The organism is Pseudoduganella sp. GCM10020061 (genome assembly GCF_042683405.1).
In the GTDB taxonomy this organism is placed as follows: Bacteria; Pseudomonadota; Gammaproteobacteria; order Burkholderiales; family Burkholderiaceae_D; genus Telluria.
Map to the genome: position 1 here is coordinate 350,360 of NZ_JBHUJS010000003.1, position 57,671 is coordinate 408,030.

Genomic DNA, 57,671 nt, shown 5'->3' on the forward strand with positions numbered 1-57,671 from the left:
CGGCCGGCGCCATGCCGGCTCAGATCACCCCAAAGATCAGCAGCAGGATCAGCGTCAGCACCAGCGACACCGCAATCGACCCCAGGCACCCCAGCTTGTTCGAAAAGAAGAGAAACACGGCATTCCTTGTGTTGTGTTCGGCCGCCCGATTCTATCCCAGTCCACGATGCCACCCGTTTCGTTGCGAGCGGATGGATTTGCCACAACCGTGAGAGAATTCGCGCCATGAATCTTTCCGACTATCAAGCCCTGTTCCGCGCCTCGCCCTACCCTTACCTGGTCATGGACACGGAGCTCAATATCATCGCCGCCAGCGGCGCCTACCTGCGCACGGTGAAACGCACGGAAGAGGAGATCATCGGCCGCTACGTGTTCGAAGCCTTCCCCGAAAATCCCGACGATCCCGGATCGACCAACATCGTCGAAGTGAAGGCATCGATCGCGCGCGCCCTGGCCAAAGGCGAGCCGGACACACCGCCGTTCCTTCGCTACGCGGTGCAGGCGCAGACGCCGCAGGGCCCGGTCTTCGAGGATCGCTACTGGAGCACCATGCACACGCCGGTCTTTGGCGAAGACGGCAAGCCCAGGTTTGTGCTCCAGAACGCGATCGACGTGACGGACCTGTACCGCTTCGACAGGGATTCGGAAGTGGCGCGACTGCAGCAGTCGCCGCCCAGCGGCGACCGGGCGGAAGACTTCAACCGCGCGCAAATGCACGAGGCGCTCTCGCGTATCCTGAACAACGAGCGCGAACACCTGCGCAGCCTGTTCAACCAGGCGCCCGGCTTTGTCGCAGTCCTGATGGGGCCCCGGCACGTGTTCGAGCTGGCCAACGAAGCGTACTACCAGCTTGTCGGCCACCGCGAGATCATCGGAAAGGCGGTGTGGGAAGCCCTGCCCGAGGTGGCGGGCCAGGGCTTCGAAGCCTTCCTCGACAGCGTGTACACGACCGGCGTGCCATGGGCGACGCGCGGCATGCCGGTGGCGGTACAGCCGGTGCGCGATGGACCGATCGTCCAGCGCTATGTGGACCTGGTCTACCAGCCCTATCGCGACGCGCACGGCACCACGATCGGCGTTTTCGCGCAAGGCTATGACGTCACGGACGCCGTGGAAGCGCAGGCCGCCAGGCGCGAAAGCGACAGCCGGCTCAAGGACGGCCTGCAGGCTGCCAAGATGGTCGTGTGGGACTGGGACCTGGCGACCGGAAAGCTCGCCTACTCCGAGAACATCGCGCAGGTGCTGGGGTGCGAATTCGAGAACATGGCCAAGGTGGGCGAGTACATCCATCCGGAAGACCGCGAGAAAGTCCGGCTCGCCCTCGCGCGCGCGATGGCGGACACCGGCTCCTACCAGAAGATTGTCCGCTTCAACCGCCCCGACAACGGCCGCCAGGTGTGGCTCGATAACCGCGGCAAGGTACGCTACGACAAGGATGGCGCTGTCCTGGGCATGCGCGGCGTGACCGTGGATGTGACCGAACGCTACCAGGCCGAACTCGAGCTGCGCGAGGGGAACCGGCGCAAGGACGAATTCCTCGCGATGCTGGCGCATGAGCTGCGCAATCCGCTGGCCCCGATCAGCACCGCCGCCGACATGCTGCGCTTCGTCGCCAATAACGATGCGCGCGTCAACAAGGCCAGCGAAGTGATCAGCCGGCAGGTGCGCCACATGACCGCGCTGGTGGACGACCTGCTGGATGTCTCGCGCGTGACCAGGGGACTGGTCCAGCTGGACATCGAGAACGTCGATATTAAATCGGTCGTGTCGAGCGCGGTCGAGCAGGCGCGGCCACTGATCGAATCGCGCAGCCATTCGCTGGTGGTGAAAACCGATTCCTCGCAAGCGGTTGTCCAGGGCGACCGCACGCGCCTGGTGCAGGTGATTGCCAACCTGCTGAACAACGCGGCCAAGTACACGCCGCAGGGCGGCGAAATCACGCTGGGCGTGGCCAGCCGCGACGGCGAAGTGCACATCGATATCATCGACAACGGCATCGGCATCGACGGCAAGCTGCTTCCGCATGTCTTCGAACTGTTCACGCAGGCCGAACGGACGCCGGACCGGTCCCAGGGCGGGCTCGGCATCGGCCTGGCGCTGGTGAAGAACATGGTCACGCTGCACGGCGGCGGGGTCGCGGTGGCGAGCGACGGGCCGGGCAAGGGCAGCCGGTTCTCGATCACGCTGCCAATCGCCAAGCAGCCGGCATTGAATCCGTCGCCGGACCTGCCGGAAGGGGCAGCTGACATGCAGGCGGACCCGGTCCGCATCATGATCGTCGACGACAATGTCGACGCTGCGGAATCGCTGGCGGTATTCCTCGAAGTCCAGGGCTATCCGGTCAGCGTGCAGGCGCATCCGCACGATGCGCTCGCCGTCGCGCGCCAGGAACCGCCGGATGTGTTCATCCTCGATATCGGACTGCCGGAGATGGACGGATATGAACTCGCGCGCAGGCTGCGCGCCGACCCGCTGACATCGCATGCGCAGTTCATCGCACTGACGGGCTACGGACAGCCGCACGACAAGGTGCTGTCGCGCTCCGTCGGTTTCGAGCACCACTTCGTCAAGCCGATGGATACGGTACAGCTGCGCAACATCCTCGTCACCGCGCACGCGCGGCGCCGCAGCCGCTAGGCCGCGCGTTACCGGTTCGCGGAGGGGAAGAAGAGCTGCTGGCCCTGCGGCCTGAAGGCCGCGATCTTCCCCTGCCCTTCCGCCGACGTGATCCAGTCGATCAGCTTGCGCGCTCCGTCGGCATTCACGCCCTTGTGATTGCGGGGATTGACCGCGATGATCCCGTAAGGGTTATGCATGCGCGGATCGCCCTGCACCAGGATCGACAACCCGGTGCGGGCCTTGTAGCTGGCATAGGTGGCGCGGTCCGCCAGCGTATAGGCCTGCATCTCGGCGGCCATATTCAGCACTTCGCCCATCCCGAGTCCCGCCGAGACGTAGCGGGCGCCAGCCGGCATCACGCCGGCCGCTTTCCAGTAGCCCTTTTCCATGATGTCGGTGCCGGAGTTGTCGCCGCGCGAGACGAAGCGCGCGCCCGACGCGGCGATCTTGCGGAACGCCGCCAGCACGTCCTTGCTGCCGGAGATGCGCGCGGGATCGCCGGACGGTCCCGCCACCACGAAGTCGTTGTACATCACATCGCGCCGGTTCACGCCATGGCCGTCGGCCACGAACTTGTCCTCGGCTGCGCGCGCGTGGACCAGCGTGACGTCGACATCGCCGTTCTTCGCCAGTTCCAGCGCCTTGCCGCTGCCCACGGCGATCACGTGCACCCGGATGCCGTACCTGGCCTCGAAAGCCGGCAGGACCGCCGCGAGCAAACCCGAGTTCTCGGTGCTGGTGGTGGTCGACAGGCGCAGGATAGTCCCCTGCGCGTGAGCGTGCAGGGAGACAGCCAGCAGGCCGGCGGACAATATGCGCAGGATCATGCTTCCTCCTGTTGCCTGAGCTCGAGCCGGCCTTCGCGCAGCTTCATGCGGCGCACGCCGGGCGTACCGATCAGGTCACGGTCGTGGCAGGCCATGACCACCGTCCTTCCCTCGGCGACCAGCGTCGGGATCAGCGCGATCACCTGCTCGCGGGCGGCGCCATCGAGGTTGGCGGTCGGCTCGTCGAGCAGCAGCAGGCCGGGCGACAGCACCCTGGCGCGGGCCAGCGCCACCCTCTGCTTCTCGCCGCCGGACAGCCGGGCAGGATCGGTGCCCTGCAGATGCGTAATGCCGGCCCACTCCATGGCCGCCGCCACCAGCGCATCGACCTGCGCGCGCGGCAGGCCGCGCGCGTGCAGGCCGTACGCGACATTGTGCGCCACGCTGGTCGAGAACATCACCGGGTCCTGATGCACGTAGACCACCTGCTCGCGCAGCGCGCGCGGATAGGGATGCAGCGGCATCGCCTTTCCGCGCAGTGTGACGGTCGCACGCACATCGGGGTCGGCACGCTCAAGCCCGGCGATGATCCGCATCAGGGTGCTCTTGCCCGCGCCGTTGACGCCGGTCAGCACATACGCAGCCGCTTCGTCGAGCGAAAAGCCGTGCAGGTCGAACAGCGTGCGCGCACCGTGCGTCTTGCGCAGGTGGTCGATGGTGAGCAGCGCGCTCATATGCGGCCCCGCGCGGCGTGGGCATCGCCTTGCAGCAGCATCAGCGCGCCATTCATCAACAGCGCGAACACGATCAGCACCATGCCCAGTGCGATCCCCTGCGCGAACTCGCCCTTGCTCGTTTCCAGCGCGATGGCGGTGGTCATGGTGCGGGTCTCTCCGGCGATATTCCCGCCCACCATGAGCGCGCAACCCACTTCCGAAATGACGCGACCGAAGCCGGTGATGACCGCCGCCATGACGCCGAAGCGAACCTCGTACAGCAGCGTGGCCATCACGCGCCAGCGCGATGCGCCATGTGCGATCGCGGTTTCGGCATAGCGCGGGTCGGCCGACTGCACGGCGGCCAGCGTGAACGCCACCAGCACCGGCAGCGCGATCAGGAACTGGCCGGCGATGATGCCGCGCTGCGTGAACAGCCAGCCCAGGCCGCCCAGCGGGCCGTGGCGTGTCAGCATCAGGTAAAGGAGCAGGCCGATCAGGACGGTCGGGATGGCAAGCGTGGCTTGCGCCAGCCAGATGACGAGACGGCGGCCGCGGAAGCGGTACACCGCGATTGCATACCCCGCGAGGACCGAGATCGGGGCGGCCAGCGCCAGCGCCGCCAGTGTCGTGCCCAGCGACACCCACACGATGCGCCAGAGCGCGGCGTCTCCGGAGAGCAGCAGCGAGAACGCCGATGCGATCGCGTCGGTCAGTCCCATTCTTGCGGTGCGTCGAACACCAGTCGCTCGCGGCCTGCGAGCAGCAGGAAGTGCTTGCCGGAGCAGCGCGCGAGCAGCGACATGCCTACCCGCTCGGCGACCATGTGTCCCATCTGCGTGGTGCCGGAACGCGAGAGCAGGAACGGAATGCCCATCTGCGCGCCCTTGATCACCATCTCGGAAGTCAGGCGCCCGGTGGTGTAGAAGACCTTGTCGGCGCCTTCCAGCCCGTCCAGCCACATGCGGCCGGCGATCGCGTCCACGGCGTTGTGGCGGCCGACGTCTTCGATAAAGTAAATCAGCTCGCCGCTGCCGGAGAACAGCGCGCAGCCGTGCACGGAGCCCGCCTGCTTGTAGATGGACTGCTGGGTGCGGATGGTATCGACGATGCGGTACACCACGGTCTGCTGCAGGCGCGCGTCCGGCGGCAGCGCGATGCTGTCCACCTCGTCCATCAGGCCGCCAAATACCGAACCCTGGCCGCAGCCGGTCGTCACAACCTTTTTCGAGGTGCGCTCCTCGACATCGGCGATGCCGTTCCGGGTGGTGACCGCCACCGCGTCCACCTCCCAGTCCACCTGCACCGACACGATCTCGTCCAGCGTGGCGACCAGCCGCTGGTTGCGCAGGTAGCCGAGCGTGAGCGCCTCCGGCGCGGCTCCAAGGGTCATCAGCGTGACCAGTTCGCGCTTGTCGACATACATCGTGAGGGGGCGCTCGGCGGGAATGTGCAGCGCCTTGACGCGGCCGCGCTCGTCCACCGCCTGCACCTCATGGGTCAGGCTGGCCTGCGCATTCGATAACTGCGGGCGGTACTTGAGCGGGTCGCGTGCGGTCATGTGGACAATTCTGCCATGCCTGCAAGAATCTGGCCGCCACCGAACGAGCCCTGCTGGCCGACCTCTCCGCCCAGCGACGCGCGGATCGCGCAGTACTTGAATTCGGGGATCTTGGCGAACGGGTCCAGCGCCGGATTGGTCAGCTTGTTGGCGGCCGCCTCGTAGTAGCAGAAGGCGACGAAGATCGCGCCGCGCGGGGAACTGTCGTCCGCGCGAGCGTACAGCGACACGCGGCCGCGGCGCGATTCGATCGTCACCACGTCGCCCGGCTTGCCGCCCATCGCCGCCAGGTCCAGCGGGTGCACCAGCGCGACCGGATCGGGCTCGATCGCATCGAGCACCGCCGTGCGGCGCGTCATGCTGCCGGTGTGCCAGTGTTCGAGTTGGCGGCCCGTGATCAGCACCATTGGATACTCCGCGTCCGGGCGCTCGTTGGCCGGAATGATATCGGCGGGGACGAATTGCGCCCTGCCCGTCTCGCGCGGGAAGTCCTCGGTAAACACCACGCGCTGGCCCGGATCGCCCTCGTGCGTGCAAGGATAGGTGACGGCGTGCTCACGCTCGAGGCGCTCCCAGGTCATGCCGCCGATGCTCGGCATGGTGTGGCGCATTTCGTCGAAGACCTCGGAGACATCGGCGTAGCGCCAGTCGAGGCCGAGCCGCGATGCCATCTGCTGGATGATCCACAGGTCCTGGCGCGCGTCGCCCGGCGGATCCAAGGCCTGGCGGCCCATCTGCACCGTGCGGTCGGTATTGGTGAAGGTCCCCGTCTTTTCGGGGAAAGCGCTGGCGGGCAGGATCACGTCGGCCAGGTAGGCGGTCTCGGTGAGGAAGATGTCCTGCACCACCAGCATGTCCAGCGCGGCCAGCGCGTCGCGCGCGTGGTTCGCGTCCGGATCGGACATCGCCGGGTTCTCGCCCATGATGTACATGCCGCGCACCTTGCGCGCGATCGCCGCGTCCATCACCTCCACCACGGTCAGGCCGGGCTGCTCGTCGAGCGACTCCGGCGGCACGTTCCAGGCCCGCGCAAAGCGTGCGCGCGCCTCCGGGTTCGTCACACGCTGGTAGTCCGGGTACATCATCGGGATCAGGCCCGCATCCGATGCCCCCTGCACGTTGTTCTGGCCGCGCAGCGGATGCAGGCCGGTGCCGGGCCGGCCGACCTGGCCGGTCATCAGCGCCAGCGCGATCAGGCAGCGGGCGTTGTCGGTGCCATGCACGTGCTGCGATATGCCCATGCCCCAGAAGATCATCGACGCCTTCGAGGTCGCGTACAGGCGGGCGACGTAGCGGATCGTCTCCGCATCGATACCGCAGATCGGGGCCATCAGCTCCGGCGCATAACCCGCCACGTTGCGCTCGAGTTCCTCGTAGCCGATCGTGCGGGTATCGATGAACGCCTGGTCGACCAGCCGCTCGGAGACGATCACGTGCATCATCGCGTTGAGCAGCGCGACGTCGGTGTCGGGCTTGAACTGCAGGTAGCGGTGCGCGTGGCGGGCCAGGTCGGGGCGGCGCGGATCGCACACGATCAGCTTCGTGCCCGCCCTGGCGGCGTTCTTCATCCACGTCGCCGCGACAGGATGGTTGACCGCCGGGTTGGCGCCGATGATGAGGACCACCTCGGCATCGACCGCATCCATCACCGGGTTCGACACGGCGGCCGAGCCCAGGCCTTCCAGCAGCGCCGCGACGGACGATGCGTGGCACAGGCGCGTGCAATGGTCCACGTTATTGCTGCCAAAGCCGGTTCGCACCAGCTTCTGGAACAGGTAGGCCTCCTCGTTGCTGCCTTTGGCCGAGCCGAAGCCGGCCAGCGACTTCGGCCCGTGGGTGTCGCGCAGGCGCGCCAGCGTCCCGCCGGCCAACTCGAGGGCCTCGTCCCAGCTGGCCTCGCGGAATACATCCATTACACGTTCCGGGTCCATCGTGAAGTCGCCACGCTTGGGCGGCGCGTCGGCGCGGCGGATCAGCGGGCGCGTGAGGCGATGCGGATGATGGGCATAGTCGAAGCCGTAGCGCCCCTTCACGCACAGCCGGCCCTGGTTGGCAGGACCGTCGCGGCCCTCGACCGACACGATGCGGTTGTCGCGCACGTTGTAGGTGAGCTGGCAGCCGACGCCGCAATACGGGCACACCGAATCGACCTTCCGGTCCGGCGCCTGCAGCGCTGCGCCGCGCGCATCGGAGAGCGCACCGGTCGGGCAGGCCTGCACGCACTCGCCGCAGGCGACGCAGGTGGACGCGCCCATCGGGTCGTCCATGTCGAACACGATCTTCGCCCCGTCGCCGCGGTAGGCGAATCCGATCACATCGTTCACCTGCACATCGCGGCAGGCGCGCACGCAGCGGGTGCACTGGATGCAGGCGTCGAGGTTCACGGCGATGGCCGCGTGGCTCAGGTCCCGCACGGGCTGCGCGCGGGCGCCGAAGCGCGGCTTGCCCATGCCCAGTTTGGCCGACCACTGCGCCAGCTCGTTATCGCGCGTGTACTGCGCGTCCGGCATATCGGACTGCAGCAGCTCGAGCACCATCGACTGCGCCGCGAGCGCGCGCGGGCTGTCCGAGCGCACCTTCATCCCCTCCTGCGGGAAGCGGCAGCAGGATGGCGCCAGCACGCGTTCGCCGTCCACCTCCACCATGCACGCGCGGCAGTTCCCTACCGGCTCCATGCCCGGTGTGTAGCACAGATGCGGTATCTCCACGCCCGCCCGGTGCGCCGCCTCGATCAGCGTTTCGCCAGGCAGGCCAACGACATCGCGGCCGTTCAGATTGAAAGTGATCGTGCTCATGCCAGTTCGTGAGGGAAGTAACGGATCACGCAGTCGACCGGATTCGGCGCAGCCTGGCCCAGGCCGCAGATGGACGCATCGCGCATCACCTGCGACAGGTCGGCGAGCAGCGGCCTGTCCCATACAGGCTGGTCGAGCAGGCCGACCGCCTTTGCCGTGCCCACGCGGCAGGGCGTGCACTGGCCGCAGGACTCGTGGCGGAAGAACCGCATCATATTGCGAGCCGCGTCCGTCGCCGTGTCGTGGTCGGACAGCACGATGACGGCCGCGGAACCGATGAAGCAGCCGTAGGGCTGCAGCGTATCGAAATCGAGCGGGATATCGCCCATCGACGCGGGCAGGATACCGCCCGAAGCGCCGCCGGGCAGATAGGCGTAGAAGGCATGGCCGTCCTGCATGCCGCCGCAGTAGTCGTCGATCAGCTGCCTTGCCGTGATGCCGGCAGGCGCCAGCTTGACGCCGGGCTCCTTCACGCGGCCGGACACCGAGAACGACCGCAGGCCGTGGCGGCCGTTCATTCCGTGCGCGCTGAAGCTGTCCGGGCCCTGCCCGACGATGTCGCGCACCCAGTGCAGCGTCTCGAAGTTATGCACCAGCGTCGGCCGGCCGAACAGGCCCACCTGCGCCACGTAGGGCGGACGCAGGCGCGGCATCCCGCGGCGGCCCTCGATCGACTCGATCATCGCCGACTCCTCGCCGCAGATATACGCTCCTGCTCCGCGGCGCAGGTGGATAGCAGGCATCCCGGGCGCCGGAGGATGCGCAGCGAGTGCGCGCAGCTCGCGTTCGAGGATTGCGCGACAGCCGTGGTACTCGTCGCGCAGGTAGATATAGATGGCGTCGATGCCGACCGCCCATGCGGCGATCAGCGCGCCTTCCAGGAACCGGTGCGGATCGCGCTCGAGATAGAAGCGGTCCTTGAACGTGCCCGGCTCGCCCTCATCGATATTCACCGCCATCAGGCGCGGGCCAGGCTCCGCGCGCACGATGCGCCACTTGCGCCCGGCCGGGAAGCCTGCCCCGCCGAGGCCGCGCAGGCCGCTGTGCTCCATCGCCGCGATCACATCGTCGGCGCCGCGGGCGCCCTGCACGCATTCGCGCAGCAGCGCATAACCGCCCCGCCGCGCGTACTCGTCCAGGCCGATATAGGGTTCCGGCTCGTGCACGACCTCGCCTGCAGTCGCCCTGGCGAGCACCTGCTCAGCATCCGCATGCGGGACGGGACGCTGGCCGACCACCGCGACGGGCGCCTGCTCGCAGCGGCCCACGCACGGGACCGGCTGCACGCGCACCTGCGCGCCCAGCAGTGCCGGCAGGCGCTCGGCCAGGTCGCGCGCCCCGGCCATCTCGCAGGACAGGCTCTCGCACACCCGCACCGTGAGCGGCGCCGGCGCCTGTTCGCCTTCGCGGACCACATCGAAATGGTGATAGAAGCTGGCCACCTCGAACACCTCGGCCTGCGGCAGCCGCATCTCCTGGGCCAGCGCCGCCAGGTGATCCGTGCGCAGGCACCCGTACGCATCCTGCAGCCTGTGCAGATGCTCGATCAGCAGTTCGCGCGAGCGCGGCGCATCGCCCAGCAGCATCCTCACCTGCTCGAGCGCCTCCGGCAGCACCTGCCGGCCGCGTGGCGCCTCGCGTTTGCGCTGGCGGGAGGGTCCCTGTACGGCGATCGGAATCACAAAGCTCATTTGCATCCTCATTCGAAGCTCACAGTATATGCCGTCTGCGGCGCGCCACACCCCCTTTGATCCAACTCAAACGCGGGGTCAGGCCTCGTTTCCCCCGGGTGCCTGACCCCGGCCCCTGATGAGCTGTGCCTGACCCCGGGTGCACCGTGCGCTACCGCGGGCGAACGCGGGCTGTCCGGTAGCGCGGTGCAGTACCTTCGCGGGGCGATTTCGAGCATGCAAGCTGCGCTGCATCAAACGCGGGGTCAGGCACCGCTCCCACAGTGGGTGCCTGACCCCGAGGGGGGTGGCGTGAGGCCTGACCCCGTGTGTGGCGCTTGACTTACTCGGCGAATTGGAGGCGGTAGAGGCGAGCGTAGGTGCCGCCGCGCGCCAGCAGTTCGTCGTGCGTGCCGGTCTCGATGACGCGGCCCTGGTCGACGACGACGATGCAGTCGGCCCGCTCGACAGTGGAGAGGCGGTGGGCGATGACGAGCGTGGTGCGGCCGGCCATGAGGCCGTCCAGCGCGGCCTGGACCGCGCGCTCGGATTCGTTGTCGAGCGCGGAGGTGGCCTCGTCCAGGATCAGGATCGGGGCGTCCTTGTAGATGGCGCGCGCGATCGCTACGCGCTGGCGCTGGCCGCCCGACAGGCGCATGCCGTTCTCGCCAATGTGGGTGGCGACGCCATCGGGCAGGTTGGCGACGACGTCCGACAGGTGGGCGGCCTCGATCGCGCCGCGCAGGCGCGCTTCGTCGATCCGCTCGGCGCCGTAGGCGATGTTGGCGGCCAGCGTGTCGTCGAACAGGACGACGTTCTGGCTGACCATCGCCAGCTGCCCGCGCAGGCTGCCCAGCTTGATGTCGTCGTACGGCACGCCATCGAGCAGCAGGCGGCCCGAGGTCGGGGAATAGAATCGCGTGACGAGGTTGACGAAGGTGGATTTGCCGCCGCCCGATGCGCCAACCAGGGCGACGGTCTTCCCGGCCGGGATGTCCAGCGTGACGTCCTGCAGCGCGAGCGGGTTGTCGTCGTTGTAGCGGAACGAGACGTTCTCCAGCCGCACGTTGCCCGCCGCGCGGCCAAGGTCGACGGTGCCGGTATCCGCTTCGGCGGGTGCGTCGACCATGTCGAACACGGTTTCGGCGGCGGCAAGGCCGCGCTGGATCGGGCCGTTCACTTCGACCAGCGCTTTCAGGGGCGCGAGCAGCATCAGCATCTGGGTGATGAAGTTGGTGAATTCGCCCACGGTCATGTTCGATTTGATGGCCAGGACGATGATCACCGATACCGCCATCGCCGTGGCGATCTGGGTGATCGGCACGGTGGCCGCGGCGGCGACCGTCATGCGCTGGGAGAACGCGCGCAGCGCGGTGCTGCGCTCCTCGAAGCGGCGCCGCTCGTAGTCGCGCCCGGAGAATACGCGGATGACCTGGTGGCCGCGCGCCGCTTCGTCTACGACCTGGGTCATCTCGGCGGTGACGCGCTGGGTGTCGCGGTTCAGGCGGCGCAGGCGCTTGGTGGTGGTGCGCACGATGACGGCGGTCAGCGGGACCACCACCAGCGCGATCAGGGTCAGCTTCCAGTTGATGAGCATGAGGCCAATCAGCAGGCCGATTACGACCAGCACGTCGCGCACGACGGCGAGGAAGACGGAGTTGATCATGTCGACCACCTGGCGCACGTCGCCGATGACGGTGTTGATGATCTTGCCGGCCGAGTCCTTGTAGAAGCGCGCGACCGGCAGCGACAGGACGCTCTCGAACGCCTTGCGCCGGATGTCGTTGAGCACGCGGCTCATGACCCAGTTGTTGAGGTAGGCGGTGGAGAAGGTACACAGGCCGCGCAGCAGGAAGATGCCGAGCAGGACGCCCGGCACCAGCCACAGGTTGAAGTCGGCCTGCCCCTTGAAGCCGTGGTCGAGCAGCAGCTGGAGCGCCCATCCGAGCATCGGCTGGGTGGCGGCGGTGCCGGCCATCGCGACCAGCGACAGCAGCGCGCGGCCGCGGTACGGGGCGACGAATCCAAGCAGCCGCTTGACGATGACACTAGATTTCATCGTGGTCTTTCGAGTTGAGGCTGAAGCCCATTAGCAGGAATATCATGAGTGAATAGAACAGGCTACCACCGACGGACCAGAAGATCACTTCGGTCAGGCCGAAACTGGCGTAGCTGGTGACGACGACAAGGCCCGCGAGCGCGAGCGCAAAACGCTGGCGGTTGCTGCGATACGAGGCGCGCAGCTGGCGCGCAAAGAAGACCAGCGGTGCGAGCAGGATCGTGAGCCAGACCAGCAGGCCGGTCACGCCGGTGGTGGCCATCACCTGCAGGGCGTCGTTCTGCAGGTGCGGCAGCGGGACGATGGCCGGGTCGACCCGCCCTTCCCCGGCCAGCGTGGCGATGCGCTCGCGCGTGGCGTCGACTTGACGGCCGAACCAGGGGCGTTCGCCGATCATGATGGTGGCGGCCTTCCACAGCTCCAGCCGGGTGCCGACCCGGGTGTTGATTTCGCCGCCGGCGCGGTATTCGCGCACGTCGAACAGGCCCTCTTCGATCCGCGCGCGCACGCCCGTCTCGGGCACCAGGTAGGCTCCGGCCAGCATCAGCACGGCCGCCGAGGTGAGCGCGATGACGAGGCGGTTGCGTACCAAAACGCTGTAGCGCAGGAAGACGCACACGGCCACGGCCAGCGCGACCCAGCCGCCGCGCGTCCCGGTCAGCAGCGAGCCGGCCACGCCGGCAACCGCGCCGATGACCAGCACGGCGGCGTGCCGCCTGCTGCGCAGCTCGGTCGCTGCGGCGATGGCGACCAGCGCCAGCGCCAGCGACAGGTCGCCGAAGGTGATGGGATTGAGCTGGCCGCCCGGACGGTCCATGCCCAGTTCGAGCCGCTGGTAGGCGACATAGGCGGCGCCCGCCACCGCACCGGCGGAGACGCCTGCCAGGAAGATGCGGTGGCTGGGCCGGACGGCCAGCACCACGAGCATCGCACTGAAGCAGGCGAACATGCGCAGCGGATTCTCGACGTCGGACAGCTCACGCCCGTCCAGCACGAACAGCGCAAGGTTGTAGAGGAACCAGGCGCCAAACGCGAGCACGACCCAGCGCACCTGCGGCCACGCCTGCACGAAGGCGTCGCGGGCGGGACGCCACCACGCCAGCGCGGCGAGCAGAAAGGGGAAGCTGGCAATGCTGACGCCACTCTTGAGGATCAGGCTGAGGAAGGGGAACAGGAAGACCAGGAATCCGGCGATAAGCTGTTTCGCGTCCGATTTTTGTATCGCTTTATTGTCCATTCATTCTTATGTGGGATATTCTTGCAGCCCTGAGCAATCGAACGCAATTGGAAGGCCATGCTGCAACCCTCGATCATTTCTCTCGTGGTGACGACTTACAACCGCCCGGACGCGCTGGCGGCCGTGATTGAGGCGTGCTTCGCCCAGGACGACCAGAACTTCGAAATCATTATCGCTGATGACGGCTCCACTGCCAACACGCGGGAAACCATCGACCGCCTGCGCGAACGCTCGCCGGTGCCCCTGCTGCATGTCTGGCAGCCGGACGAAGGCTTCCGCGCGGCGATGGCGCGCAACCGCGGCACGCTGGCCGCAAGCGGCCAGTACATCGTGTTCCTGGACGGCGACTGCATTCCGCAGCGCGACTTCGTCAGCCGCCACCGCGCGCTGGCCCGCCCGGGCTATCTGGTCTCCGGCAGCCGCGTGCTGCTGTCGCAGGAGTTCACGCAGCGCGTACTGGCCGAGCACATCGACATGCAGGGCCTGGGCGCCGCCGAGCTGCTGCGCCTGCGTTCGAAGGGCCATATCAACAAGGTGCTTCAGCTGCTCGCCAAGTGGCCGGACAAGGGCCGCGAGAGCCGCCGCTTTACCTGGCGCCGCATCAAGAGCTGCAACCTGGCGGTATGGCGCTCGGACCTGGACATGGTCAACGGCTTCGACGAGAGCTTCACCGGCTGGGGTCACGAAGACTCCGACCTGGTCGTACGGCTGTTCAACGCCGGCGTGATGCGCAAGGATGGCGCGTTCGCGACCGAGGTGTTCCACCTGTGGCACCGGGAAGCCAAGCGCGACCTGGAATCGAGCAACCGCAAGGTGGTGCTGGAGCGCGCCGAAAACGGCACCATCGTCGCCACCCAGGGGCTGGCGCAGCACTGACCTTCCCGTCGCGGGTTATGCCGGGATGGATGCGACGGCAGGTGCGGCCGCTTCCGCCGGCCGGCGCCGCAACGCGGCCGCCTGCGCCACCACTTCATCGACGCAGAAGCCCTGGATCGTGCGCGGACACTGCGACAGCACGACAGCGCTGGCGCAGCCGCGCGGTCCCCACTGCACCGGCTTGATGCCGTTGTTCTGGTAGATCCCGACCACCGGCGTGCGGAACGACGATGCGATGTGGATCACCGCGGTATCCGGGCTCACCACCACGTCGGCCCGCTCGCACAGCCGGAACAGCTGGTGCAGGTTGCCTTCGCAGTTCATGACCTGCCCGGTCCCGCTCTCTTCCACCACGGCGAATGCGGTCGCAGCGGTGGCGTCGGTGCACATCAGGCACAGCACCGCCTCAGGCGCGGCAGCCTGCAGGCCGCGCAGCAGCGCGACGGCATCGGCGCGCGCGACGTTGCGTTCGGCATCGGCCGCGAACAGGTTGATGACGATGAGCTCCTGGCCCGGCGGGAACTGGGCGTCGACCTGCTCGCTGCGCGCGGCGATGCGCACGTCGTAAGCCAGCTCGCTTTGCTCGACGATCACGCCGGCCTGACCCAGCGCTTCGCCGCAGGCTTCGATCTTGTGCACGACGCCGGCGCGGTTGAATTCGTGCAGGTCGATCACGCGGCCGGGCCGCGCGAGCCACAGCAGCGCGCGGTTCTTTTCGCTGCGCATGCGCTGCCAGGTGACGATCACGTCATAGCGTTCGCGCCGCAGGGCGAGGCCGGTACGGATGGCTTCTCCCCAGCCGCGCCCCAGCTTCCACAAGCGCGCGACGCGGCTGTCGTGCTCCCAGAATGCCGCGGTGATGCCGGCCACGGTGGCGTGGATTTCGCAGCCTGGATTGTGGCGCGCCAGGCCGGCGACGAAGGCGGTGTTGACGATCGCGTCGCCCAGCTTGCCGTCATGGGAAAAGAACAGCACCTTGCGCGGCGCGCACTGGCGCGCGTCAGTACTCAACCGCGACCTCCTTCGCCCCCAGCACCTGCTCGAGCGAGAGCTTGAGCGCATCGGACGGCGCCACGCGCCATTCGTCGCCCAGCTGGATCATGCAGTCCACGCCCTGCGGCTGCCAGCGCAGCGCCAGCGGCATGCCGTCTTCCAGGCGGTGCGGCTGCAGCACTTCGGCCAGCTTTGCCGACGGCACCGCGGCCGGCAGCAGCATGCCCAGGCGGTGGCCGTAGTGGATGCGTGCCGATGCCAGGTCGAACACCTTTTCGGCCGTGATGCGCAGGCCGCCGTTGAAGCGGTCTTCCGACACCTTGCCCACCACCGCGAGGAACTCGTCCTCCTTGAAGATATTCTTCTGCGCTTCCAGGATCTCGCTGTAGATGGTCACCTCGACCACGGCGGTCTTGTCGTCCAGCGTGACGATCAGGATCTTGCCGCGCTGGGTCATCTGGGTGCGCAGGCCGCTGATCACGCCGCCCAGCATGCGCGGCTCGCGCGACGGCTCCAGGTCGCCCAGCTTGGTCTTCATGAAGCGGCGCACTTCGGCCGAATACGTGTCGAACATGTGGCCGGACAGGTAGAAGCCCAGCGCGATCTTTTCTTCCGCCAGCTTCTGCTTGTCGGTCCACGGCGTGACCTTGACGTACTCCGGTGGCGCCACGAGGTCGGAATCGTCGCCGCCGAACAGGCTGACCTGATTGGCTTCCGCCGCCGCCTGGTCCGCGCATTCGATCGCGAAGGCGACCGACGCCAGCAGCACCGCGCGGTCGACCTTGAAGCAGTCCATCGCGCCGGCGCGGATCAGCGATTCGATGGTGCGGCGGTTGATCTGCTTGCGGTCGACCCGCTTGCAGAAGTCGAACAGGTCCTTGAACGGGCCGCCTTCGTTCCGCGCGGCGACGATCGCTTCGATCGCGCCCTGGCCGGAACCCTTGACCGCGCCCAGTCCGTAGCGGATGTTCGATACCTGCTTGCCGGTGACCGATTTCGGCGGGCCTTCAGGGGTGAAGCGGAACTGCGACTCGTTGATGTCCGGCGGGAGCATCGTCAGCCTGCACACGTCGATCGCGTCTTCGACCAGGATCTTGATCTTGTCCGTGTCTTCCATGGCCAGCGACATGTTGGCTGCCATGAACGCGGCGGTGTGGTGCACCTTGAGGTAGGCCGTGTGATACGACAGCAGCGCGTACGCCGCCGCGTGCGACTTGTTGAAGCCGTAGCCCGCGAACTTCTCCATCAGGTCGAAGATCTCGTCCGCCTTTTCGGTCGACAGCCCGCGCTCGCCCGCGCCCTTTCGGAAGATCTCGCGGTGCTCGGCCATCTCTTCGGCCTTCTTCTTGCCCATCGCGCGGCGCAGCATGTCCGCGCCACCCAGCGAGTAGCCGCCGATGATCTGCGCCATCTGCATCACCTGCTCCTGGTAGACCATGATGCCGTAGGTCTCGGACAGGATGCCCTCGGTGCGCGGGTCCGGGTAATCGAACTTCTCGCCGTGCTTTCGTTTGCAGAAGTCCGGAATCAGGTCCATCGGGCCCGGACGGTACAGCGCCACCAGCGCGATGATGTCCTCGAAGCGGTCGGGACGCGCATCCTTCAGCATGCCCTGCATGCCGCGCGATTCAAGCTGGAAGATCGCGACCGTCTTGGCCTTGGTCAGCAGCTCGTACGAGCCTCGGTCGGTCAGCGGCAGCGTCTCGAGGTTAAAGTCCTTGTCGGCCGGGTCGAGCGCGCGGATGTAGTTGACCGCGCGGTCGAGGATGGTCAGCGTAGTCAGGCCCAGGAAGTCGAACTTGACCAGGCCGACTGCCTCCACGTCGTCCTTGTCGTACTGCGACACCACGCCCGCGTCGCCGCCCTGCGTGTACAGCGGGCAGAAATCGGTCAGCTTGCCCGGGGCGATCAGGACGCCGCCGGCGTGCATGCCGATGTTACGGGTGATGCCTTCCACTTGCTGCGCCAGGTCGAGCAGCTGCTTGACCTCTTCTTCGTTTTCCAGGCGCTCCTTGAGCAGCGGTTCTTCTTCGATCGCTTCGGCGATCGAGACCGGCTTGCCCGGCTTGAACGGGATCAGCTTGGAGATGCCGTCGCAGAAGTTGTAGCCGAAGTCCAGCACGCGGCCGACGTCGCGGATCGCGCCTTTCGCGGCCATGGTGCCGAAGGTGGCGATCTGCGAGACCGCGTCGCGGCCGTACAGGTCCTTTACGTGCTGGATCACCAGTTCGCGCTTTTCCTGGCAGAAGTCGATGTCGAAGTCGGGCATCGAAACACGCTCGGGGTTCAGGAATCGTTCGAACAGCAGGTTGTAGCGCAGCGGGTCCAGGTCCGTGATCAGCAGGCAGTACGCGACCAGCGAGCCCGCACCGGAACCGCGGCCAGGGCCGATCGGAACGCCGTTGTCCTTGCCCCACTGGATGAACTCCGCAACGATCAGGAAGTAGCCCGGGAACTTCATCTTGTTGATCGTGTCGGTCTCGAACTTGAGGCGCTCCTCGTAGCGGGGGCGCGCCTCCTCGCGCTTGACCGGATCGGGGTACAGCTGCAGCAGGCGCTTTTCCAGTCCCTTCTGCGATTCGGAGACCAGGAATTCCTCGATCGTCATGCCCGGCGGGGTCGGGAAGTTCGGCAGCTGCGGCTTGCCCAGCGTGAGCACCACGTTGCAGCGCTTCGCGATCTCGACCGAATTTTGCAGCGCGCCGGGCAGGTCGGCGAACAGCTCGGCCATCTCGGCCTGCGACTTGAAGCACATCTCCTGGTTGAAGCGCTTGACGCGCTTGGCGTTGGCGAGCATCTCGCCTTCCGCGATACAGGTGCGCGCCTCGTGCGCAATGAATTCGTCCGGGCTGATGAACTGCACCGGATGCGTCGCCACCACCGGCAAGCCAAGGCGCGCGGCCAGCGCCACCGAATGGCGCACCTGCTGCTCCTGGTTCGGCTGGCCGGCACGCTGGATTTCGATGTAGAAGTGGCCCGGGAAGATGCGCGACCAGCGCGCGGCGGCTTTCTCGGCCTTGTCGATGTCGCCGTTCTCGATGGCCTGGCCGATGTCGCCGAAGTGCGCGCCCGACAGCACGATCAGCGCGTTGGCCTGGTCCTGCTCCGGATGCAGCGTGGAGACGGAGGTGGCCAGCGCTTCCAGCCATTCGACGCGGATCTCGGCGCGGCCCTTGTACTGGTTGGTCAGCCACGCCTTGGACAGCAGCTCGCACAGCTGCAGGTAACCGGTGTGGTTCTTGGCGAGGATCAGCAGGCGGAACGGCTTTTCGCGGTTGTCGTCGTTGGTGATCCACGCGTCCACGCCGACCACGGGCTTGATGCCCTTGCCGCGCGCGGCCTTGTAGAAGCGCACCATGCAGAACAGGTTGGCCAGGTCGGTGACGGCCAGCGCGGCCTGCCTGTCCTTGACGGCGGCGGCGACCAGGTCGTCGATGCGTACCAGGCCGTCGACGATCGAATACTCAGAGTGCACGCGCAGGTGCACGAAGGATGGACCGGCCGGCTTGCCCGATGCGGCTTGCGGTTCACTGACGATATCGACTACTTCCATGACTGCCCTGGTTCGCTAGCTGTGCAAAGGTGTATTTTACAGTGAGCGGCGGCCCCAAAGGCAGGCCTTTGCGCGCCTGCCGCGTGCATTTTTTTCCATCCCGGCGCGGGCAATCCGAACAAGATTTGCAACCTGGGCCGTGGATGCAAATAAGTCACGGCGGCCTGTTGTATTCACGATAATGTTGATCGCCTTTGGGCGCTCTTCTGCCTCCCAGACGGCACCTGGCCTACGACGGATCCTGCAGGCCTCTCCGGCGCTTTGTCAGCGCCGTAGGAGCGGCGCATGCGCAGGAACGGCTCCTCGATCACGTGGTAGCTAAGGGTGGCGACCGCCCAGCATCCGCCATACGCGGCGGCCAGCATGATGCCGGCGTCGGCATAGGCGTTCCCGGTCAGCGTCACATGCGCCAGCTGCTGGAACAGCACGTGCAGCACCGCCATGTGCAGCAGGTAGAACGAGAAGCTGATTTTGCCGCCGTGGACCAGCACCTGATCGATCCAGCGCGGCAGGCGCAGGTCGAGCGAGACCCAGCCCACGATCACCAGCGCCCACCCGGCGCTTTCCAGCGTCGGCCAGATGATCCAGAAGGCCGAACGCGACGCCGGGTCGAATGGCGCGTAACCCGCCTGCATGGCGCTGTTGGCAACCGCCAGCAGCAGCGCCAGCGGCGCCAGCACCGGCGCCACGCGGCGCAGCGCATCGCCCCCGCGCGCCAGCAGCAGCGCCGCGCCCATCCCGACCAGGAACTGGTCGAAGCGTCCCACGAAGGTGGAGAAGAACATCAGCGTGCTCTTCTCGTTCACCGTGTAGGCGGCGACCTTAAAGAACAGCATCAGCAGCATCAGGCCACCCAGGTAAGCCAGGCCGCGCTCGAGCGCGAAGCGGGCGATGAACGGGAAGACCAGGTAGAAGGTGAATTCGAGCGAAATGGTCCACGCCGCGCCCGTGATGACGGTGTCGGACGTGGGCGAGAACCCCAGGTTGGATGCGAGCAGGTACAGGATGTCCTGCGGTTCGAAGCTGTCGCGCGAGATCGAGGTCGCCAGCAGGAACACGGCCAAAAACAGCGGGAAGATGCGCAGGAAGCGGTTGCGCACGAACTCGCGGTAGTCGATCTCCTGCTTGTGCAGCGCGATCTGCATGAACAGGAAGCCGGACAGCGTAAAGAACAGGCCAACCCCGGTATGCCCTTCGGTGACGATGCCCCACCAGGCGCTGTCCAGCCCCATGCCAAGCACGCGCAGCTGCAGGTGGAAGTGGTACAGGAAGACGATGGTCGCTGCGAGCCAGCGCAGCTGGTCGAGACGTGGGTTGTACGGGATGTTCAGCGATTTCATTCGGTTCGCCTTGTTGTAATAGTGCGCATATTGTACAGGCGGGAATGTTTTAAAAGGCGCGCACGCTACCGTACCGGGTGATCGCGCCTGGCCGGGCACGCCCCCCATGACGCCCTGCCTATATTTTCATCAGGGCGCCGCTGGCTTATAATGGAGGGTATTCCACAGTTTTAGCCATACCATGCAAACCGCCACACCCTACGTCAACATCGCGGCGTACAAATTCATCACCATCGAGGACACCGAAGCGCTGCGCCCCTTGTACCAGGAGCAGTGCAATGCACTCGGCCTGCGCGGCACGGTGCTGCTAACGCCCGAAGGCATCAACATGTTCCTGTCCGGGACCCGCGAGAACATCGACAGCTACCTCGCGTGGGTGCGCTCGGACGCGCGCTTCGCCGACCTGCAGTGGAAGGAAAGCCTGTCCGCCGAACAGTCGCACAAGCGCATGCTGGTGAAGATCAAGAAGGAGATCATCACCATGCGCATGCCGCTCATCAAACCGGAGCTGGGCCGCGCGCCGTCGGTGGAGCCGAAGACGCTCAAGCGCTGGCTGGACCAGGGCCATGACGACAACGGCAAGCCGGTCGTGATGGTCGAGACCCGCAACGACTTCGAAGTCGACGTGGGCACCTTCGAGAACACCGTGGACTACCGGATCACCAAGTTCACCGAGTTCCCGGAAGTGATCGAAAAGCACAAGGACGATTTCGCGGGCAAGACGGTGGTCACGTTCTGCACCGGCGGCATACGCTGCGAGAAGGCGGCGATCCACATGCAGAACATCGGCTACGACAATGTGTACCAGCTCGAAGGCGGCATCCTCAAGTATTTCGAGGAAGTGGGCGGCGCGCATTACCAGGGCGACTGCTTCGTGTTCGACTACCGCACCGCGCTCAATCCAAAGCTGGAGCCGACCGAGACGGCGCAATGCTTCGCCTGCCGCGCCGTGGTGACGCCGCGCGAGCAGCTCTCGCCCCAGTACGTGGTCGGCAAATCGTGCCCGCACTGCGCGGACGGCGTACAGCAGAGCGCTGCGTAAGCCATCCAGGCATGAAAAAAGGCGAGCCGCGGCTCGCCATTTTTTTTTGGAGGGAACAGTCCCGTCGGGACAGTCCCCGCCCTCTACTAGCGCGTGAAGTAGGAACCCAGGTCGCGCACGTCGTCGCCAGACAGCGTGCCTGACGCGGCGCGCAGGCGCAGCGTGTTGAGCAGGTAGTTGTAGCGGGCCTGCGCCAGGTCGCGCTCGGCCAGGTAGCGCGACTCCTGCGCATTCAGCAGGTCGAGGTTGATGCGCACCCCGCCCTTGATGCTTTGCTCGGTCGCCTTCATCAGCAGCTGCGCCGATTCGACCGCCTTCTCCAGCGCGGCGATGCGCGCCACGCTGCTCGTCAGCGCGTCATATTCCTTGCGCAGGTCCACCATCACCGCCGCCGCCTTCGCATCGAGTTCGGCTTTCGCACGCTGCTCGGTTGCGCGCGCCTGGCGCGTCGAGGCGCTGATCGCGCCGCCGGAGAAGATCGGCACCGACATCTGGAAGCCGATGCTCTTGGTGTCCGAATCCTGGCCCAGCGTGGAAATCGATTCCGAATCGGCCTTGCTGATGCTGGCCACGAAGTCCACGCGCGGCACGTGGCCGGCGCGCGCACGGTTTACTTCCTCGTGCGCGGCAGTGATGCTGTGCTGGTAAGCCTGCAGCTCCGGGTTGCGCGCCAGCGCCACCGCTACCCAGTCCTTGTACGAGTTGCGGTCAGAAGGACGCACCGCGAAGTCCGGGCGCAGGCGGTCCAGCGACTGCACCTCCTCGCCGATGATCCCGGCCAACGTGACACGCGCCGCGCGCTGCGCATCCTCCAGTTCCAGCAGGCGCGCCTCGGCCAGGTCGAGCTTGGCCTGGGTCTCGAGGCGGTCCGTCACGGTGCCCTCGCCCGCCTTGTACAGGCGGTCGTTGACCTTCTGCTGCTCGGCCAGCAAGTCGCGCTGCGCGCGGCCCAGGGCCAGCTGGTCTTCGGTGTAAATGGCGTCGATATACGCCGCCACCACGCGCAGGATCAGCGTCTGGCGCGCCGCTTCCAGCTGGGCGTCGCTGGCCAGGCCCTGCGCCACGCCCTGGCGGTAGCGCGCCAGCGCTTCCAGGTTGAAGATGGCCTGGCGCAGCGAGACGTTGGCCGACTTGCTCATATATTCGCGGTGCGAGGTCGTCTTGCCGACGGTGATATCGCTCTTCGCCTCGCTGCTGGAATACGACCCCGAAACGCTGGGCAGCAGGTAGGAACGCGCGATATTGCTGTTCTCGCGCGTCGCCTGGTTGCCGTAATAGGCCACGCGGAAGGTCGGGTCGTGCTGGACAGCCTTCTCGTAGGCCTGCTGCAGCGTGATCGCCGATGCCGGCAGGTGCAGGAACAGCGCACCGGCTGCGAGGGCGCCGGCTGCAAGGCGCCAGCGCGATGGTGCGGACGAAGCTTGTTGTTGTTTTTTAGCGGCCATGCTTATTCCTCGGACAGCGACGAATTCGCGCGATCGAACAGTGGCTTGAGCAGGTAGTTCATCATGGTGCGCTCGCCGGTCTTGACGAACAGCTCCACCGGCATGCCGGGACGGACCTGCAGCTTCAGGTCATTCAGCTTCTTGAGGCCTTTCGGCGTCACGCGCACGCTCACCTTGTAGTACGGTGCGCCCGACTTCTCGTCGAGCAGGCGGTCGGCCGATACGAACGCCACCTCGCCGTCGATCTTCGGCGTGGTGCTCTGGTTGAAGGCCGAGAAAATCAGGTCGACCGGCAGGCCAGGATGCACCTTGTCCACCAGGTTGATCGGCAGCTGGCCTTCCACCACCAGCGCGTCGGCGGTCGGCACCACGTCCATCATGCGGAAGCCCGGCCCGACCACGCCGCCGCGGGTGAACACTTCCATGTCCATCACCACGCCGTCCGCGGGCGCCTTCACTTCCACGTTTTCAAGGATGTACTGCTCGGCCCTCATGCGGCCTTCCAGCGCATTCGCTTCGCGCTGCACGTCGGACAGCTGGGTGCGCACTTCCTTCTGGAACTCCTGCACGCGCTGGGCGCGCCGCACGGTCATCTCGGATACCTGGCGCTGGGCGCGGCCGATATTGCCGTTATCTTCCGCCATCGATCCCATCAGCTGCGCCAGCGCGCGCTCCAGGTCAAGCTGGCGCGCGCGCGGCACGTAGCCGTCCCGGGCCAGCTCGCGGATGTTGGTGAGCTGCTCCTTCAGGATCTCGGCCTGCTCCTTCTTGCTTTGCAGGGACAGGCGGGTGCCTTCGATCTGCATCTTGATGCCCTGGATGCTCTCTTCCAGCGCCGACAGCTCGCTGCGCAGCGCGTCGCGGCGCGAGACGAACAGCTGCGACTGCAGCCCCACGTTCTCGATCACGCCGGGATGCGAGCGGTAAGGCTCGAGCGCCTTCGGAAACGGCACGCTGGACAGGCCGTCGCGCTCGGCGATCAGGCGCGCTTCCGCCGCGCGCGCCGCGAAGTACTGCGCATAGCTCACATCGGCCTGCGACTTGGCCTGCACGCTGTTCATGCGAACCAGCACCTGGCCTGCCTTCACGCGATCGCCTTCGCGCACCAGGATCTCATCCACGGTGCCGCCCACCAGGTGCTGCACTACCTTGCGGTTGCTTTCCTTCGCCACATGGCCGCTCATCGGCACGCCCTTGTCGAGCGGCGCCAGCGTGGCCCACAGCATGAAGCCGACAAAGCCGACCAGCACAATGATCCAGCCCAGGCGCGTGTACGAGCTGGCGTTGGTGTTGACGGTCTCCGGCGTCACGTCGTGCGACACCACATCGGTGGCGAGGCCGCTCTTTTCAATCAATTTCATTTACTGGTTCTCCTGCGTGGTGGCGGATGGCGCCGGGGCCGCCGGCTGTTGCGCCGGAGCGCCGCCCGGTTGCGGGGCGCGCTGGCCGCCAGCCTGCGCCTGTTGTTGTTGTGCCTGGATCTGCTTCTGCGCCTTTTCCTGCAGCGCCGCCAGTACCTGCTGGGTCGGGCCGTACATCTCGCCGACGCCGTCGCGCAACAGCAGCAGCTTGGTGGTCACGCCGATCACCGAGGTGCGGTGCGTGATCAGCACGATGGTCTTGCCGCGCTGGCGCAAGTCGTTCACGGCGGCGGTCAGCGCCTGTTCGCCGATGTCGTCCAGGTTCGAGTTCGGTTCGTCCAGCACCAGCAGCGACGGGTCGCCGTACATCGCCCGGGCCAGGCCGATGCGCTGCTTCTGGCCGCCGGACAGGCCGGCGCCGCCGTCGCCCAGCTTGGTGTCGTAGCCCTGCGGGAAGTGCAGGATCATGTCGTGCACGCCGGCGCGCTTGGCCGCAGTGACGACCGCGTCCGAGTCGATCTCGCCGAAGCGCGCGATGTTCTCGCTGACGGTACCGCCGAACAGTTCGATATCCTGCGGCAGGTAGCCGATGTGCGGGCCCAGCTCGGCCTTGTTCCACTGGTAGATGTCGGCGCCGTCCAGGCGCACCTTGCCCATCTGCGCCGGCCACACGCCGACCAGCAGGCGCGCCAGCGTCGATTTCCCGGAACCGCTCGGGCCGATCACGCCGACCACGTCGCCGGGGGCGATGGCGAAACTCAGGTTCTTGATGATCGGGAGATTGACACCCGGCGGCGATGCGGTCACCGCTTCCACCGTGACCGCGCCGGTCGGCTTGGGCAGTTCCATGCCGGAGGAGCGCGCCGGATTGGCGGCCAGGAGCTCATTCAGGCGCGCGTAGGCGCTGCGGGTGCTCGAGAAGCTCTTCCAGATGCCGATCAGCTGCTGCACCGGCGCCAGCGTGCGGCCCACCAGGATCGACGCGGCGATCATCATGCCGGGGGTCATGCGGCCTTCGATCACCAGCAGCGCGCCCAGGCCCAGCACCAGCGACTGCTGCGACACCTGCACGAACTTGGTCGCCGCGCCCACCAGGCCGGCCTTTTCGCTGGCCTCGGCCTGCAGGTGGAGGAATTTGCCGTGCAGCTTGAACCAGCGGCTCATGAGGTTGGGCAGCATGCCCATCGACTCGATCACCTCGGCGTTGCGCAGGTTATTGGTCGCCAGCGCGTTGGCCTGGATCGACATGCCGTTCGCTTCCGACAGCGGCGCGCGCGTAACGCGCTCGTTCACGTAGGCCAGGATCACCAGGATCACGGTGCCGCCCAGCGCCAGCAGGCCCAGGGTCGGCTCGAACATGAAGATCACCGCCAGGTAGATCGGGAACCACGGGGCGTCGAAGAAGGCGAAGATGCCGTTGCCGGTAACGAACTGGCGCACCTGGGTCAGGTCGGCCAGCGCCTGGCCGGCGTTGCCGCCCGCTTTTTTCAGGTTCTGTTCGAAGGCTGCAGTGTAGATGCGCTTGTTGAGCTTCATGTCGAGCTGGGCGCCAACGCGCACCAGGATGAAGCTGCGGATCAGTTCCAGCGCGCCCATCAGCAGGTAGGCGCCCAGCACCAGCACCGTCAGCATCAACAGGGTCAGCTCGTTCTGGCTGGCCAGCACGCGGTCGTACACTTGCAGCATGTACAGGGACGGGGCCAGCATCAGCAGGTTGACCAGCGCGCTGAATACGCCGATCGTGATGAACGTTTTTTTGAATCCGAGGAGGATTTCCTCGATCTCGGATTTGGCTTTTGACAGTTTGTTCATATTCTTGGGGCGGACCCCGTGGAAAAAGCGGTTGTAATTATCTTATGTAGAAAGGACGTCCTGGCCGAGGCGCGAGATTAATCGCGTTTCAGTCAAAAACATGTGACGTACATCACAATTCGCAAGCTTAGCACAGCGCGACTTCACGCGGCTATCAAAACTGTCGCGCGCAAGAAAAAATACGACAGAACGATGCAGGTTTTATAGCGCCGGGGCTTGTGCGGCGAGCGCTTTTACCCACGCCAGCTGGCGCGGCAGGCATACCTGTTTGAGGTCGTAATGGGATATTGCGTAAGCGCGCGCTGCGCGCCCCAGCCGCTCGCGCTGTTCCGGATCGTCCAGCAGCCGGATCGTTTCTGCCGCCAGCTGGTCCGTATCAAGAAAATCAACCAAAAGTCCAGTTTCGCCGTGATGAATTGCTTCACGCAGCGGCGCGGTATTGCTGGCGACGATCGCACAGCCACAGCTCATGGCTTCCAATAAGCTCCAGGACAGCACGAAGGGATAAGTCAGGTAGATATGTACGGTCGATATCTGCAATAAGGAGACGAACTGGCGATACGGAATTTTGCCGATGAAATGCACGCGGCTCCGGTCGATCTGGCCGGCCACTTCAGCCAGGTATTTTTCTTTCCAGCTGCCGCCCTCTTTCGGCGGCGCACCATAGCTGACCTGGTCGCCGCCCACGATCAGCACGCGCGCGTTCGGCCGCGCGCGCAGGATGGCGGGAAGCGCGCGCATGAAGCTGTGGTAGCCCCGGTACGGCTCCAGGTTGCGGTTGACGAAGGTGATGATTTCGTCGTCGCGGCTCAATTTGATCGAGTTATTCAGGCCCAGCGTGACGTTCGGATCCGGCGCCAGCAGATCAGTGTCGATTCCATCGTGGATTACCGAAATACGCGAGCGGAACGGCTCCGGAAATACGGAGCGTTGCCATTCCGTTGGCGCAATCCCCGCATTCGCCACCGGGAAGTGCGACAGGTAATTCATGTTCTTGACGCGCACCCGGCACGCGTCTTCCACCGGTGTAGGGAATTCCGGATCAAATCCGATATCGGCGCCGCTGGCGCTGTAAAAGAATTCGCAATAGATGCCCATGCGGGCCGACGGCCACACGTCTTTCAGGAACAAGCTTTCGCCCCAGCCGGGGTGCGCAATGATCACGTCCGGGATAAACCCCTGTTCGCGCAATTGCAGCGCGGCGTGGAATGCGGCTTCCCCGCGGATTACCTTGGCTTCCAGGTCGACCACCCAGCGGTGGGTGGACTGGCTGGTGCCGCGCGCCGGCTGGTAATGGACCGCGCGAATGCGCGGCCCCCCTTCGTAATTATTCATGGCGAATGCCACGACCTCGTTTGCCGGATCCGCGGCAAGCGCCTGGGCCAGGTGCTTGAACTGGCCGGGAAAATTCTGGTGGACGAGAAGGATGCGCATGGTCGCCTGAATACTAATTCAATTGTCCGGCGAATAACAAGCGCAGCCCGCCGGCCGGGAAAATAAAAAAACCCGCTGTCTTGCGACAGCGGGTTTTTTGTGGTTCCGGGCAGGACCGCCGTTGCCGGCGGCCTTGCCTGTTACCAGGCTCTAGCCTTACACGCCTGGGGTGACGTCCAGGACCAGGCTCGAAGGAGCAGCATCTTCGCCGGTGGTCAGCTGGGTGCCGGACTGGCCAACCAGGATGACGCCCGAGGAGTGCACGCCTGCGGTGGTGTCAGCGTCCCAGATCACGAGGGTCGAGGTGCCGGTGCCGCTCTGCGTGAAGGTGTTGCCACCGTTCGACACGTTGCCGCGCACGATCAGGTACTCGCCGGTTTCCAGGATGCCGTCGCCATCGTCAGCCATCAGGCCGAACGCGGAGAGGTCAACCAGGTCGCCTGCCTTCAGGGTCAGGATGTCCGCTGCAGTCGTGTCGTACACGCCTGGCGAGGTCACCGTGACTTGTGCGCCGTCAGCTGCAGCACCGTTCGAGTAGACGATGGTTGCGCTGGTGGTCATGCCTGCATCCGAGAACACTTGACGTGCCAGGTCGGTATCGACCGTTGCCGTCACGCTGTCGGACAGGTTGATCAGGCCAGCGGACAGGCCGTTGATCGCGGTGATCGTGTCGACGATGTCCAGCGAACCGATGTCCACGTTGCCCAGGCCCTGCAGCAGGACTGCCTGCTGTGCCGAGACATCGCCAACGATGGTGATCGATGGAGCCGAGGTCACGAGCGCCTTGAACGACTGGTCGAGGTACGCGTCCAGGATGTTCGCCGCGGAGTCAGCCACTGCCAGCGATGCGCTCAGCTTGGCCGACAGCTCTGCGTTAGCAGCCACCAGCTTGGTCTGTGCGATCGATGCGGTACCGGTCACGGTGATCACGGCTGCGTCCAGCGCCACGCCCAGGTTGCCCAGGACGTTAGCCAGCGAGTCGGTGATGCGTGCGAAGGTGAACTCCGCGCCCGCGCCAACGTTGCCTTCCAGGAAGATTGCCTGAGCAACCGTCTGGGTGTCGGTGACGTTGATCGAACCTGCGCTGTTGACCACATCGGCCGAACCCAGTTGCAGGTTGGTCGAGGTGTCGCTCAGTGCGGTCACGGTGATGGAACCAGCGCCGTTTGCGGTGTCGATCGAGGTAGCGGTTGCCACGGACACGGTGCCCAGGACGGTGACGTCCTGACCAGCGATACCGGTAGCGTTGCCAGCCAGCAGCAGGTTCGCTGCGGTGTCGACGATGTTGACCGAGATCGGGTCTTCAGCCACACCGAAGGTCAGTGCTGCGATCGCGGTTGCCTCGGCAGCCGTTGCGGTACCGGTCACGGTGACGTCGGTTGCCAGATCCAGCACAGCCTGCGACGCTGCAGCAACTGCGGCTGCGGTGTCGACCACTGCGAAGGAACCGTCGAACTTGTCGCCCAGTGCAGCCAGCGCGGCAGCTTGTGCCATGTTGACCGTCAGGTCGCCGTCCACTGCCACGGCAGCGGAGACCGATGCGTTCAGCACGTTGCCGGTGAACAGCTTGGCAACATCGTTCTCGATGATGCTGTACACAGCGGTTGCCTTGGCAGCGAAGATCGCCTTGGCCTGGTCGCCGTTTGCGGTGCCGGTCACGGTGACAGCGGTTGCGCCGCTGACGGTGCCTGCCGTTGCTGCAACCAGAGCGGCTGCGGTGTCGGTCAGGTTGTAGCTGGTGACGGTGGTCACTGCCTTGATCGCGGCCAGGTTAGCAACCGAGGTAGCGGCGCCGGTGATCGCAACCGAGGTTGCTTCGTCGACGACGGCCAGGTTACCGACCATTGCAGCTGCGCTGTCGGACAGGGTGAACACTGCGTCGCCATGGCGGCCCAGCAGGGTTGCAGCCTGAGCCACGGTTGCGGCGTTGCTTGCGGTCACTGCGACTGCGTTCGACACGGACAGGATGTTGCCCGCAGCGGTCAGGTTAGCAACGGTATCGGTGATCGAGAACGTTGCATTGCCGTTGGCAGCGAAGATCGTGGTTGCTGCAGCAGCGGTCACGTTGCCGGTGACGGTGATGTCAGCAGCGCCCGAGATCAGGCTGGTAGCGGCAGCCAGCAGGTTCGCGCCGGTGTCGGTGATGCTGTACGCAGTCTGGCCCTGAACAGCGAAGCCGAAGTCGGCAACGATGTTGGCAACGCTGTCGTTGACGACGTAGCCGAAGTCCAGGAACGCTTCTGGCAGCGCCTTGAGTGCAGCGATGGTGCCGGTGACGTACCAGGTACCGCCGATTTCTGCAAACTCGATCTCGCCGTTGCCGGTGATGGTGACCGATTCAGCGCCGCCCAGGACTGCGTTCAGGTTGAACATGTCGCCCAGGCCGCCGGTGGTCTGCTCGACCGCAGCGATCAGGTTCTCGACCGAATCAACAACGGTGTACTCGACGTTGCCGGCGATCATCGCGTTCAGGTATGCAGCGGTTGCCACATCCACGGTGCCGGTGACAACCACGTTGGCTGCGTAGGTCAGCGCCGTGACGTTGTCCAGGTCCATCAGGTTCGCGGCGGTGTCGGTCACGGTCACGTTGCCGAAATCGATCGTGGTCAGGATGTCAGCTTCGATCGCTGCCATTTCAACAGCTTGCGCCGCCGAAACCGTACCGGTCACAGTGATCGTGCCGGCAGCGTCGAGGCCGTCGGTGATCGTGATCAGGTTGGCAGCGGTGTCGCTCACGTTGAACGTCACGTGCAGGTTGATCGGAGCGAAGGTCAGCTGGGCCAGCGCAGCAGCCTGAGCTGCCGTTGCAGTGCCGGTCACGGTGATCATGCCTGCCATTGCCAGCGCGTCGTTGTCGGCAGCAGCCAGGTTCGCAGCGGTGTCGGAAACGGAGATCATGTAGTCACCCACGATCGCGTCGGAGGTGGTGATCGCCATGAACTGGGCCACGGTTGCAGCGGCGCCGGTGACGGTGACGTTATGGCCAGCCAGCATGCCTGCAGGAGCAGCAGCCAGGTTGGCAGCGGTGTCAACGAATGCCACGGTGTCGAAGTCTGCGCCTGCGTTCAGTGCAACGATGGCCTTGATCTGGCCAACGGTCACGTCGCCGGTCACGGTGACTTCTTCAGCAGCAGCGACAGCAGCAGCGTTGGCAGCCAGCACCAGGCCTGCAGCGGTGCTCGAGATCGAGTACTCGGCTGCCGGGTTCAGGGTGAAGATTGCCTTCGCATCAGCTGCGCTGACGGTGCCGGTGACGACCACGCTTGCAGCAGCTTCCACTGCGTCAGCGTTGGCCAGCATTGCAGCGCCGGTGCCGGTGATGGCGAAGCCCGAAGCGGACACGCCCAGAGCAGCCAGGGTGGTCAGCAGCGCGCCAGCAGCAGCGACGTCAACTTCTTCGCCGCCAGCCACAACGGTGACCTTGCCAGCGTCAGCCAGCAGGGTGATGTTGGCTGCCAGGTTGTCGAAGGTGTCGACCAGGTCGTAACGCACGTCGTCGGACGATGCGCCGGCAACGGTGGTGGTGACGCCGGTCAGGACACCGCCGATTTGACCGAAGTGGGCAACTTCTTCTGCCGACAGGATCAGGCGGGTGCCATCGGTGACAACCAGGTTGGCTGCAGCGGTGGTGGTCGCGGCGTCAGCAGCCTGGATTGCAGCCACGGTACCGGTGATGGTGCCGAGGGTGATGTTGTCGTTCTGGGCGACGATCGCAGCAGCTTGTGCCACGGTTGCGTTGCCGGTCACGATGATCGCGTCAGCACCTGCGACGGTACCAGCCGAGGTCGACAGCGCCAGGTTGGCGGCGGTGTCTTGCAGGGTGTAGTTCACGTCAGCGTGCAGAGCAGCGATCAGCTTGGCGTTAGCGACGGAAACCGGGCCGTCGATATCGACGGTCGTTGCGTTCTGCACGCCAGCTTTGTTCGCAGCCAGCAGCAGGTTTGCAGCGGTGTCAAACACGTTGTATTCGACGTTGGCGTTCAGCGCGAACAGGGCCTTGGCTTCCTCGGCATTTGCGACGTCGGTAGCAACACCTGCGTCAGCACCAGCCACCACGATTGCGTTGCCAGCCAGGATCAGGTTGTCGACGGTGTCGACCAGCACGTAGCCGTCGGCGTTCGCGTTGATGAATGCGAAGTTGGTGTTGATCTCAGCAACGGTGCCTTCTGCGGTCACGGTGCCTGCGCCGTTACGGACAGCAGCGCTTGCGCCGATCAGGTTGGCGACGCTGTCGACCAGGTTGTAGATGCCGGACCAGTTGGTGAAGGTTGCGGACTTCAGCAGGGTTGCGGTAGCAACGGAGACGTTAGCGTCGGCCAGGACAACCGGAGCGACCGATGCGTTCAGCACAGCGATGCCAGCAGCGCCAGTGTTGATCAGGGCAGCGATTGCGTCTGCATCGTCAACGATCGAGTACTTGTCGTCGAAGCTTGCCAGCGCGTTCAGTGCCTGGAACTCGGCAACGGTAACCGAACCGGTGACCGAGACCTTGCCTGCAGCAGCCAGCACGCCAGCAGCGTCCACGTCCAGCAGTGCTTCTGCGGAGTCAGCCAGGGTGTAGCCGGTGACAGCGCGCACGTCGCGGATGGCAGCCAGTTGCTCGACGGTGCCAGCACCGGTGACGGTGACAGCGGTTGCGCTGGTCAGCACGTCGGCGTTGGCTTCAGCCATTGCAGCCAGGGCTGCTGCGGTGTCGGAAACAGCGAACACGGCGCCAGCGTCCAGGTCCAGCAGGGCGGATGCGACAGCAGCGCTGACAGTAGCGTCGGTCACGTCGAGGTGGCCGCCGTTTGCCAGTGCCTTGGCGATCACGGTTGCGTTTGCGCCCAGGACGTTAGCTGCAGTGTCAACCAGCACGAAGCTGACGACATTGTAGTTAGCGATCGCGGTTGCTTGAGCAACGGTGACGGTGCCTTGCACGTCCACGGAAGCAGCGTTTGCCAGGACAGCAGCGGATGCGCCGGCCAGGTTAGCTGGGGAGTCGACCAGGTCGAACGACACGTTGCCGTTGTTGCCCAGCTTCGACAGCTGAGTTGCAACTGCCACGCCGACGATGCCGGTGACTTCGATGTCGGTTGCGCCTGCTGCAATCGCTGCCTTGGCAACGATGTTTGCAGCGCTGTCGATCAGGTTGTAGCCGCCAACCAGCTTCGCGCCGACTTCGGTCTTCAGTTCGGTTGCGTCAGCAACAGTCAGTTGCTCGCCAGCAGCCAGGCGGATGCTCGAAGCAGCAGCGATGGTGCCAGCTGCCAGGTTCAGCAGTTCGCCAGCGGTGTCAACGACGTTCAGGCCGGTGATGGCCACGTCAGCGTCAACAGCCAATGCGACGATGCTTGCAGCGCCGTCAGCGGTGACCGAGCCGGTCAGTGCCAGGCCGGAGATCTGGCCTGCGTCCAGGCGGAAGGCGTTGTCGGCGATGTGCTGGGCGGTGTCGGTGATGACGAAGCTGGTGTTCAGGCCAGCGTCAGCGAAGATAGCCGCTTCCAGGACCGAAACGGTACCGGTCACAACGATCGTTGCCTGTGCCGAAACCAGGGTTTCGTAGGTGGTCTCGTAGACCAGCGCTTCCATCAGGTCAGCCGCGGTTGCGGAGACGGTGAAGTCAGCAGCTGGAGCAGCAGCGTGCACTGCGACAGCCTGGGCGATCGTCAGCGAATCGGTGCCTTCCTGCGACACTTGCTGCAGGTTTGCGCCAGCGAACACGGATGCCGGAGCGGCTGCCAGGTTGGCGGCGGTGTCCGAGATGCTGTAGTTGGCGTTGGCGTTGATTGCCAGCAGAGCCTGTGCGCCAGCCACGGTCGTGGTCACAACAGCGGTAGCAGCGGTGGTCAGTGCGGTGATGTTTGCCAGTTCAGCGGCGCCCAGGGTCACGGTGACATTGCTGCCAACGACCAGAGCCATTTCGCCGAACAGCTTGCCGGTCAGGTCCAGAGCGGTAGCAGCGCCAGCAGCAGCGATGGTCAGGGTACCGTCGGTGCCCAGTTCGGTGATGGTTTCGATGTCGGCCAGCTGAGCAGCGCTGAAGATTGCGCTCGAGTGCATGGTGACGTGTTCAACGCCGGTCAGGGTGCCGGTGCTGAAGTTGTTGGTGCCGTTCACGTCCAGGGTGTCTTCACCAGCGCCGAAGTCGATCGTCTGGCCAGCAACCATGGTCAGGCTGTTGGTGACAACTTTGTCGTCGCCATCGCCCAGCACGACGCTGGTCGAGGAGTCGCGGCTGAAGTTGATGGTGTTCGCGCCGGAGCCGGTCACGTACACGGTTTCGTTCGAACCCGCGGTGTTGGTGCTGCCCATGTTGACGGTGATGTCAGCATTGCCGTCGATCACGATGCCGTTCTGTGCGTACAGGGAGGTGGTCGAAGCGATGTTGACGGTGGCGGTGCCGGTGTCAGCGGTGGTGATGACGACTGGGCTGCCGGTGTTGTTCGAAGCGACCAGCTTGGCCGAATCGATGAAGAACACGGTTGGGGTCAGCGAGGTGTCGTTCACGCCCACGTTGACAGCTGCCTGGCCGTTGACCAGCGACAGTTGCATGGTGGTTGCGCCATCGGTCATTGCGTTAGCAACGGTCTTGACGACGATCAGCGCCTGGCCGTTTGCGTCCACGGTCACCTGGCCCGAGGTTGGGCCGTTGACGCGCGATGCGTCGATGCCGGTCAGCTGGTAGGACAGGACGGTACCTGCTGCAACACCGGTGGTGTCCAGCTTGAAGGTCACCTGGCCGCCTTCGTCGACGGTGGTCGCCGACGCGGTCAGGGTGTAGGTCACAGCGGTGACCGGGGTGGTCGAGGTGTCGGCCACGATCACGGAGGCGGTCTGGCCAGCCAGTTCCATGGTCAGGTTTTCGATGCCTTCGGTGGTCGCGTCAGCGGACAGGGTGATCGCTACGATTGCCTTGCCGGTGCTGTCGAGCTTGACGGTGCCGGTCAGGGCGCCGCCGACGACGTCGGATGCGTCCACGCCGGAGATCTTGTAGGTGTACTCGGAACCTGCGACGGTGTTGGTCGAGTTCAGGGTGAAGTACACGGTCTTGCCTTCATCAACCGAAGCTGCAGTAGCGGCCAGGGTGAAGGTTGGCAGGGTCGACGGTGGGGTGATGACCACGTTGATAGCATTGTTCAGCGCGACTGGCTCGATGGCAGCTGCCAGCGATGCGTCGTCGGTCACGCCGGACAGGAACACCTTCGCGCGAGCGTTGGCGTCGTAGCCGTCGTAGCCGGTGATTTCACGGACGGTGTCCAGGGCGTTGGTGAACGCGGTTGCAGCGGCAACTTTGTTGTTGTAAGCAACCAGGTCGGAGCCTTGTGCACCTGCGGCGATCGCGGTGACGGCGACGTCAACCGTGAAGCGGCCATCGGCAAGGCGCTCTGCCCACCACATCATGCCTTCCAGGTCGTTCGCGTGGCCGAACAGGTTCTGGTACACGGCAGCGACGGTTGCCAGTGCGCTCTTGCCTGCGTAGACGACTTTGTATTCGTCGGAAGCGGCAAACGCGTTCGAGACCAGCGACAGGTCGCCGTTCGTGCGCTCGAGAACGCCCTGCCAGTGTTGCAGGCCGGCTACGTCCGCTGGACGGTTGAAGTACGCGACATACAGTTTCTGGATGTCAGCGTAGTAAGAAGTAGATGCCATCAAGTGCTCCTAATTAGATCGATCGATCAAGTGTTAATTCAATATTGCGCAGCTACGCGTTTCGCCCTTTTCTGGGCGTACCGAATAGTGACAGAGAGTAAGAGGGAAGGAATGTGATGACCGTCACACATTGCGAACAAATATTGCTTTTGGTGTAGAAATGACACTTTTAGCAAAGCACTACTCGTTTTCAGTCGAATAACGGTCCCGGTTTGGCGGCGCCGATTTTTCACTCTGCAGAGGGAACGGCCTCGTTATCAAAGGAAAAATTCTGGTTCGCGGCCTCACATCGCCGACGCTTGCCGCATGCCCTTGTCGCGCCGAAACGACACTGCCGGTCACCTGTTGGAGAACGTACATGCCATGAAAACAAAAACAGCCCGGGTGGGCTGTTTTTGTAACCAGTCATCAATACAACTCAGGGCGCAGGGCCTTCCTTCTTCCAGTAGGTCGCCCCGTTCACGGTGCGGTTGTTGTCCAGGCGGGCATCGAAAATATAGGCCGCAGCCCCGCCCTCCTCGTTACTGAGGAAACCCTGCAGGTTCATGAAGCCGTGCGCGAACGAGCGGTCGCCGAACAGGCCGCCCTGCGCGCCGATCGCGCCTTCCGAGCGCAGCTTGAACAGTTCCGAACCGCCGCGCAGGTCGAGCGAGGTGGTAAAGCGGCGCGAGTCGAAATTCACGTCCAGCTTGCCGTTCTCGAGCGTACCTTTGCTTACCTGCTGGGCAGATCCGGTGCCGGTAAAGATAAATGCCTCGCTGTCGTTGAGCGCAAACTTGATGCTGCCCCGCTCCGGCACGACATACTCCTTGCCCGGCTCGCGGAACAGCGCGTAGTTGCCGTTGGTCGCGACCAGCTCGGACTTTTCCTTCTGCGCGACCAGGTCGAACTTGGGTGCCTGCTCCATCAGGGGACGCCAGCGCCCCCACACCAGCTTGCGCTCCGGCACAACGACTTCCGGCGGCGCCGGCTCGGCTGGCGGGGCCGGGTCAACCGGTACCGGATCGGCCGGCACAGGCTGCGGCTGCTCGACCGGCGGCGCCGGCTCAGGTTGTGGCTGCGGCTGCGGCTGCGGCTGCGGTTGCGGTTGCGCCGGGGGCGGGATCAGGGAACCGCTCTTTTTCGGATCCAGGTTCGGCTCGTTCGGTGGCGCGACCGATGCCGGCGCGGTCTTCAGGGCCTCTTCTACGGCCGGCGGCGCAATCTGGTCCGGGGCGACGCCGCCCGGCAGCAGTTGCGGCGCCTGCTGGCCGCGGCGCACTTGCAGCAACACACCGCGCTGGGCGGCGGACAGTTCGCGGCTGGCGCTGCCTTCGCAGGGGCCGATGCCCTCCGGACGGCAGGCCTCGGCAAAGCCGCTCATCACGATGCCGCCGGAAATGACGGCGACGCGCGAGACATTGTTATCGGTGAACACCGTAAAGTCGGTGCCGCGCACGCCGATCGCAGCGACGGGCGTGTTGAAGCGGAAGTTCTGGCGCGCCATCTTCACCGCTTCACCGGAACGGCTGCGCGCCATCCCGCTCAGCAGCTCGAGCTTGATGCGGGTGTTGGCCGGGTTCTTGTGGTCGATCTTGTAGGTAGCGATGCGCGCCTGGGTGTTCGGGCGCAGGATGAACAGGCCGTTGTCGATGGTCTTGACGTAGATAAAGCCATCCTTGCCGGTGGTGAGCAGCTCGCCCTCCTGCACCGGGGCGCCCTCGACAGCGGCGCGGTCCACGATCTGCGCCTTGCCAGCAACAAAGATGATCTTGCCCGCCTGGCCAGCATGGGCCAGGGTGGCAGCGCAGGCAAGGCCCGCAATGGCAATGAGTTGACGCAGCATGGTGTTCCCCTTTTTCACGCGATTATCCGTGCCAGCCAGCATGCCTGGCTGTGACAGCAGTCACATTTTACCGGACAAAATGTTTACGACTGTCATGCGTCTGTCCTGCTATTGTCAGGCTGTCCACTGGTTTACAACACTGTGCTTCTATTGGTATCCCCGATATACTGAGCGATTCATCCAATAGCGTGCAGCGTTTCCGGCCCCGCGTGCAGAATAAGAACCACCAATCCGCGCCGCGTGCCAAGGCACGCCTACAGCCCGGCCTGATCCGGGCTGGCATCGCCTGCGCGGCCGTCCTGCTGACCTTGTGGTCGCAAGTTGCGTTTCCGCCACAGCTGTCGTTTCCTGGCAACGAATGGCTGCGCGACGCCTTCGTGCGCATGCAGGCGACCGACGCGCCGGACGCGCGCGTGCTGGTCGTCGATATCGACGAGGCCAGCATGGCCGCTGACGGTCCGTGGCCGTGGCCGCGCGAGCGCATCGCCGACCTGGTCGAGACGCTGCTTACCCATTACAACGCGCGCGGCGTGGCGCTCGACATCGTCCTGCCGGACCCGCCCACGCAGGGCGACGTGCAGGGCGACCAGCGCCTGGGACTGCTCTCGCGGCACGGTCCGGTGGTGCTGGCCCAGGCGTTCGACTACGACCCGGCAGGCGTGCGGCCGCAGCAGATCCGGGAAGGCACGCCGGGCGGCGCGGTGCAAGGCTATGCCGGCGGCGTCACCGCCACCGGTTACATCGCCAACCATGCCGGCCTGGCCGATGGCGCCAAGATCGGCAACATCGGCTTCATCCCGGACGCCGACGGCGCCCTGCGCCGCGTCCCGCTGGTAACGCAGTACGAAGGCAGGAGCTACCCCGCGCTCGCCCTGGCCCTGGTCAACTGCTGCGCCGGCGCGGGCCCGATGGCGCTGCCGGACACGGGACTCACCCGGGTCGACTACCGGCGCGACTGGACCGCGTACACGGTCGTTTCCGCCACCGACATCTTGCGCCAGCAGATCGACCCGGCCAGCGCCAGCGGGCGCCTGGTGCTGGTCGGCTCGTCCTCGCTGGGGCTGGGCGACCGCGTCACCACGCCGTTCGCGGCCAGCCGCCCCGGCCTCGGGGTGCAGGCCACCATGCTGTCCACCCTGCTCGACCTCCAGGCCGGACTGGCGCCGGCGCCGTGGCCGGGGCGCGCCATCGCGGTCCTGTTCGCCGGCGGCACCGCCCTGCTCGCATTCTTCGCGTTCCCGCGCCTGTCCGCCGTGGCGAGCGTGGCCCTGCTGGGCGCCAGCTCGCTGGCGTGGCTGGCGGCCGCCTACGCGATCGCCCCGCACGACCCGGACATGGCCGTGAGCGGGCCGCTGGCAAGCAACCTGTTCCTGCTGGCCTTTGCGGTGCCCTACCAGTGGCAGCAGGCCCAGCGCCGCTCGCGCAACCTGCTCGACACCCTGCGCCAGTATGTCGCCCCGGCCGTCGTCGAGGAGCTGCTGCGCAGCGACCTGGAAGATCCCCTGCTGCCGCGCCAGCTCGACGTGACCACCCTGATCGCCGACATGGAAGGCTATACCGCCCAGGTGGAATCGCTGCCGGTCGAGGAAGCGGCGCGCCTGACCCGCGATTTCCTCGACTGCCTGACCGGGCCGGTCATCGCGCGCAACGGCACGCTGGACAAGTACACCGGCGACGGCCTGGTCGCCTTCTGGGGCGCGCCACTGCCGCTGGAACACCACGCCGACCTGGCGCTGGACGCGTCGCGCGAGATCACCGGGCGCGTGCGCCAGCTGAGCGATCAGCGCGTGGCGCAGGGCGGCATGCCGCTGCGCGTGCGTATCGGGATCGAAAGCGGTCCGGCGATGGCGGGCGATTTCGGCACCAGCTTCCGCAGCATCTACACGGCGGTGGGCGACAGCGTGAATACCGCATCGCGGCTGGAGCAGGCCGCGCGCGACTTCCCGCACGACGTGATCGTGGGCGCGGGAACGGTGCAGCGGGCGCAGCGGCACCGTTTCGTGCACCTGGGCGAGAAGCGCCTGCGGGGCAAGGAGAAGGCGACACTGCTGTACACCCTGGCCGATGGCGTAGGGGCGGCGCAAGCACCCGCTCCCGGGGCTTCGGTGGCCGAAGGGACGACCGCATGATCCTTCGGAAAAAAGCCGGGGACCGTCCCGTGTGGACCGTCCCCATGCTGGTCATGCTCCTTGCGCTGGGAACGGGTACCGCCTCCGCGCAGGTGGTGGCGCCGTCGCAGGACCGGCGCACGCAGGACCTGTATGAGACGGCGCTGCGCTCGCTGGCGGAAGGACGCAAGAACGACGCGTCCGACCAGCTCGCACGCGTGATCGAGGACGAGCCGCTGCACGCGGGCGCCTGGGTGGACCTCGCGCTGATCCAGTGCGGCCTCGGGCGCGAGGAGGAGGCGGAGCGCCTGTTCGCCGAGGTCGAGACCCGCTTCAACCCGTCGCAGGAAATGCTGGAACTGATCGCCCAGGCGCGCGAAACCGGCTGCCGGCAATGGAAGCCGATGCGCACCACTTCCGTTTCGGTCGGGCGCGGCGTGGACAGCAACGTCAACCAGGGCGCGGCCGACCGCGAGCTGCCGCTGGACACCGAGTTCTTCCCGCAGCGCGACGATTTCACGATGGCGTCGGTGGAGCACATGCGCGAGTTGACGCCCAACGGCACGGTCGGCTTCGCGCAGCTGCAGGCCCGCCACAACGACTCGCTGTCGCAATACGACAGCAGCTCGCTGTTCGTGGGACTGGAGACGCCGTACCGCCTGAACGGGTGGACCATGCGCGCCAGCGGCCTGCTGGGCGTGGTCGGCCTGGGCGGCAGGATGTACCAGCGCCATGCGCAGGCCCAGGTGCGGCTGGCGCCGCCGTTGCCGCTGCCCGCCAGTTTGCAGCTGAGCCTGACGGGCGGCCTGACCCATGTCCAGTACGTGACCCTGACCAACTTCGACTCCACTACGGCCGAACTGCGCAGCCAGCTCACCTACCGCGGCGACGGCCTGTTCGCCAGCGTCAATGCCGGCTACCAGTTCGACTACGCGCATGCCAGCCGGCCGGGCGGCGACCGCAGCGGCTGGCTGGGAGGAGTCCTGGTGCGCAAGGCGCTGGGGCGCCGCGTGACCGGCGAAGCGGCGTACACGCGCCAGGGCTGGCAGGGCGCGGAGACCTACCTGCCCCGCGTGTTCGAGACCGTGCGCGACCAGTCCACGCAGGTGTTGCGCGCCAGTCTCATCTACGGCCTGTCGAAGAACTGGGCGTTGCGTTTCGATGCGCGCGCGGTGCGGAACAGCGAAAACATCGCCGTGTTTAAGTACAATAACCGGCTTTTACAGCTGAGCCTGCAATGGCAGGGACCCTGAGTAGCGGTCGCGGCGGTGTTAAAGTAGAAACGGAACCGATGTGATTGCCTGGGAATGGATGGCGTTTGCCGGCGCGGCAACGAGCTTGTGCGTCGGCTGCCTGGTGCCGAACCGCTGGCTGCCGCCGCTGCCGAACGACAAGCTGATGCACTTCCTCGGCTTTGCGCTGCTCACCGCGCTGGCCATGCGCATCGCGCAGGGCGCGGCCGAGGCGGCCCTGTGGATGCTGGGATTGCTGGCGGCCGGCTGGCTGATCGAATGCCTGCAGGCGCTGGTGCCCGACCGCAGCTTCTGCTGGCGCGACCTGGGCGCGAACGCGGCCGGCATCGGCTTCGTCGGCCTTATTTCGACTATTTTGTGATTGCCTATCGATGAGTAGCAAGGAAGAGACCAGTCTGGACAGCGCGCCGAAAAACGGCGCGGCGGCGGGCGCGCCGGAAGAACAGCGCCTGATCCAGGTCCACCTGCGCAAGATTCCGCTGCTCGCCGAGCTCGACGACGCAGAAATCAGCAAGGTCAAGGGCGAGCTGCGCATTCGCCAGTACCACAAGCGCGACGTCGTGCTGCACAAGGGCGGCAGCGGCGACGGCCTGCTGTTCCTGCTGGTGGGCCAGCTGCAGGTGATCGACGTGACAGAGGACGGGCGCGCGATCGGCCTGCGCATGCTGCACCCGGGCGACTTCTTCGGCGAAATCGCGCTGATCAACAATTCCACGCGCTCGGCCTCGGTGGTGGCGATGACGGAAGTGCTGGTGGCCTTCCTGCCGGCGGCCACGGCCATGCACCTGTTCTCGCACTCGCCATCGATCGCCAACTACATGCTGCGCCACCTGGCCCAGAAGATCCAGCGCGACTCCGAGTTCCGCGCGCTGCTCAGCATTAATAATGCCGCGCGCCGCATCTACACCTATCTTGCCCTGATGCAACAGAAGCAGCCGACTCCGCAGCCCGGCGCGCCGATCGTGCTGGAGAACCTGCCGACGCACCAGGACATTGCCAACATGATCAACACCAGCCGCGAAACGGTCACGCGTGCGCTGCTGACGCTGGCGCAGAACGGGATCGTGCAAAAGGACGCGCACCGCCTGATCATCAAAAACCCGGAAGCGCTCAAAAAGCTGGTCCAGGGCTCCTGACCCGGAAAGCGGCACCCCGAAATGGGGACAGACCCCATTTTTCGCGAAAAATGGGGTCTGTCCCCATTTCGGGGTCTGGCCGCATTTTCGGGGGCTCTCGTCATATACGGTTACAACTGTGGCAAGATTGCAATTGCCATTCTTGTATAATCTTGCACTCTTAGAATGAAGAGGCCCTTGACGATGTTCCATCCGCAACTGCGTCCGGCGGCGCCGAAAGGCGACGCGTGATTTCGCCGCCGCTCGCCCTGCGCGGCTTGTGGATGTATCGCGGCTTTATTTTCGGAAGCGTCAAGCGCGAATTCCAGGCCAAGTACGCCAACGCCATCCTCGGCACCGCATGGTCGCTGCTTCAGCCGCTCGCGATGATCATCGTCTACACGGTGATTTTCACCGAGGTCATGCGCAGCAAGCTGCCGGGCGCCGATTCCACCCTCGCCTACAGCATCTACCTGTGCAGCGGCATCCTGACCTGGGGCCTGTTCGCCGAAATCGTCGGGCGCGCGCAGAACATGTTCTTCGAGAACGCCAACCTGATCAAGAAAATCAGCTTCCCGCGCCTGTGCCTGCCCATGATCGTGGTGCTGTCGGCGCTGCTCAACTTCGCCATCATCTGGGGCCTGTTCACGGCCTTCCTGGTCGCGGCCGGCCTGTTCCCCGGCGCGGTGTATCTCGCCATCGTGCCGGTGCTGCTGATCCAGGTGATGTTCGCGATCGGCCTGGGCATCGTGGTCGGCGTGCTCAATGTCTTCTTCCGCGACGTCGGGCAGTTCATGACGATCGCGATGCAGTTCTGGTTCTGGCTCACGCCGATCGTGTACCCGGTGTCGATCCTGCCGCCGGCCGCACGCAGCATCGTCGACTGGAACCCGATGGCCGCCATCGTCGGCGCCTACCAGGGCATCCTGGTCAAAGGCCAGGCGCCCGATTTCGATGCCCTGATGCCGGCGCTGGTGATCGCGCTCGGCCTGTGCGCGCTCGGCTTCGGCCTGTTCCGCAAGCGCTCCGGCGAAATGGTGGACGAACTCTGATGGGCGCGATCGACGTCGTCAACCTCGGCAAGGCCTACAAGAACTACCCGACGCGCTGGTCGCGGGCGGGCGAGTGGCTGTGGCCATGGGGCGGTGCGCGCCATGAACTGAAGTGGGTGCTGCAGGACATCAGCTTCCACGTCTCGCCGGGCGAGGCGGTGGGCCTGATCGGCATCAACGGCGCCGGCAAGAGCACCCTGCTCAAGCTCATTACCGGCACCACCCAGCCGACCACCGGCGCAGTGGCGATGCAGGGCAGCGTGGCCGCGCTGCTGGAGCTGGGCATGGGCTTCCATCCGGATTTCACCGGGCGCCAGAACGCGCTGATGGCAGGCCAGCTGCTCGGCATGAGCGCCGCCGAGGTGATGGAGCTGATGCCGCAGATCGAGGAATTCGCCGGCATCGGCGACTACATGGACAAGCCGGTGCGGGTGTATTCGAGCGGAATGCAGATGCGCGTCGCGTTCTCGGTCGCCACCGCGCGCCGTCCGGACATCCTGATCGTCGACGAGGCGCTGTCGGTCGGCGACGCCTACTTCCAGCACAAGAGCTTCGACCGCATCCGCCAGTTCCGCCACCTGGGCACGACGCTGCTGCTGGTCTCGCACGACAAGCAGGCGATCCAGTCGGTGTGCGACCGCGCCCTGCTGCTGGACGGCGGCCGCCTGGCGCGCCAGGGCAAGCCGGAAGAGATCATGGATTACTACAACGCGCTGATCGCCGAGCGCGAGAACGCCACCGTGCGCCAGACCGGGCACAAGGAAGGCAAGGTGCAGACCGTCTCGGGCACCGGGGAAGCGACCGTGGCGCATATCGCGCTACTGGACGCGGACGGCCAGCCGGTCGAGGTGGTGGACGTGGGCGCCCCCGTGACGCTCGAGATCACGGTGCAGGCCAGGGCCGATATCCCGCGCATGGTGCTGGGCTACATGATCAAGGACCGGCTCGGCCAGCCGATGTACGGCACCAATACCCACCTCAAGGAACTGCCGCTCGAGCATGTGCGCGCCGGCGAAAAGATCGTGTACCGCTTCGCGTTCCCGATGAACCTTGGGCCGGGCACGTATTCGGTGGCCACCGCCATCGTCAGCACCGAGACCCACCTCGTCAACAACTACGAGTGGCGCGACCTTGCCCTCGTGTTCACCGTCATGAACATGCGCCGCCCGCACTTCGAAGGCAGCGCGTGGCTCGACCCTGCGATCGGCATTGAACGCCCATGACCTTCATCTCCTACGCCCAGAACTTCGAGGACGTGCTGCTGTGGCGCGCACTCGGCCATATCAAGAACGGCTTCTATATCGACGTCGGCGCCAATGACCCGGAAGAGCATTCGGTCACGCGCGCGTTCTACGACGCCGGCTGGCACGGCATCAACGTCGAGCCCCTGCCCTCGTACGCGGAGGCGTTCCGCGAGCAGCGCCCGCGCGACATCAACCTGTCGGTGGCGGCCGGCGGCAGCGAGGGCAGCGTCACGCTGTACGACGTCGCCTCGATCCCCGGCTGGGCTTCGCCCGAGGCCGCGGTGGCGGAGATGCACCGCAAGGAAGGGCATGAGGTGCGCGAACTGACGGTGCCGATGCGCACGCTGTCGGCCATCTGCGCCGAACACGTGCGCGGCGACATCCACTTCCTGAAAGTGGATGTGGAAGGCTACGAGGCCGAGGTCCTGCGCGGCATGGATTTCTCCCGGTTCCGCCCCTGGATCGTGGTGGTCGAGGCGACCACGCCGAACAGCCGCGCCAGCGCGCACGAGGGCTGGGATGCGCTGGTGACCGGCCAGCGATATTCGTTCGCGTGGTTCGATGGGCTGAACCGCTACTACGTGGCCGACGAGCATCCCGAACTGAAAGCGGCGCTGGCGGTGCAGCCGAATGTGTTCGACGCTTTCATCACGCATCACCTGGACAAGGCCTGGCGCGACGCCAGGAAGGCCCATAAGTCGAATGCCGCGCTGGAAGCGCGCGTGGCGAAGGAATCCGAGCAGCGCTGGCACGCCGAGCAGCGCGCCGACCGCGAGCAGGCGATCGCGCACGAGGCGCTGGCGCTGTCGCGCGAGCAGCTGGGCCGGTTGAATGAACTGCTGGAGGCGCAGCAGGCCCAGACGCGCGAGCTGGTCGCGCGCGACAGCGCCGCCCAGGCGGAACTGGCCGCGCTGAAGGTCGACAAAGCACGCCTGACCGATACGCTGGCCGCCCAGGCGCAGCAACATGCGGCGCTGGCCGCGTACGCCGAGCAGGTCCGCAACGAGCTGCAAAAGAAGCTCGACGAAGCGCACTGGCACGGCCACCAGGCCCAGCTCTGGGCGCGCGACCTGGAGCAGCGACTGGTGGCGACGCATGCCAGCACATCGTGGCGTATCACCGAGCCGCTGCGCCGGGCCGGCGCGCTGGTGCGACGCGTGCGTGGCGGCTCGGCGCGGGCCCTGCTGGGCCGCGCCGTCCGCAAGTTCACTGCCAGCGAACGCATGCGCCGCCTGCTGATTCCGGTGATGCTGCGCTTCCCGGGCCTCGGCAGGCGGGTCACCAGCATGCTGGCCACCATCAAGCAGGCCACGCCGGCACCGTCCACCGCCGCCGCGCTGGCGCCCGATATCCCCGAGATGCCGGCCGAGATCAAGGCGCTGCCACAGTCTGCGCGCCGCGTGGCCGAGGACCTGCAGCGCGCGCTGCACCCCAACCGCGGGAACTGACAGAACATTATGCGTATCGTTATCGACTTTGAATCGTGTACCTGCGGCCTGGATCCGCAGGCACTCGGGCTGGCCCTGGAACTGGCACGCACGGCCGGCAGCGGCGAGGTCCTGGTTGCCGTCTCCAGCGACGCGGGGGACCTGATTCCGGCTTTGCGGCACGGGCTGGGCGGCGCGCTGCCGCGCGAAAGCGTGCGGGTGTACAGCCTGCCTGCCGAGCGCGACGCCGGCACCGGCCTGCGCGCACTGCTGCGCGAGCATTTCCTGGCAGCGCTGGCGCCCGATTGCGTTCTGCTGCCGCGCGCCGGCGGTGCCGCGCCGTCCGCGCTACTGCCGAACGTGGTGGCGGCAGCGCCTGCCGACACCAGCGCGGTGGAACTGTGGAAGCACCTGCGCGAACTGCCGCCGGTTGCGCCGCCCGCGCCGGGCCGCCCGCGCCTGGCTTATGTGTCGCCGCTGCCACCGGAACACTCCGGCATCGCCGACTACAGCGCGGAGCTGGTGCCGGAGCTGGCGCGCTATTACGATGTCGAGCTGGTCATCGACCAGGATGCCGTGAGCGACCTGCGCCTGGCGCACTTCCCGCAACACCGCATCGACTGGTTCGAAGACAATGCGGATAGCTTCGACCGGGTGGTCTACCACTTCGGCAATTCGCACTTCCACAAGCACATGTTCGCGCTGCTGCGGCGCCATCCGGGCATCGTGGTGCTGCACGATTTCTTCCTGTCCGGGGTGCTGGACAACCTGGAACGCGAGGGCTACCTGCCCGGCTGCTTCCTCGAGGGCCTGTACGAGTCGCACGGCTACACCGCCATCCTCGAACACCGGCGCGACGGGCGCGTCCCGGCGATCTGGAAGTACCCGCTCAACAAGGGAGTCCTGGACAATGCGGACGGCGTGATCGTGCATTCGCCATTCTCGGTGCTGCTTGGGACCGAATGGTACGGCGCGGACGCGGTGCGCGACTGGCGCGTGGTGCCGCTCCTGCGCGGCAAGAGCGCGACCCACCAGCACGCCGACGCGCGCCGGGTCGCGCGCGAGCGCCTCGGCTTCAAGCCTGACGACTTCGTGGTGTGCAGCTTCGGCATGCTCGGCATCACCAAACTGAACGAAGAACTGCTGGACGCGTTCCTGGCCTCGCCGCTGGGGCGCGACCCGCACTGCCGGCTGGTTTTCGTGGGACAGAACGCGTCCAACAACTATGGCATCACGCTCGAGTACAAGATCGGCCGCAGCAGCGCTTCGAAGCGGATCCGGATTACCGGTTTCGTCGACCCTGCCACCTATGCCGATTACCTCGCCGCCAGCGATTGCGCGGTCCAGCTGCGCAGCAAGACGCGCGGCGAAACCTCGGCGTCGGTGCTCGACTGCCTGCTGTTCGGCATTCCCACGATCGTCAACGCGCACGGCTCCACCGCCTCGCTCGATCCGCGCACGCTGGTGATGCTGCCGGACCAGTTCGAGACGGGCGAACTGGCCGACGCCCTGGCGCGCGTGCGCGCCGAGCCTGAGCTGCGCGCGCAGCTGTCAGCGCGCGCCACCGAACTTATGCAGGAGCACCATGCGCCCGCGCACGTGGGCGCCCTGTACCGCGACGCCATCGAGACGTTTGCCGGGCACGGCCGCTTCAGCCGCTACCGGCGCCTGCTGCGCGATGTGGCGCGAAGCGCCGATACCGGTTCGGCCAGCCTGCCGGCGCTGGCAGCGGCGATCGCCCTGAACCAGCCGGCGACCGGACCGCGCCAGTTGCTGGTCGATGTATCGGCGCTGGTGGAGTCCGACCTGCGCACCGGCATCCAGCGCGTGGTGCGCAGCGTGGTGCAGGAACTGATCTCGAACCCGCCACCGGGCTACCGCGTCGAGCCAGTGTTCTCCTACGGCGGCAACCGCAGCTACCAGTATGCGCGCCGCTACACGCTGGGCGCGCTGGATGAGCACGAGCTGCTCCTCGAAGACGCTCCGGTGGAGCTGCGCGCGGGCGACATCTTCCTCGGCCTCGACCTGTTCACGAACGGCACCGCCCAGAACCACCAGCTGCTGCAATCGATGCGCAACCTCGGCGTCGAAGTGGTGTTCGTCGTCTACGACCTGCTGCCGGTGCTGCGCCCTGACGTGTTCCCGTTCGGGACCGAGCACCACTTCACGGAATTCCTGAATACCGCCACCACCGTCTCGGACGGGATCGTTTGCATCTCGCGCGCGGTTGCGGACGAACTATGCGGCTGGATCGCGACGCACCGCCCGCCGCGCCCGACGCCGCTGCAGGTGGGCTGGTTCCACCTCGGCGCTGACATCGACGCCAGCGCGCCGAGCGCCGGCCTGCCGCCCAACGCGGCGCACGTATTCACGGAAGTGGCCGCGCGCCCGAGCTTCCTGATGGTCGGCACGGTGGAGCCGCGCAAGGGTCATGCCCAGGCGCTGGCCGCGTTCGAGCGCCTGTGGGCGCAGGGCGTGGACGTCAACCTGGTCATCGTCGGCAAACAGGGCTGGATGGTCGACAAGCTGTGCGATCAGCTGGCCAGCCACCCGGAAAAGGACAAGCGCCTGTTCTGGCTGGCCGGCGTCTCGGACGAGATGCTGCTCAAGCTGTACGCCGCGTCCGCCGCGCTGCTGGCGCCATCGGAGGGCGAAGGCTTCGGCCTGCCGCTGATCGAAGCGGCGCAGCACAACATCCCGATCATCGCGCGTCGCCTGCCCGTGTTCCAGGAAGTCGCGGGCGAGCACGCCTACTATTTCGACGGCCTCGAGCCGCACCACCTTTCCGACGCGGTCGCCGCCTGGCTGGAGCTGTACCGCGCGGGCTCGGCGCCGGCATCGGCCGGCATGCGCTGGCTGACCTGGAGCGACAGCACGCGCCAGCTGCTGGACGCGGTGGTGCGCAAACAATGGTACCGCCTGGCAGAAGGAAAACAAGCATGAATGCATTCGACATCGCCGTCGTCATCCCCAGCTACAAGGTGACCCGCCACATCCTCGGCGTGATCGCGAAGATGGGTCCGGAAGTGGCGCGCATCTATGTGGTCGACGACAAGTGCCCTGACCACTCCGGCGCCTACGTGCGCGAGCACTGCACCGACCCGCGCGTGGTAGTGCTGGAGCACGCCGAGAACCAGGGCGTGGGCGGCGCCGTCATGACCGGCTACGCCGCAGCGATTGCGGACGGCATGAAAGTCATCGTCAAGGTGGACGGCGACGGCCAGATGAACCCGTCCCTGATCCCCGCGTTCGCCGCACCGATCCTGAACGGCGAGGCGGACTACACCAAGGGCAACCGCTTTTACGACCTGGAGCAGATCGGCTCGATGCCGCCGATGCGCCTGTTCGGCAATGCGGTGCTGTCGCTGATGACCAAGCTCTCGTCGGGCTACTGGAACCTGTTCGATCCGACCAACGGCTACACGGCGATCCATGCGGAAGTGGCCAAGCGGCTGCCGTTCAACAAGATCAGCCGGCGCTACTTCTTCGAGACCGACATCCTGTTCCGCCTGAACACGCTCAACGCGGCCGTGTGCGACGTGCCGATGGACGCCGTGTATGCGGACGAGGAAAGCAACCTGAAAATCTCCAAGATCGTCACCGAGTTCCTGGCCAAGCACACCCGTAACTTCCTCAAGCGGCTGTTCTACAACTACTACCTGCGCAATATGTCGGTGGCCTCGATCGAACTTCCGCTGGGCCTTGCGTTGATCCTGTTCGGCTCCATCTACGGCACCACCAGCTGGCTGGCGGCGCGCGAGGCAGGCATCTCGACCCCGGCCGGCACCGTCATGCTGTCCGCGCTGCCCGTGCTGATGGGCGCGCAGCTGGTGCTCGCCTTCCTCGCCTACGACATCGCCTCGGTGCCGCGCCAGCCCCTGCACAAGCGCCTGCGCGCACTGGCCCCGGATGCGTGAGTTCCTGCTCGGGCACCGGCGCCAGTTCGCGCTGTTCGTCGCCGGCGGCCTGCTGTCGGCGGTGGCCGACATCGGCGCCATGCAGCTCCTGATCGCGCGCGGCATCCATTACAGCCTCGCCACCAGCGCAGGGTTTGCGCTGGGCCTGTTGGTGAATTACGCCTTCCATGCGAAACTGACGTTCGCCGGCGCGAGCGGCAACACCCGCACCTTCCTGCGCTACCTGTGCGTGGTGGGCTTGAACTATGCGGTGACGATGGCGAGCGTGGCGCTGTCGGTCGAACTGGCGGGCCAAGCCTTGCCCGGCAAGATCGTCGCGCTGCCGTTGGTCGCGCTTAACGGATTCATACTCAGCAAATACTGGATCTTCAGGTAATGGACTTTCGCCCCATCCGCATCGATGCGGCCGCGATCGCGCAGTACTGCGGCCTGTTCCAGGCGTGCTTTCCGGGCACGAGGGTCTTCACGCCCGAATACGTGAGCTGGCTGTACGCCGCCAACCCGGACGGGCCGGCAGTCGGCTTCGACGCCTGGGAAGGCGATACGCTGGCCGCGCATTACGTGTGCGTTCCTGCGCTGGTCGAGATCGATGGCGTCCCGGTGCGCGTGCTGCTGTCGCTGAACACCGCAACCCACCCCGACTTCCAGGGCAAGGGCCTGTTTACCCGGCTGGCACAGATGACCTACGACGCCGCCGCCGCCGAGGGCTTCGGCGGCGTGTACGGCGTGGCCAATGCCAACAGCACGCCCGGCTTCCTGCGCAAGCTCGGATTCACGCTGGTGCGGCCGCTGGAGGCGCGCATCGGCATCGGCGGCCTGTGGACGCGCGAGCGCGAGATCGAACCGTCGTTCCGCCGCACGTGGAGCGACGCGAGCCTGGCGTGGCGCTGCGCCAACCCGAACAACCGCGTGCGCGCGCAAGCGGCCGCAGACGGGCTGCGCATGTTCGCGCGCAGCGTGCATGCGGCACTGCCCGCGTACGCCGAGCTGCGCACGGGCGGCCTGCCTGTCCCGCACGGCATGGAGGCCGGCGCCGTTTCGCCAGTGCGCCTGTACCTGGGGCTGCAGCCGGACGAGCGCGCGCGCTACTGGAACTATGTCAGCATCCCGCAGCGCCTGCGCCCTTCCCCGCTCAACTTGATCTTCCGCTCGCTCGGCCCGCGCACGCTGGCGCTGGACCCGAAGCGCATCGAGTTTTCCTTCCTCGACTTCGATGCATACTGAACCGGCAGCACTGTTCCTGTTCGCGCACCAGGATGACGAATTCGGCGTATTCCACCGCATCGAGGAATGCGTGCGGCAGGGCCTGCGCGTGCATTGCGCGTACTTTACCGACGGCGCCACTGCGGCCGCCAGCGCGCAGCAGCGCAACGCCGAATCGCTGGCCGTGCTGCGCCAGCTCGGCGTGCGCGCCGGGGACGTGCGCTTCGCCGGCCAGGAACTGGGCATTGCCGACGCGCGCCTGCCCGAGCACCTGGTCGCCGCGCATGCGTGGCTGCATGGCTGGCTGGACCAGTTTTCGCACATCGACAGCCTGCACGTCACGGCGTGGGAAGGCGGACACCATGACCACGACGCCCTGCATGCGCTGGCGGTGACCGTGGCGGAAGAACGCGGCCTGCTGCCGAAACTGCAGCAGTTCGCGCTGTACAACGCGCACGGCTGCCTCCACCCGTTCTTCAACGCGCTGAGCGCGCTGCCCGCGAACGGTCCGGTGCAGGCGCACCGCATCCCGCTGCGCGCGCGCCTGCGCTACCTGCGCCTGTGCGCCTCCTACCCCTCGCAGAAGACCACCTGGATCGGGCTGCTGCCCTTCGTCGCGCTGCGCTACCTGGTCCGCGGCACGCAGGACCTGCAACCCGTCTCCACGCATCGCCTCCACGAACAGCCGCATGCCGGCTCCCTGTATTACGAGCGCCGTGCCTTCTACACCTGGGCGCAGATGCAGGCGCGGCTGGCTGAACTCACCTCAAACAAGAACAATCCGAAAGCAAACCATGACTGAGCTACAGAACGACTTGCGCATCGCGCGGCGCGCGCCAGCTTTCCACTTCCCGTCCTGGAGCGGCGCGCTGGCGCGGCCGCGCGCCGCCACGCTGGTGCTGGCAGCGCTGATGGCCGTGGTGGCCGGCTGGCTGCTGTGCCGGAACCTCGGCCTGAACCCGGCCATCTTCGCCGACGAGTGGTACTACAGCAAAATGGCCCGCCTGCAGCCGCTGGCAGACGCGATCGTGCCGTCCTACCTGTACCTGTGGGTATATGGGGCGAGCGAGGCGTGCGGACGCGGCTTCCTCGACTGCGTGCGCGTGGCGAACGTGCTGTTCTACGTCGGCGCCGCGCCATTCATCTACCTTACCGCGCGGCGCTACGCCGGGCGCGCCAGCTCTATCATGGTGGCGCTGCTCGCCGCGATGGCGCCGGCGAATATCTATACCGCCTACTTCATGCCGGAGGCGCCGTACTACTTCGGCTTCGCGGTCCTGAGCTGGATGGCGCTGACGCGCGACCGCTGGCACTGGGCCGTACGCGCGCTCGCGGGCGGCGCCGTGCTGGGGCTGATGAGCCTCGTCAAGGTCCATGCCCTGTTCATCCTGCCGTCCTTCTGCCTGTACGTGGCATATGTGGCCTGGGGTGCTGCGCCGCAGGGCCGCCGCATCGCCGCGGCACTGGCCGCGGCAGTCCTGGCCGCCGGTTCCACAGTCGCGCTCAAGTTCGGACTCGGCTACCTGCTGGCGGGCGACGCGGGCCTGAGCCTGTTCGGCCCGTTCTACTCCGTGACCGCCAACTCGAGCGTCAGCCAGTCGCCGCTGCGGCTGCTGCCGCCAGGCTTCATCAACGCGCGCGGGCACCTGATGGGCATCGCCCTGCTCGCCGCGTTGCCGCTTGCGATCCTCGCGCACAACCTGGTCAGCCGCGCGGTGCGCGAACAGGCGGGCAAGGCGCGCACCGAACTGCACCTGTACACCCTCTTGATGCTGGGCGCCGGCGCCGGCATGACGATCGCGTTCACCGCCTCCATCGCCGGCTACGGTCCGCATGAAGTCCTGCGCGTGCACCTGCGCTACTACAACTTCGTCTTCCCGCTGCTGACCATGATCGCCGCGGCCGGCGTGGGCGCCTCGGTGGCTAACCTGCGCACCCGTTTCGCCTGGCCGATCGTCGTGCTGGTGTCGGCCGTGCTCCTGATCGCCGTTGTCAAACTGCCGACCTACCAGATCAATCCGGTCGACAGCCCGGAGCTGATGGCGATCCCGCTCGACACCTGGCTGGGACGCCTGGTGGTGGGCATCGACATCCTGGTGCTGGTGCTGTGGGGGCTGCGCAGCAAACTGGCCGCGCCGCTGTTCCTGTTCATCGCGCTGCCGCTGATGGCCGCCGCGGGCACCAGGCTCACCACCGTCTACCTGTCGCACCTCGAGCAGCCGGGCCGCCCGCACGACCGCGCAGGCAGGTTCGCGCACGACTACGTGCCGGCGGCCGAGCGCAAATACATCACCGTGGTCACCAACGACATCCAGCAGCTGATGCGGACCCAGTTCCACATCGACGACAAGGACACGGGCATGCTCGACCTCGCGCCGGGCACGCCGATCCAGCCCTACCAGATACCGGTGCGGCACAAGTGGCTGCTGGTGATCGGCAACCACCCGCTGCCGCCCGACATGGGGCTCAAGCCGGAGGTCGTGACGCCTGAATACCAGCTGGTGCGCATCAGCAGCAACTACCAGCCGATCGGCTCGTCCACGATGTCCGAACCGTTCGGGACTGGCATCGTCGAGCGGGCGGAAGGCCTGTCGCATGCCGAGCCATGGGGGCGCTGGTCGGACTCCAAGCAGGTCGTGCTCCACTTCAAGCAGCCGCTGCCGAAATACCTGAACGTGGTCCTGAAGGCGCAAGCGTATGCGGACAACACCACCCTGCCCTTCGTCATGCAGGTAGGCGACCAGTCCAGCGAATTCCGGCTTGCCGGGCCGCCGCAGGAAGTGCGCCTGCCGTTCGTGACCGACGGGACCCAGCGTTCGCTGACGATCACCGTCCCGCGGCCGATCGCCCCGAGTTCGATCGGACCGCCGGGCGACAACCGCACGCTGGGCATCGGCCTGATCGACGTCGCCATCGGCACCTACCAGCCCGACGCTCCCGCCAAATAGCCTTGCCTAACCGCAAACACTAGGGTGCCTGACCCCGGTATCAGTATCACAAACTGCTACCGGGGTCAGGCACCAGGGGTGGGACATGAAAAAAGGACGAAGCCAGTATCGCTTAGCGATACTAGTTTCGTCCTTTTTGGCAATGCGGAAGTAGCGGGAAACGCTACCGGGGTCAGGCACCCTAGTGTCGGGCACCCTAGTGTTGGGGCCTGGCTAGGGGCGGCGCTTATTGCTTGGGGAGGCCGCCGAGCAGGGCGGCGATCTTTTGCTTGGGCTTGCCGACGCGCGCTGGCGCCGCTTCGCGCGGGGCGGCGGCGACGCTCGGTTCGTATGGCTTGAGGAACCACGGGTCGACCTTGTCGCGGCGAGGGCTGGAGCCGGACGGACGCGTGCTGCGTTCGTCGCTGCGCGCGCGGCGCTCGGGGGCCGGACGCTCGCTGCTCCCATAGCGCTCGCTGCTGCCATAGCGCTCGCTGCGCTCGGGGGCGCGCGATCGCGAAGGACGCACGAAGCCGGGCAGTTCGCCGCGGGTGATGGTCTGCTTGATCAGTTTTTCGATGTCGGCCAGCAGGCGTTCGTCCTTTTCCGTGTACACGGACAGGGCGTCGCCGGAGGCGCCGGCACGGCCGGTACGGCCAATGCGGTGGACGTAGTCCTCGGCGTTGTACGGCAGGTCGAAGTTGATGACGCACGGGAGGTCGGAGATGTCGAGGCCGCGCGCGGCCACGTCGGTCGCGACCAGCACTTCGATGTCGCCCTTCTTGAAGGCGTCCAGCGCAGCCATGCGTTCCTGCTGGGTCTTGTCGCCGTGGATGGCGGAGGCCTTGATGCCGCTCTGCTCGAGGTGGCGCGACAGGCGCGAGGCGCCGATCTTGGTGTTCGAAAAGACGATCACCTGTTTCAGGTCGCGCGAGCGGATCAGGTGTTCGACGACGTCGCGCTTGGCTTCTTCTTCCACTTTGTAGACGACCTGGGTCACTTTGTCGGCGGTGGCGTTGCTGCGCGCGACTTCGATGGTGACCGGGTTGTCGAGGAAGGTGTTGGCCAGCTTTTTGATCTCGGGCGAGAAGGTGGCCGAGAACATGAGGTTCTGGCGCTTCTTCGGCAGCAGGTTGATGATGCGCTGCAGGTCCGGCAGGAAGCCCATGTCGAGCATGCGGTCGGCTTCGTCCATCACGAGCATCTGCACCTGGCCCAGGTTGACGTTCTTCTGTTCGACGTGGTCGAGCAGGCGTCCCGGGGTGGCGATGACGATTTCCACGCCGTTGCGCAGGATCGCGGTCTGCGGCTTCATGTCCATGCCGCCGAAGACGACGGTGGAACGCAGCGGGGTGTAGCGCGAGTAGGCGGCGACGTTTTCTGCCACCTGCACGGCCAGTTCGCGCGTGGGCACGAGCACCAGCGCGCGCACCGGATGGCGCGCGGGCGACATGCTCGGGTTGGCGTGCGCCAGCAGCATCTGGATGATCGGAAGCGAGAAGCCGGCGGTCTTGCCGGTGCCGGTCTGGGCGGCGCCCATGACGTCGCGGCCCCGCAGTACGACGGGAATCGCTTCGGCCTGGATCGGGGTCGGGTGTTCGTAGCCCTGGTCGGCCAGCGCACGCTGGATTTCGGCGGACAGGCCGAAGTCGGAGAAGCGGATGCCCTGGACTGGCTCTGGAACGGCAATCGGTGTTTCTGACATAGTTTTCGGTGGCCCGGCGCGGAGAGCGCACTGCAGGCCGCATGCTTTCTTAATCTGGGTAGCCCTAGAGGATACCTCAAATCCTGTCAACCGTGCAGGAAGCGCCAGCGCAACAATGCGATTGCCCGGCGAAATGGCGCGATAAGTGGTTTACACTTGCTTGTTTCCTATCAGAAAAACAATACGATGAGAATTCCTGTTCCGCGCACGCTCGCCAGCGCGATCGATTCGCACGATAACGGTTTCAACGCCGTGCGCCTGGTGTGCGCGCTGATGGTGGTGGCCTACCACGCCTGGCAGATGAATCCCGTGTTCTCGCGCACCGATCCGCTCACCCGCCTGATGGCGCCGGCGATGGACACGGGCACGCTGGCGGTCGGTGTGTTCTTCATCATCAGCGGGCTGTTCGTAACCCAGAGCTGGATGCGCGATCCGCAGCCGCTGCGCTTTGCCGCACGCCGCATCGCCCGCATCGTGCCGGGGCTGTTCGTGTGCCTGCTGGTGACGACCGTGCTGGCGGTGGTGTTCTTCTCCGATACCGGCGCGGCCGGCCTGGCCTCGGGCGCGCCGTGGCGCTATATCTTCGGCAGCTCGGTGCTGCACCTCCTGCAGTACAACATCCCGCCGGAGGAGCTGCGCATCGCCGGGGTGCTGGGCGGGATCGACCTGAACGGTCCTCTGTGGACGCTGTACTGGGAGGGCCGGATGTACGTGATGGTGGCGCTGATCGGCCTGGCGGCGGTGCTGCCGATGCGCGTGTGGATGCGCAATGCCGCGATCTTCCTGCTGCTGGCGGCGCACCTGTTCCCGTCGGTGCTGTCGGGCTATGTGTGGGAAGTGCGCATGTGGTCCCTGTTCCTGTTCGGGATGCTGCTGCAGACGGTGGCGGCGCACGCGCGCATCGGCCCCGTCCACGTGTTGTGCGCGCTGGCGCTGCTGCTGCTGAACTGGACGCGCAACGCCTCGCTGACCGACAGCCCGCTCACTTTCTTCGGCGTGATGCTGGTGGCGGGCGCCGCGGCGCTGTGGATCGGCAGCGCACGCACGCGCGCCCTGCAGCACTTCCGCACCCACGATTACTCGTTCGGCATCTATATCTGGCACTGGCCGGTGCTGCTGATGCTGCGCGCGGTCCTGCCTCCGCTGGACGCGCTGCCGCTGTTTGCGGTGAGCCTCGCGGTCATCGTGCCGGTGGCGATGCTGAGCTGGCACTTCGTCGAGGCGCCGGCCATCCGCACCGTGCGGCGCCTGATGCGGGAGCGGGCCAACGACAGGGCCGCGGCGCCGTCGAATTAATAACGACAGCATCCCGCGACGAGGGTGCGCCATGCCCTGAGGAAACACTGTATAATTTTCCTTGCGTCAACTTTATTGCAAGATTAGCAACGACATGCAACCGCCCCTTCGCGCACCGTCCAGCCCCGCCCGGGCATTCTGGCGCGCCGTGGCATCGCTGCTGCTCGTGTTCACCTGCCTGTCCGCCAGCGCGGCGGCGCCGTCCCAGCTGCGCTTCCAGCGGCTCGGCGGCGTTGGCATGGCAGACCTGTCGATCCTCTCCCTGGTGCAGGACCGCCTGGGATTCACGTGGATCGGCACCGCCTCCGGCCTGTACCGCTACGACGGCTACGAGGCGGTCCGCTACGGCAACCAGCCGAAGAATCCGCGCAGCCTCCCGCACGACCGCGTCACCGACATCCTGGAAGACCGCCAGGGCCGCATCTGGGTGGGCACCAACGAAGGGCTGGCGCGCTTCGACCCGCACACCGACGACTTCACGCGCTTCGCGCCGAAGAACCCCGCGCACACGCAGCTGATCGTCAAGCAGATCCTCTCCGACGGCGCCGACGGCCTGTGGATCGCGACCTGGGGCGGGGTGCAGCATGTCGATACCCTCACCGGACAGTTCACCGTCCACGCGCATGATCCGTCCGACCCGCACAGCCTCGCCTCCAACGATGTCAATGCGCTGGTGCGCGACGAGGTGGGCGGGCTGTGGGCCGCGACCTGGCCGGGCGGACTCGATTACCTCCCGCCGGGCAGCAGCAAGTTCCGCCACTACCGCATCGATACCGCGGAGCGGCCCGACAGCAAGCTGAATATCGCGCGCGCCCTGCACATCGATGGCGACAAGAACCTGTGGATCGGCACCGAGAAAGGCGTCGTGTTCCTGAAGGCGGGAGCGCCATGGGGCGAACGCGTCGGCCTGGTGACGCCGCCAAGCCGCATCAACCGCTTCTTCAGCGATAGCAGCGGCAGCGTCTGGGCGGGCACGCTGACGGCCGGCCTGCTGCGCTGGGAGCGCGGTTCGGACACGGCCCAGCGCTACCGTCACCGCGCCTACGATCCGTACAGCCTTCCGGCCGACGACGTGCGCGCGATCATGCAGGACCGCGGCGGCATGCTGTGGGTCGGCACCTACACCGACGGCATCGGCCTGGTCAACCGCAACAGCACCGGCTTCCGGCGCTTCGTGGCGCACGATGCGCAGCACGGCCGCGACCTGCCGGGCAGCGCCTTGCAGGCCATCGCCGGGGCCCCCGACGGGCGCCTGTGGCTCGCCACCAACCGCGGCTTCTCGCTGTTCAATCCCGCCAGCGGCGAAGTCGAGCGCATTTACCAGGCGCGCGCGGGCCAGCCCGGCGCGCTGTCCAACGATATCGTCTACAGCCTGTACCAGCAGCCCGGCGGGCCGCTGTGGGTCGGCACGTCGGCGGGGCTGAACCGCCTCGATCCGGCCACCGGCCAGTTCAGCGTGATGCGCTTCGACCACATCATGGCGGGCTTCATCAATACCATCGCGCCATCGGCCGACGGCACGCTGTGGCTGGGCACCGGCGCGCAGGTCATCCGCTTCAACCCCGCCAGCGGCGCCTGGAAGACCTATCCGAGCCAGGCCGGCGTTCCCGGGACTCGCGCGGTCACGGGCACCACCGTGATCGTGGAGGACCGGCGCGGCCGCGTGTGGATGGGGTCGGGCTGGAAC

At 66.1% G+C, this 57,671-nt stretch carries 36 protein-coding genes (1 of these 36 cut by a window edge); 18 read left to right on the forward strand and 18 right to left on the reverse strand.

Features of this window, described 5'->3' with window-relative positions:
- The first annotated feature begins 225 nt into the window (after positions 1 to 225).
- A complete protein-coding gene (locus tag ACFSQR_RS09015; RefSeq protein ID WP_377729392.1) occupies positions 226 to 2,637 on the forward strand; it encodes an ATP-binding protein in 2,412 nt (803 codons plus the stop codon).
- 8 nt (positions 2,638 to 2,645) lie between these two features.
- Here the strand turns inward: ACFSQR_RS09015 and ACFSQR_RS09020 are convergent, their stop codons facing one another.
- The 8 genes from ACFSQR_RS09020 to ACFSQR_RS09055 form a co-directional block, all read right to left on the reverse strand.
- Positions 2,646 to 3,446 (reverse strand): substrate-binding domain-containing protein, encoded by an 801-nt coding sequence (locus ACFSQR_RS09020; protein ID WP_377729394.1) that lies wholly within the window; start codon positions 3,444 to 3,446, stop codon positions 2,646 to 2,648.
- Positions 3,443 to 4,120, reverse strand: coding sequence for an energy-coupling factor ABC transporter ATP-binding protein (locus tag ACFSQR_RS09025; RefSeq protein WP_377729395.1), 678 nt, complete (start codon positions 4,118 to 4,120; stop codon positions 3,443 to 3,445). The genes ACFSQR_RS09020 and ACFSQR_RS09025 overlap by 4 nt, the downstream gene beginning before the upstream one ends.
- On the reverse strand, positions 4,117 to 4,824 hold the full coding sequence (locus ACFSQR_RS09030) for an ABC transporter permease (protein ID WP_377729396.1): 708 nt from the start codon (positions 4,822 to 4,824) through the stop codon (positions 4,117 to 4,119). Before ACFSQR_RS09030 ends, ACFSQR_RS09025 begins: the two co-directional genes overlap by 4 nt.
- On the reverse strand, positions 4,815 to 5,663 hold the full coding sequence (locus ACFSQR_RS09035; RefSeq protein WP_377729397.1) for a formate dehydrogenase accessory sulfurtransferase FdhD: 849 nt from the start codon (positions 5,661 to 5,663) through the stop codon (positions 4,815 to 4,817). The genes ACFSQR_RS09030 and ACFSQR_RS09035 overlap by 10 nt, the downstream gene beginning before the upstream one ends.
- Positions 5,660 to 8,458: a formate dehydrogenase subunit alpha gene (fdhF, locus tag ACFSQR_RS09040; protein WP_377729398.1), complete on the reverse strand. Its 2,799-nt coding sequence runs from the start codon at positions 8,456 to 8,458 to the stop codon at positions 5,660 to 5,662. Before fdhF ends, ACFSQR_RS09035 begins: the two co-directional genes overlap by 4 nt.
- Positions 8,455 to 10,149, reverse strand: coding sequence for an NADH-ubiquinone oxidoreductase-F iron-sulfur binding region domain-containing protein (locus tag ACFSQR_RS09045; protein ID WP_377729399.1), 1,695 nt, complete (start codon positions 10,147 to 10,149; stop codon positions 8,455 to 8,457). Before ACFSQR_RS09045 ends, fdhF begins: the two co-directional genes overlap by 4 nt.
- A 322-nt stretch (positions 10,150 to 10,471) precedes the next feature.
- Positions 10,472 to 12,187, reverse strand: coding sequence for a lipid A export permease/ATP-binding protein MsbA (msbA, locus tag ACFSQR_RS09050; RefSeq protein ID WP_377729400.1), 1,716 nt, complete (start codon positions 12,185 to 12,187; stop codon positions 10,472 to 10,474).
- Entirely contained in the window at positions 12,177 to 13,424 is a 1,248-nt protein-coding gene (locus ACFSQR_RS09055) for an O-antigen ligase family protein (RefSeq protein WP_377729401.1), read from the reverse strand. The genes msbA and ACFSQR_RS09055 overlap by 11 nt, the downstream gene beginning before the upstream one ends.
- 57 nt (positions 13,425 to 13,481) lie before the next feature.
- Here ACFSQR_RS09055 and ACFSQR_RS09060 point away from each other — a divergent pair, with 57 nt between their 5' ends.
- Positions 13,482 to 14,300 (forward strand): glycosyltransferase family 2 protein, encoded by an 819-nt coding sequence (locus ACFSQR_RS09060; RefSeq protein ID WP_377729403.1) that lies wholly within the window; start codon positions 13,482 to 13,484, stop codon positions 14,298 to 14,300.
- 15 nt (positions 14,301 to 14,315) lie between these two features.
- Here the strand turns inward: ACFSQR_RS09060 and ACFSQR_RS09065 are convergent, their stop codons facing one another.
- From ACFSQR_RS09065 to ACFSQR_RS09075, 3 genes are all read right to left on the reverse strand, one after another.
- Positions 14,316 to 15,311: a glycosyltransferase family 9 protein gene (locus tag ACFSQR_RS09065; protein ID WP_377729404.1), complete on the reverse strand. Its 996-nt coding sequence runs from the start codon at positions 15,309 to 15,311 to the stop codon at positions 14,316 to 14,318.
- The gene (gene dnaE, locus ACFSQR_RS09070) at positions 15,301 to 18,846 is read right to left on the reverse strand and encodes a DNA polymerase III subunit alpha (protein WP_377729405.1); all 3,546 of its coding nucleotides are present in this window, start codon (positions 18,844 to 18,846) and stop codon (positions 15,301 to 15,303) included. Before dnaE ends, ACFSQR_RS09065 begins: the two co-directional genes overlap by 11 nt.
- Positions 18,847 to 19,019: 173 nt before the next feature.
- The gene (locus ACFSQR_RS09075; protein ID WP_377729407.1) at positions 19,020 to 20,186 is read right to left on the reverse strand and encodes an acyltransferase family protein; all 1,167 of its coding nucleotides are present in this window, start codon (positions 20,184 to 20,186) and stop codon (positions 19,020 to 19,022) included.
- Between the two features lie 181 nt (positions 20,187 to 20,367).
- Between ACFSQR_RS09075 and ACFSQR_RS09080 the strand changes: the two genes are divergently transcribed.
- Positions 20,368 to 21,228: a sulfurtransferase gene (locus ACFSQR_RS09080; protein ID WP_377729408.1), complete on the forward strand. Its 861-nt coding sequence runs from the start codon at positions 20,368 to 20,370 to the stop codon at positions 21,226 to 21,228.
- Positions 21,229 to 21,314: 86 nt separating this feature from the next.
- On the opposite strand, the gene ACFSQR_RS09085 is transcribed toward ACFSQR_RS09080, so the two are convergent.
- From ACFSQR_RS09085 to ACFSQR_RS09110, 6 genes are all read right to left on the reverse strand, one after another.
- Entirely contained in the window at positions 21,315 to 22,673 is a 1,359-nt protein-coding gene (locus tag ACFSQR_RS09085) for a TolC family outer membrane protein (protein WP_377729410.1), read from the reverse strand.
- 2 nt (positions 22,674 to 22,675) lie between these two features.
- A complete protein-coding gene (locus tag ACFSQR_RS09090) occupies positions 22,676 to 24,034 on the reverse strand; it encodes an HlyD family type I secretion periplasmic adaptor subunit (RefSeq protein WP_377729412.1) in 1,359 nt (452 codons plus the stop codon).
- Positions 24,035 to 25,846, reverse strand: a complete 1,812-nt coding sequence (locus tag ACFSQR_RS09095) for a type I secretion system permease/ATPase (RefSeq protein WP_377729413.1) — start codon at positions 25,844 to 25,846, stop codon at positions 24,035 to 24,037. It abuts the gene before it with no gap.
- Between the two features lie 201 nt (positions 25,847 to 26,047).
- The gene (locus ACFSQR_RS09100) at positions 26,048 to 27,280 is read right to left on the reverse strand and encodes a glycosyltransferase family 4 protein (protein ID WP_377729414.1); all 1,233 of its coding nucleotides are present in this window, start codon (positions 27,278 to 27,280) and stop codon (positions 26,048 to 26,050) included.
- A gap of 156 nt (positions 27,281 to 27,436) precedes the next feature.
- Positions 27,437 to 34,912 (reverse strand): hypothetical protein, encoded by a 7,476-nt coding sequence (locus ACFSQR_RS09105; RefSeq protein WP_377729415.1) that lies wholly within the window; start codon positions 34,910 to 34,912, stop codon positions 27,437 to 27,439.
- Between the two features lie 418 nt (positions 34,913 to 35,330).
- The gene (locus ACFSQR_RS09110) at positions 35,331 to 36,737 is read right to left on the reverse strand and encodes a FecR domain-containing protein (protein ID WP_377729416.1); all 1,407 of its coding nucleotides are present in this window, start codon (positions 36,735 to 36,737) and stop codon (positions 35,331 to 35,333) included.
- Positions 36,738 to 36,946: 209 nt separating this feature from the next.
- Here ACFSQR_RS09110 and ACFSQR_RS09115 point away from each other — a divergent pair, with 209 nt between their 5' ends.
- From ACFSQR_RS09115 to ACFSQR_RS09175, 13 genes are all read left to right on the forward strand, one after another.
- Positions 36,947 to 38,866 (forward strand): CHASE2 domain-containing protein, encoded by a 1,920-nt coding sequence (locus tag ACFSQR_RS09115; RefSeq protein WP_377729418.1) that lies wholly within the window; start codon positions 36,947 to 36,949, stop codon positions 38,864 to 38,866.
- Positions 38,863 to 40,098, forward strand: a complete 1,236-nt coding sequence (locus ACFSQR_RS09120; protein WP_377729419.1) for a tetratricopeptide repeat protein — start codon at positions 38,863 to 38,865, stop codon at positions 40,096 to 40,098. Before ACFSQR_RS09115 ends, ACFSQR_RS09120 begins: the two co-directional genes overlap by 4 nt.
- A 40-nt stretch (positions 40,099 to 40,138) precedes the next feature.
- Positions 40,139 to 40,459 (forward strand): hypothetical protein, encoded by a 321-nt coding sequence (locus tag ACFSQR_RS09125; RefSeq protein ID WP_377729420.1) that lies wholly within the window; start codon positions 40,139 to 40,141, stop codon positions 40,457 to 40,459.
- A gap of 10 nt (positions 40,460 to 40,469) precedes the next feature.
- Entirely contained in the window at positions 40,470 to 41,234 is a 765-nt protein-coding gene (locus ACFSQR_RS09130; protein ID WP_377729421.1) for a Crp/Fnr family transcriptional regulator, read from the forward strand.
- 263 nt (positions 41,235 to 41,497) lie between these two features.
- Positions 41,498 to 42,265, forward strand: coding sequence for an ABC transporter permease (locus tag ACFSQR_RS09135; RefSeq protein ID WP_377729954.1), 768 nt, complete (start codon positions 41,498 to 41,500; stop codon positions 42,263 to 42,265).
- Positions 42,265 to 43,488, forward strand: coding sequence for an ABC transporter ATP-binding protein (locus ACFSQR_RS09140; RefSeq protein WP_377729423.1), 1,224 nt, complete (start codon positions 42,265 to 42,267; stop codon positions 43,486 to 43,488). The genes ACFSQR_RS09135 and ACFSQR_RS09140 overlap by 1 nt, the downstream gene beginning before the upstream one ends.
- Entirely contained in the window at positions 43,485 to 44,957 is a 1,473-nt protein-coding gene (locus tag ACFSQR_RS09145) for an FkbM family methyltransferase (protein ID WP_377729424.1), read from the forward strand. The genes ACFSQR_RS09140 and ACFSQR_RS09145 overlap by 4 nt, the downstream gene beginning before the upstream one ends.
- A gap of 9 nt (positions 44,958 to 44,966) precedes the next feature.
- The gene (locus ACFSQR_RS09150) at positions 44,967 to 47,879 is read left to right on the forward strand and encodes a glycosyltransferase (RefSeq protein ID WP_377729425.1); all 2,913 of its coding nucleotides are present in this window, start codon (positions 44,967 to 44,969) and stop codon (positions 47,877 to 47,879) included.
- Entirely contained in the window at positions 47,876 to 48,853 is a 978-nt protein-coding gene (locus ACFSQR_RS09155) for a glycosyltransferase family 2 protein (RefSeq protein ID WP_377729426.1), read from the forward strand. Before ACFSQR_RS09150 ends, ACFSQR_RS09155 begins: the two co-directional genes overlap by 4 nt.
- On the forward strand, positions 48,846 to 49,229 hold the full coding sequence (locus ACFSQR_RS09160; protein ID WP_377729427.1) for a GtrA family protein: 384 nt from the start codon (positions 48,846 to 48,848) through the stop codon (positions 49,227 to 49,229). Before ACFSQR_RS09155 ends, ACFSQR_RS09160 begins: the two co-directional genes overlap by 8 nt.
- Entirely contained in the window at positions 49,229 to 50,077 is an 849-nt protein-coding gene (locus ACFSQR_RS09165; protein ID WP_377729428.1) for a GNAT family N-acetyltransferase, read from the forward strand. The genes ACFSQR_RS09160 and ACFSQR_RS09165 overlap by 1 nt, the downstream gene beginning before the upstream one ends.
- Positions 50,067 to 50,858, forward strand: a complete 792-nt coding sequence (locus tag ACFSQR_RS09170; protein ID WP_377729429.1) for a PIG-L deacetylase family protein — start codon at positions 50,067 to 50,069, stop codon at positions 50,856 to 50,858. Before ACFSQR_RS09165 ends, ACFSQR_RS09170 begins: the two co-directional genes overlap by 11 nt.
- Positions 50,851 to 53,004 (forward strand): DUF7024 domain-containing protein, encoded by a 2,154-nt coding sequence (locus tag ACFSQR_RS09175; RefSeq protein ID WP_377729430.1) that lies wholly within the window; start codon positions 50,851 to 50,853, stop codon positions 53,002 to 53,004. Before ACFSQR_RS09170 ends, ACFSQR_RS09175 begins: the two co-directional genes overlap by 8 nt.
- A 226-nt stretch (positions 53,005 to 53,230) precedes the next feature.
- On the opposite strand, the gene ACFSQR_RS09180 is transcribed toward ACFSQR_RS09175, so the two are convergent.
- The gene (locus ACFSQR_RS09180) at positions 53,231 to 54,688 is read right to left on the reverse strand and encodes a DEAD/DEAH box helicase (protein ID WP_377729431.1); all 1,458 of its coding nucleotides are present in this window, start codon (positions 54,686 to 54,688) and stop codon (positions 53,231 to 53,233) included.
- A gap of 186 nt (positions 54,689 to 54,874) precedes the next feature.
- Here ACFSQR_RS09180 and ACFSQR_RS09185 point away from each other — a divergent pair, with 186 nt between their 5' ends.
- Both ACFSQR_RS09185 and ACFSQR_RS09190 read left to right on the forward strand, forming a co-directional pair.
- Positions 54,875 to 55,984: an acyltransferase family protein gene (locus tag ACFSQR_RS09185; protein ID WP_377729432.1), complete on the forward strand. Its 1,110-nt coding sequence runs from the start codon at positions 54,875 to 54,877 to the stop codon at positions 55,982 to 55,984.
- 94 nt (positions 55,985 to 56,078) lie between these two features.
- On the forward strand, positions 56,079 to 57,671 hold the 5' portion of the coding sequence (locus tag ACFSQR_RS09190; protein ID WP_377729433.1) for a diguanylate cyclase. It continues 1,521 nt past the right edge of the window; the window shows 1,593 of its 3,114 coding nt (coding positions 1-1,593); it begins with the start codon at positions 56,079 to 56,081; its stop codon lies off the right edge, out of view.

What these genes read in the sequence shown, in the direction of transcription:
- ACFSQR_RS09015 (WP_377729392.1), top strand. Translation starts at nt 226, where the DNA reads ATGAATCTTTCCGACTATCAAGCCCTGTTCCGCGCCTCGCCCTACCCT.
- ACFSQR_RS09020 (WP_377729394.1), bottom strand. Translation starts at nt 3,446, where the DNA reads ATGATCCTGCGCATATTGTCCGCCGGCCTGCTGGCTGTCTCCCTGCAC.
- ACFSQR_RS09025 (WP_377729395.1), bottom strand. Translation starts at nt 4,120, where the DNA reads ATGAGCGCGCTGCTCACCATCGACCACCTGCGCAAGACGCACGGTGCG.
- ACFSQR_RS09030 (WP_377729396.1), bottom strand. Translation starts at nt 4,824, where the DNA reads ATGGGACTGACCGACGCGATCGCATCGGCGTTCTCGCTGCTGCTCTCC.
- ACFSQR_RS09035 (WP_377729397.1), bottom strand. Translation starts at nt 5,663, where the DNA reads ATGACCGCACGCGACCCGCTCAAGTACCGCCCGCAGTTATCGAATGCG.
- fdhF (WP_377729398.1), bottom strand. Translation starts at nt 8,458, where the DNA reads ATGAGCACGATCACTTTCAATCTGAACGGCCGCGATGTCGTTGGCCTG.
- ACFSQR_RS09045 (WP_377729399.1), bottom strand. Translation starts at nt 10,149, where the DNA reads ATGAGCTTTGTGATTCCGATCGCCGTACAGGGACCCTCCCGCCAGCGC.
- msbA (WP_377729400.1), bottom strand. Translation starts at nt 12,187, where the DNA reads ATGAAATCTAGTGTCATCGTCAAGCGGCTGCTTGGATTCGTCGCCCCG.
- ACFSQR_RS09055 (WP_377729401.1), bottom strand. Translation starts at nt 13,424, where the DNA reads ATGGACAATAAAGCGATACAAAAATCGGACGCGAAACAGCTTATCGCC.
- ACFSQR_RS09060 (WP_377729403.1), top strand. Translation starts at nt 13,482, where the DNA reads ATGCTGCAACCCTCGATCATTTCTCTCGTGGTGACGACTTACAACCGC.
- dnaE (WP_377729405.1), bottom strand. Translation starts at nt 18,846, where the DNA reads ATGGAAGTAGTCGATATCGTCAGTGAACCGCAAGCCGCATCGGGCAAG.
- ACFSQR_RS09075 (WP_377729407.1), bottom strand. Translation starts at nt 20,186, where the DNA reads ATGAAATCGCTGAACATCCCGTACAACCCACGTCTCGACCAGCTGCGC.
- ACFSQR_RS09080 (WP_377729408.1), top strand. Translation starts at nt 20,368, where the DNA reads ATGCAAACCGCCACACCCTACGTCAACATCGCGGCGTACAAATTCATC.
- ACFSQR_RS09085 (WP_377729410.1), bottom strand. Translation starts at nt 22,673, where the DNA reads ATGGCCGCTAAAAAACAACAACAAGCTTCGTCCGCACCATCGCGCTGG.
- ACFSQR_RS09090 (WP_377729412.1), bottom strand. Translation starts at nt 24,034, where the DNA reads ATGAAATTGATTGAAAAGAGCGGCCTCGCCACCGATGTGGTGTCGCAC.
- ACFSQR_RS09095 (WP_377729413.1), bottom strand. Translation starts at nt 25,846, where the DNA reads ATGAACAAACTGTCAAAAGCCAAATCCGAGATCGAGGAAATCCTCCTC.
- ACFSQR_RS09100 (WP_377729414.1), bottom strand. Translation starts at nt 27,280, where the DNA reads ATGCGCATCCTTCTCGTCCACCAGAATTTTCCCGGCCAGTTCAAGCAC.
- ACFSQR_RS09105 (WP_377729415.1), bottom strand. Translation starts at nt 34,912, where the DNA reads ATGGCATCTACTTCTTACTACGCTGACATCCAGAAACTGTATGTCGCG.
- ACFSQR_RS09110 (WP_377729416.1), bottom strand. Translation starts at nt 36,737, where the DNA reads ATGCTGCGTCAACTCATTGCCATTGCGGGCCTTGCCTGCGCTGCCACC.
- ACFSQR_RS09120 (WP_377729419.1), top strand. Translation starts at nt 38,863, where the DNA reads ATGATCCTTCGGAAAAAAGCCGGGGACCGTCCCGTGTGGACCGTCCCC.
- ACFSQR_RS09130 (WP_377729421.1), top strand. Translation starts at nt 40,470, where the DNA reads ATGAGTAGCAAGGAAGAGACCAGTCTGGACAGCGCGCCGAAAAACGGC.
- ACFSQR_RS09135 (WP_377729954.1), top strand. Translation starts at nt 41,498, where the DNA reads ATGTATCGCGGCTTTATTTTCGGAAGCGTCAAGCGCGAATTCCAGGCC.
- ACFSQR_RS09140 (WP_377729423.1), top strand. Translation starts at nt 42,265, where the DNA reads ATGGGCGCGATCGACGTCGTCAACCTCGGCAAGGCCTACAAGAACTAC.
- ACFSQR_RS09145 (WP_377729424.1), top strand. Translation starts at nt 43,485, where the DNA reads ATGACCTTCATCTCCTACGCCCAGAACTTCGAGGACGTGCTGCTGTGG.
- ACFSQR_RS09150 (WP_377729425.1), top strand. Translation starts at nt 44,967, where the DNA reads ATGCGTATCGTTATCGACTTTGAATCGTGTACCTGCGGCCTGGATCCG.
- ACFSQR_RS09155 (WP_377729426.1), top strand. Translation starts at nt 47,876, where the DNA reads ATGAATGCATTCGACATCGCCGTCGTCATCCCCAGCTACAAGGTGACC.
- ACFSQR_RS09160 (WP_377729427.1), top strand. Translation starts at nt 48,846, where the DNA reads ATGCGTGAGTTCCTGCTCGGGCACCGGCGCCAGTTCGCGCTGTTCGTC.
- ACFSQR_RS09165 (WP_377729428.1), top strand. Translation starts at nt 49,229, where the DNA reads ATGGACTTTCGCCCCATCCGCATCGATGCGGCCGCGATCGCGCAGTAC.
- ACFSQR_RS09170 (WP_377729429.1), top strand. Translation starts at nt 50,067, where the DNA reads ATGCATACTGAACCGGCAGCACTGTTCCTGTTCGCGCACCAGGATGAC.
- ACFSQR_RS09175 (WP_377729430.1), top strand. Translation starts at nt 50,851, where the DNA reads ATGACTGAGCTACAGAACGACTTGCGCATCGCGCGGCGCGCGCCAGCT.
- ACFSQR_RS09180 (WP_377729431.1), bottom strand. Translation starts at nt 54,688, where the DNA reads ATGTCAGAAACACCGATTGCCGTTCCAGAGCCAGTCCAGGGCATCCGC.
- ACFSQR_RS09185 (WP_377729432.1), top strand. Translation starts at nt 54,875, where the DNA reads ATGAGAATTCCTGTTCCGCGCACGCTCGCCAGCGCGATCGATTCGCAC.